We start from the raw sequence: 55553 nt of genomic DNA on the forward strand, positions 1-55553 counted from the left end.
GCCCCCACGACCTGCAAGCCCAGTTGCGCGCCACGCCCATTGTGCGTGGCCACTTCGTGCAGCAAAAATTTTTGCGCTCGCTGCCGCAGCCGCTGACCAGCCGGGGGGACTTCACGCTGGCCGCCGGCAAGGGGTTGTTGTGGCTGCTGCGCACCCCCATCGCTCAAGACCTGCGCATCAACGCCAAGGGCATTGCGCGGCGCGACGAATCCGGCGCCTGGCAAGCCCTGCCGCAGCAAACCGGCTCCAGCCGCGAGAACCGCCTGTTCCTGGCGGTGCTGGCGGGCGACACGAAGGGCCTGCAAGAAAACTTCGACCTGACGCTGACGGGCCAGGCCAGCGCCTGGCAGTTGCTGTTGACGCCCCGCTCGGCCTTGCTGCGCCAGATTTTCGACAACATCCAGATCAACGGCGGCAAGCTTGTCGACCGCATCGAACTACGCGAAACCCAGGGCGACCGCAGCGTCCTGCAAATGACGGACGCGGCCCCCGCCGACGCGCTGACCGCCGAGGAGCAACGTGCGTTTTCCGATTGAGCGCTGGCTGCCCCGGCTCTTCAAGCTGGGCTTGTTGCTGGTGCTGTGCGTGGGCGCCTGGCAGTGCCGCCATGGCTGGCCGGTGTCGGCCAACCTGATGGAACTGGTGCCGCACGCCCAAACCGACGCCATCCGCCAGTTGGCCGAAGCCCGCATCCAGGAGCCGCTGTCGCGGCAGTTGCTGGCGCTGGTGGCCGCGCCGGCGGGCGCCGACCCGGTTGCCCCCGCGCGCGCCTTGGCCGAGCGCCTGCGGGGAAGCGGCCTCTTCGCGTCGGTACAGCTTGAATTGAATGTGGACGTGCCCGCGCTGCGCGCGCAATTGCTGGCGGGCAGGCTTGCCATGCTGCCCGTGGCCGACCGCGAACAACTAAGCTCCGACCCCACCGCCTACGCCCAGCGGCGCGCGCGTGAATTGTCCGACCCGTTTTCATCGTCGGGGCTGGTGTCCGTGGACCAGGACTGGCTGGGCCTGACGCGGCGCGCTGAACAGGCGCTGCGTCCCGGCGGCGCGGTGCAATACGACATGGGCAGCGGCACGCTGCAAGCCGAACACGGCGGCAAGCGCTGGGTGCTGGTGCGCGCGGAAACCCGCGCGGACGCTTTCGACACCGACGCGCCGCAAGACCTGTCGGCCCGCATCGATGCAGCCCGGCAAGCGCTGCGCGCCGAGGGCGCTGAATTGCTGGTGGCGGGCGGCCCGCTGTACGCCGCCGCCGGGCGCGCGCAGGCCATGGCGGAAAGCACGTGGATTGGGTCCATCGCCTTGGCGGGCATCGTGCTGGTGCTGCTGTTGGCCCTGCGCCGCGTGCGCGCCCTGCTGGCGTTCGTACCCGTGGCGGTGGGTTTGCTGACCGGCGCGGTGGCCTGCGTCGCCGTGTTCGGTTCGATCCATGTGCTGACGCTGGTGATCGGCGCCAGCCTGATCGGCGTGGCGGTGGACTTTCCCATGCACTGGCTCGGCAAAAGCTATGGCATGCCCGACTGGCGGGCGTGGCCCGCGCTGCGCCGTGTATTGCCGGGGCTGAGCATCAGCCTGGCGGCAAGTCTGGTCGGCTATATCGCGCTGGCCTTCACCCCGTTTCCCGCCTTGACGCAAACCGCCGTGTTTTCGGCGGCTGGCCTGTTGGGCGCTTACGCCTGCACGGTGTGTCAGTTGCCCGCCTGGATGAACGGCTGGCAACCCCGCCCCTGGCCGCCCCTGCTGCGGGCCGCCGACGCCGCGCTGCGCCTGCGCGAACGCCTGGCCGGCCGGCGCGTGCTGTTGGTGGTCGGCGCGCTGGCGATGTCGGCCGCTACCGTCGGCGGCATCAGCCGGCTTGTCATCCAGGACGACCTGCGCCAATGGTTGAGCCTGCCCGCGCCGCTGTTGCAGCAGGCGCGCCAGATTGGCGAGATCACCGGTTTCACGCCCACCAGCCAGTTCTTTCTGGTGCGCGGCGCCAACCCCGATGAACTGCTGCGCAGGCAGGCCCAAGTGGCCAACAAGCTGGACGCGCTGGTCAAGCGCGGCGATCTTGCCGGCTACAACGCGCTGAGCCAGCTGGTGTCGCCAGCGGAAGACCAGCGGGCGCTGGGCCAGCGCCTGGCAGCCCTGGCGCAACAGCCGCAGGTGTGGAAGCCATTGACCGACCTCGGCATTCCCTTCGACGCCGTGCAACACGAACTGCAAGCCCTGGCGGCGCTGCCCGCGCTCAGCATCGACGCCGCGCTGCAAGGGCCGCTGGCCGAACGCTGGCGCGCGCAGTGGCTGGGTGAGCACAACGGCGAGGCGGCCGGCATGGTCACCTTGCGGGGGCTGCGCAACACCGCCGCGCTGGACGGCATCACACAAGGGCTGCCCGGTGTTGAACTGGTGGACCGCAGCGGTGACCTGAACCGGATGTTCGCATCCACCCGCATCGAAGCCGCCGAACTCAAGCTGCTGTCCTACGTCGTGGCGGCGGTGCTGCTGCTGCTGACCCTGGGCCGCGCCGCCACCTGGCGCATCCTGGCAGTACCCGTGGCCGCCACTGCCTGCGCCCTGGCGGCCCTGGGTTACCTGGGCCAGCCGCTGACCTTGTTCAGCCTGTTCGGCCTGCTGCTGGTGTCCGCCATCGGCGTGGACTACGCCATCTTCATGTATGAACGCGTGGCGGGCGCGGCAGCCAGCCTGGTCGGCATCTTGCTGGGCGCCGTCACCACGCTGCTGTCGTTCGGGCTGCTGGCCGTGAGCCAGACGCCCGCCATTGCCAACTTCGGCATGGCGGTAGCGCTGGGCGTCGGCTTTTCCTTGCTGTGGTCACCCTGGGTGCGTCCGCCCCCGGCTCCCTGACCGTGGCCAACTTTTATTGCACCGACATGGAATCAACTCGCATGGAACATCGTGAAGTCGTCGTCATTGGGGCAGGCCCCGCTGGCGCGGTCGCGGCCGCGCTGCTCAAGCGGCAAGGCCACGATGTGCTGATGCTGGAACGCCAACAGTTCCCGCGCTTTTCCATCGGCGAAAGCCTGCTGGCTCACTGTCTGGAATTTGTGGAAGAAGCCGGCATGATGCCGGCCGTGAACGCGGCGGGCTTTCAGGTGAAGAACGGCGCTGCCTTTGCGCGCGGCGACGACTACACCTACTTTGACTTCCGCGACAAATTCACCGCCGGCCCCGGCACCACCTTCCAGGTGCAGCGCGCGCAGTTCGACAAGGTGCTGGCCGACGACGCCGCCCGCCAGGGCGTGGACGTGCGCTACCTGCAGGAAGTGACCGCCGCGGATTTCAGCGGCGAGCAGCCCGTGCTGAACGTGCGCGGCGCCAACGGCGACAGCTATCAAATCCAGAGCCGCTTCGTGCTGGACGCCAGCGGCTACGGCCGCGTGCTGGCGCGCCTGCTGGACCTGGAACGCCCGTCGTCCATGCCACCGCGCAAAGCCATCTTCACGCACATCGAAGACCGCATCGACGACCCCGGCTTTGACCGCGAAAAGATCCTGATCAGCGTGCATCCCGAACAGCCCGGCATCTGGTACTGGCTGATTCCGTTTTCCAACGGGCGCTGCTCGTTCGGCGTGGTGGGCGGACAGGATCTGTTCGGCGGCCCCGACCAGGACTTGATGACTACCCTGCGCGCCATGGCGGATGCCGCCCCGAACCTCAAGCGCGTGCTGGCCAACGCGGTCTGGGACACGCCCGCCAACACCATCGGCGGCTATTCCGCCAGCGTCACGCGGCTGCACGGCCCCGGCTATGCGCTGCTGGGCAACGCCGCCGAATTCCTGGACCCGGTGTTTTCATCGGGCGTCACCATCGCCCTGCGTTCGTCCAAGCTGGCCACCGACGCCTTGCACCGCCAGTTGAGCGGTGAACAGGTGGATTGGCAGGCAGACTTTGCCGACCCCTTGATGCTGGGCGTGGAAACCTTCCGCGCCTATGTGCAGGGCTGGTACAGCGGCGAATTCCAGGACGTGGTGTTCCACAAGAACCCGCAGCCGGACATCCGCCGCATGATCAGTTCCATCTTGGCGGGCTACGCCTGGGACACGGCCAACCCCTTTGTGGCCAGCCCGCAGCGCCGCCTGCGCATGCTGAGCGAGCTGTGCCGTGGCGTCACGCAAGTAGAACCGGTCTGACATCCACCATGCGCACCCTTCCGTTCCCCCTACCCGCCCGCCGCGCCATCGGCATGGCGATGCTGCTTGCCGTGCTGACGGGCTGCGCCGGCGCCCCGCCCCTTCCCGCGCGCGACGCCCACTTTGCCTTGCCGCGCCAATTGCATGTGGTGCAGTCGGCCGCCGGCCTGCCCGCGGTGGACACGATGCTGGTGGTGCAGCGCGAAGGCGCGGCGTTGCGCTGGTCGCTGTTTGACCCGATGGGCGTGCCGCAAGCGCGTCAGATGCTGGAAGCCGGCCACTGGCGCAACGACGGATTCCTGCGTCCCAACGCCCAGGCCCGTGACCTGTTCGCTGCGCTGATGTTCGCGTGGACGCCACAGACAGAGCTGGACGCCGCCTACGGCGCGGGCGCGTGGCGCGCGCAGCGGCACGATGACGGCGGGGCGGAACGCAGCCTGCGGGATGGCGCCAAGGTTCGATGGACGGTGCGCTGGCCGCAAGCCGCTCGGCCCGAGGTCTTTTCCATCACCGGCGTTGATGGCGTCACGTGGCGGATCGAACCGCTGAAGGAGTCGCCATGAACGTGAGCCGACATGAATAGAAGCCCCATGACCAGTTGGTTAAGCGCCCCTGGCATCGTCTGCGCGCTGGGCGCGGGCGTGGACGCCGTTGCGCAAGCGGCCTTCAACGGCGACACGCGCGGCATGCGCAGGCAGACCGGCTGGGTCAACGGCCGCAGCCTGACGCTGGGCGCTTATGACGGCGCTTTGCCGTCGCTTTCCGATTCTCTGCCCGCACACCTGCACAGCCGCAACAACCGTCTGCTGCTTGCCTGCGCGGACCAGATCGCACCGCAGTTGCAACGCGCCATCGCCCGCCATGGCCCGGCCCGCATTGCCGTGGTGCTGGGCACCAGCACGTCGGGCGTGAACGACAACGCGCCGGACTTCCGGGCGCTTGCCGCCGAGGGCGCCTTTCCCCCTGGCTACGATTACCGCCGTCAGGCGCTATCGTCGCCTGCGTCGTTCCTGGCCGCGCACCTGGGCGTGACCGGCCCGGCCTACACGCTGTCCACCGCGTGCACGTCCAGCGCCCGCGCGCTGCTGTCGGCACGCCGCTTGTTGGCCCTGGGCCTTTGCGACGCGGTGGTGTGCGGCGGCGCCGATACGCTCTGCCGCCTGACGATCAATGGCTTCGCCACGCTGGAAGCCATTGACGACGGGCTCTGCCAGCCATTCTCGGCCAACCGCCGTGGCATCAACATCGGCGAAGCGGGCGTCCTGTTCGTGATGGAACGCGACGCCTGCGATGCCGATGCCGTGGCCCTGCTGGGCGGCGGCGCCAGTTCGGACGCTTGGCACATGTCGGCGCCCGAGCCCTCCGGCGCGGGCGCGCGGCAGGCCATGCTTGCCGCCCTGAACGCCGCCGACCTCACGCCCGCCGACATCGGCTGGGTCAATTTGCATGGCACCGGCACCGTGCACAACGACGCAATGGAAAGCCAGGCCATGCATGCCGTGTTTCCCGAAGGCGTGCCGTGTGCGTCCACCAAGGCATTGACCGGCCACACGCTGGGCGCGGCCGGCGCCATGGAAGCCGCGCTGGCATGGATGACGCTATCCGCGCGCACTGCCGACGGCCGGCTCATGCCGCACGTCTGGGACGGCCAGCCCGACCCGGCGCTGCCCCCGCTGGATTTCAGCAGCAGCGTGCACCGCTACGCCCAAGGCCGGCCGCGCATCGCCATGAGCAACTCGTTCGCGTTCGGCGGCAACAACGCCAGCCTGATCCTGGGAGCCCGCATATGAACGCATGCCCCTGGCCCATCGCCAGCCTGCTGCCGCACGCCGGCAACATGATCCTGATTGACGACGTGCTGGGCTATGACGCCGACAGCCTGCGCGCCCGTGCCGTCGTCAAGCCTGGCCCCTACTCCTTGCCGGACGGCTCGCTACCGCCCTGGCTGGGCATGGAATTCATGGCGCAAGCCGTGGGCGCCTGGGCCGGCTGCCACGCGCGCGAAGCCGGTGCCAGCGTCAAGCTGGGATTCCTGCTTGGCACCCGGCGCTACGACTGCCACTGCGACAGCCTGCCCGTGGGCATGGCCCTGTCCATCCACGTCCAACGCGGCCTGATCGACGCCAGCGGCATGAGCGTTTTCGAATGCGAATTGCGCGAAGAGCGTGACGAGCGCCGCGAAGACAAAGACCGCAGCGATACCCGCCTGCTGGCGCACGCCCGGCTGAATGTCTATCAGCCCAAGGACCCCAACGAATTTACTCAGGAAGCCCCCCTCACATGAGCGCCGCCCCCATACTCGTCACCGGCTCCAGCCGCGGCATCGGCCGCGCCATCGCACTGGCCCTGGCCGACGCCGGCCATGACCTGGTCCTGCATTGCCGCCAACAACGCGAACAGGCCGAAGCCGTGCTGGCCGAGGTCACCGCGCGCGGCCGCCAAGCCCGCATTTTGCAATTCGACGTGTCCGACCGCGCACAATGCGCGTCCGTGCTGCAAGCGGACGTGGACGCGCACGGCGCCTATTACGGCGTGGTGCTGAACGCCGGGCTGACGCGCGACGGCGCATTCCCGGCGCTGACCGGCGACGACTGGGACCAGGTGCTGCGCACCAACCTGGACGGCTTCTACAACGTGCTCAGCCCGCTGGCCATGCCCATGATCCGGCGCCGCGCGGCGGGCCGCGTGGTCTGCATGGCGTCGGTGTCGGGGCTGGTGGGCAACCGTGGCCAGGTCAACTACAGCGCGTCCAAAGCTGGGCTGATCGGCGCCGCGAAAGCGCTGGCCGTTGAACTGGCCAAGCGCCAGATCACCGTGAACTGCGTGGCGCCCGGCCTGATCGATACCGACATGATCGACGAGCATGTGCCCGTTGAAGAAATCCTGAAGGCGGTGCCGGCCCAACGCATGGGCAAGCCCGAAGAGGTCGCCGCCACGGTGGCCTTCCTGATGTCACCCGGCGCCGCCTACATCACGCGCCAGGTCATCGCCGTCAACGGAGGCTTGTGCTGATGAACCGCGTCGTCATTACCGGCATGGCCGGCATCAGCGCGCTGGGCTCGGATTGGGCCAGCGTGCAGCAGGCATTTCAATCGGGCCGCAGCGCCATCCGGCACATGCCGGACTGGTCGCGCTTTGCCGAACTGAACACGCGGCTGGCCGGGCCGGTGGAAGATTTCCGCGTGCCCGCGCACTGGACCCGCAAGCAACTGCGCAGCATGGGCCGCGTATCGCAACTGGCCGTGCGCGCCGCCGAACTGGCGCTGGAAGACGCCGCGCTGCTGGGCGATGCCAGCATCACCGACGGCCGCATGGGCGTGGCCTGCGGCGCGGCGGTGGGCAGCACCGCTGAAATCCGCGCCTTCGGCAACATGCTTCTTAATGGCGTCACCGACGATCTCAACGCCAATTCCTATGTGCGCATGATGCCGCACACCACGGCCGCCAACGTCGGCATTTTCTTCGAACTGAAGGGCCGCATCATCCCCACGTCCAGCGCCTGCACATCGGGCAGCCAGGGCATCGGATATGCCTACGAGGCCATTCGCTACGGCCGCCAGCAGATGATGCTGGCCGGCGGCGCGGAAGAACTGTGCGCCAGCGAGGCGCTGGTGTTCGATGCGCTGTATGCCACCAGCCAGCAGAACGACACGCCAGAGCTAACGCCCCGCCCCTACGACCGCGACCGCGATGGCCTGGTCATCGGTGAAGGCGGCGGCATGCTGGTGCTGGAATCGCTGGACCACGCACTGGCGCGCGGCGCGCGCATCCATGCCGAAGTGGTCGGGTTCGGCAGCAATTCAGACGGCACCCACATCACGCGGCCGGAAGCCGCCACCATGCGGGTCGCCATGGAAATGGCATTGGCGGATGCCGGCCTGCCCCCCGAAGCCATCGGCTACGTAAACGGCCACGGCACCGCCACCGAACAAGGCGACATCGCCGAAACCCAGGCCACGCACGCGCTCTTCGGCAGCCGCATGCCGATCAGCTCGCAGAAAAGCTATCTGGGCCACACGCTGGGCGCCTGCGGGGTGCTGGAATCCTGGTTCAGCATTGAAATGCTGAACCGCGACTGGTACGCCCCCACGCTGAACCTGCGCAACATCGACCCGCGCTGTGGCGAACTCGACTACCTGCAAGGCGAAGGCCGCCGCATGAGCAATGAGTACGTCATGAACAACAATTTCGCGTTCGGCGGCATCAACACGTCCCTGGTTTTCCGCCGCTGGCCCTGAGCCCCCTCTTTCAGCCCTTGATTCACTTTCATAACCGGAAACGCTCGTCATGAAGATCTCCTACAAGCTGTTTGGCGCCCTGTCCCTGTCGCTTGCCTGCTCCGCGCACGCGGTGGCGGCGGATCGCACCGTGTTCCTGCCCCTGCAACCCGCCATCGACGCGGCCCTGGCGGCGGGCAAGATCGACGGCAGCGTGAAGTTCTACCTGGCGGGCACCGGCCCGAAAGGCCAGGTGCTGGAAGCGGGCGTGGTCACCAACCGCAAGACCAACGCCTTTGCCAAGAAGGACGCGGAAGCCTGCCTGTGGGTGGCCCAATCGGCGGTGATCGCGCTGCACGAAGCCGCCAAGAAGGCCAACGCCAACGCCGTCACGAATATCGTCAGCTACTATCGCAAAAACGAATACAGCAGCAAGACCGACTACGAATGCCATGCTGGCGCGGTCGTGGCGGGCGTGGCGCTGCGCGGCGACCTGGCCCGGCTGAAGTAAAACCCGATTTACACTTGCGGATTGCCGCAACACCACCCAAAAGGTTCACTTATGAGCACTGCTACGCTCAAGACCCGCCTCTCTGATGCCGTCAAGGACGCCATGCGCGCCAAGGCCTCGGAACGCCTGACCACGCTGCGTTTCCTGTTGGCTGCCGTCAAACAGAAAGAAGTGGACGAACGCCGCGACCTGAACGACGCCGAAATCACCGCCATCATCGAAAAGCAGGTCAAGCAACGCCGCGAGTCCATCGCCGCGTTCGAACAGGCCGGCCGCACCGAAACGGCGGAACAGGAAAAGGCCGAACTGCTGGTGCTGCAAGAATTCTTGCCGCAAGCCGCCTCGCCTGAAGAAGTGGCCGCCGCCATCGACGCCGCCTTGGCCGAAGTGGCCGCGCAAGGCGTGACCGGCGCACCCGCCATGGGCAAGGTCATGGCGCTGCTCAAGCAAGCGCTGGCTGGCCGCGCCGACATGACGGCGCTGTCGCAGCAGGTCAAGGCCCGTCTGGCCTGATTCGTCTGGCCTGAATCGTCTGGGCTGCCGCGTCTGGCCTGATTCGTCAGCCCAGACCCGAGCCGCCGCTCAGAACGCGCCGCCAAATAAATCCGGCTGGCGCGCCTGTTCGGCGGGGTCGGCAAAATTGCTCATCCCCACCCCTGCCAGCCGGTACAGCGTTTCCGGCGGCAGCTCCACGCGCTCGCACAGCAACCTGGCCACCGAGGCCAGCTCGGCCGCCGACCCTGGCGGGTTCAAGCTGGTCTGGCTGCGCGTCAAAATGCGAAACCGGTCGGTCTTCAGTTTCAGCACCACCGTGCGCCCCAGCGCGCCCTTCTTCAAGGCCTGATCCCACACCTTGTCCGCCATGCGGTCGATGGCGTCGCCCAGCGCGTCCAGGCGGATATCTTCCGAAAACGTGGTTTCCGCCGACACCTGCTGCAAGGGCTGGTCGGTCTGAACCTGGCGTTCGTCGATGCCGCGCGCCAGCTCGTACAGGCGCCGGCCGTAACGGCCGAAATAATGCGACAGCTCTTCCGCGCTGTGCGTGGCCAGGTCGCCCACCGTCTGAATGCCCAATTGCTCCAGGCGCGCCTGCGTCACCTTGCCCACCCCCGGCACCTTGCGCACGGGCAAGGGCTGCAAGAATTCCAGCACTTTGGTGGGCCGGATCACGAACTGGCCGTCGGGCTTGTTCCAGTCTGACGCAATCTTGGCCAGGAATTTGTTGGGCGCAATGCCGGCCGACGCGGTCAGGCCGGTTTCTTCCTTGATCTGCTGGCGGATCACCTGCGCCACCTCGGTCGCCGAGGGCAGCCCGTACTTATTCTGGGTCACATCCAGATAGGCCTCGTCCAGCGACAGCGGTTCGATCAAATCGGTATGGCGGGCGAAAATCTGCCGGATCTGGCGCGACACGTCGCGGTATCGGTTGAAGTCGGGCGGCACATAGATGGCGTGCGGGCAAAGGCGTTCGGCGCGGATGGCGGACATGGCCGAATGAATACCGAAGCGCCGCGCCTCGTAAGACGCGGCGCACACGACCGAGCGCGGCCCGGTCCACGCCACAACGACGGGCTTGCCACGCAGCTCGGGGTTGTCGCGCTGTTCGACGGACGCATAAAACGCATCCATATCCACGTGCACGATCTTGCGCAAGAGTTCAGACATTCCGATAAAGACCAGGGTGGCCGCCGCCGCGCCATGCTGGCGGACGCTGGCGGGCACTGCAAAAAAATATATTATGACCGGCTGAATCGCTTAACCACTGCCTACCCACCCCATCCACCGCCCATGACCGCACCCGCTTCCACCGACTATTTCGGCCTGACGATCCCCTTCATGCACTTCATTGGCCTGGTGCCCGAAAGCATCGCGCCGGGATTCGCCCGCACCACGCTGCCCTGGCGCCAGGACCTGACCAACAGCCGTGGCGACGTGCATGGCGGCACGCTCATGAGCGTGCTGGACTTCACCCTTAGCGCGGCGGCGCGCGGGTCGGCCGACGCCACCGAAGGCATGGCCACCATCGACATGAACACCACGTTCCTGTCGCCCGGCACGGGCGACCTGGTCATTGAAGCGCGCTGCCTGCGCCGGGGCGGGTCCATCGCCTTCTGTGAAGGCGACATCCGCCGCGCCGATGGCGAACTGGTGGCGCGCGCCACGGCCACGTTCAAGATCGTCCGCCGGCGCCCGGGTGGCGACTGACCAGCGCCGGACCGGCGCCGCGCACGGCGCCGGGGCTTAGTCCCGCAGGTCGCGCGAGGGCTTGACGGGCGTGCGCGGGTCCAGCGGCATGTAGCTGCTGCACGACGTGATGCTGTAGTAGACGGCGTCTTGCATCGCGCGCATAGCCGCCGCGTCCCAGGTGCCCTTGCCCCACATCACAATGCGCACGTCGGTGCTCTTCGGGCCGGCGGCCTTCAGGTCGACCCGCGACATTTCGTTGTCGCTATACGGCGCCAGCACGCGCACCACGCCCGACTGCGCCGCTTCGTTCAGATCAGACACCACGCGATAGGCGTTGTCGGTGCTGCGCAGGCAGTTGTTCGACTGCCGGATCACCGCGGCGTAAGCGTCCTTGAACGCGACCGGCGCCTTGAATTCGCTGTGCGGCGACGCGCTGTCCGACGAGATGCCCAGCGAGCAACCCGCCAGGCCCAATACCAGCGCCGATACCGCGACCAGATTCCTGACCATGTAATTCTCCAGATGAACTGCCGCGATTATCCCGCAAACCGCACAGCGGCATAAGTGGGGCCGGTTCGACACCGTCCGCGCGACTATGGCATTATCGATCGCATCCAAAACGCGGAGGTCTTGCCTTGTTTTCATTCATGACGCGCACTGTCCTGGCCGCCAGCATGGCCGGCATCGTCGGCACCACGCTGGGCGCCTGCGCCACCCAGCCGCCGCCCCGCGCCTATCCTCTCAAGGACTTTTTCCGCAATCCGGAACGCGGCTTCTTCCGCCTGGCCGACGACGGCCGTACGCTGGCCTTCATGCAGCCCACCAGCGTGGACGGCCAGCCGGCCCGCATGAACATTTATGTGCAAGCGCTGCAAGGCAGCAAGCTGGTGGGCGAACCCCGCCGCCTCACCAGCGAAACCGCGCGCGACATCTCCAACTACTTCTGGAAGGGCGCCGACGTGGTGCTCTATCAAAAGGACTTTGGCGGCGACGAGAACTACCACGTGCTCGCCGTCAACGCCAAGACCGGCAAGATCACCGACCTGACCCCGTATGAAGGCGCGCGCGCCAGCATCGAAGACGATCTCGAAGACGACCCGGACCACGTCCTCATCAGCCACAACCAGCGCAACCCCGAGGTCTTTGACGTCTACCGCGTCAACGTCCACACCGGCGCGGCCGTGCTGGTGGCGCAGAACCCGGGCAACATCGTCGGCTGGCAGACCGACCACGCGGGCAAGGTGCGCGCCGCCGTCACCAGCGACGGCCTGAACACCACCCTGCTCTACCGCGACGACGAAGCCTCTGAATTCCGCCCGCTGATCACCACCGACTACCGCACCAACGTCAGCCCGTCCTTCTTCACGTTCGACGACAAGAAGATCTACGCGCTCAGCAACCGTGGGCGCGACAAGCTGTCGCTGGTGGTCATCGACCCCGCGCAACCCGACGCCGAAGAAGAAATCTTCACGCCCGACACCGTGGACCTGGACGGCGCGGGCTACTCGCGCAAGCGCCGCGTGCTGACCCTGGCGGCCTACCAGACCGACAAGCCGCAATACAAGTTCTTCGATGCGCAATCCGAAGCCCTGTTTAAGACACTGACTGAAAAGCTCAAGGGCTACGACATCGCGCTGCAAGGTTCCAATCGCGACGAAAACGTGTTCATCGTCGCCGCCTACAACGACCGCACGCCGGGCTCGCGCTATCTGTACGACGCCACTTCCGACACGCTGACCAAGCTGGCCGACATCAACCCGGCCATTCCGGAAAGCGACATGTCGCACGTGCGGCCCATCAGCTACCAAAGCCGCGACGGGCTGACCATCCATGGCTACCTGACGCTGCCCGCCGGCCGCGACCCCAAGAACCTGCCTTGCGTCGTCAACCCGCATGGCGGCCCCTGGGCGCGCGACGGCTGGGGCTACAACCCCGAAACGCAATTCCTGGCCAATCGCGGCTTCTGCGTGCTGCAAATGAACTTCCGAGGCTCGACCGGTTACGGCCGCGCCTTCTGGGAAGCCAGCTTCGGGCAATGGGGCTTGAAGATGCAGGACGACATCACCGACGGCGTGCAGTGGCTGGTGCAGCAAGGCATCGCCGACCCCAAGCGCATCGGCATCTACGGCGCCAGCTACGGCGGCTACGCCACGCTGGCGGGCGTGGCCTTCACGCCGGACCTGTATGCCGCGGCCGTGGACTACGTGGGCGTGTCGAACCTGTTCACGTTCATGAAGTCCATTCCGCCGTACTGGAAGCCCATGCTGGACAAGATGCAGGACATGGTCGGCCACCCCGAACGCGACAAGGATCGGCTGGCCGCGACCTCGCCCGCGCTGCACGCGGACAAGATCAAGACGCCGCTGTTCGTGGCGCAGGGCGCCAAGGACCCGCGTGTCAACAAAGATGAAAGCGACCAGATGGTGGCCGCGCTAAGGGCGCGCGGCGTTGAAGTGGAGTACATGGTCAAGGACAACGAAGGCCACGGTTTCCACAACGACGAGAACAAGTTCGAGTTCTACGAAGCCATGGAAAAGTTCCTGACGCAGCACCTCAAGCCTTAACGTCCGGCGCCTTCCTGAGTCACCAGCGGCGCATTCGCCGCTGGCGCCATCCCGACCAGGCTGCTCACCTGCATGCGGCCTGGGGCGCGCCCCCCAAACGCCATCTCCACACGGTCGCGCCCTTGCTCCTTGGCGCGGTATAGCGCCACGTCGGCGCGCGCCAGGATGACGTCGGCGCTATCGCCCGACTGGTAAGACGCCAGGCCGCCGCTGGCGGTCATGGGCACTTCCACCCCTTGCAGATAAAGCGGCGTGTCGCGCAACGCATCGCACACGCGCTGCGCATGCACCAGCGCGCGCGCGGGGTCGCAGTCCACCATCAGCAGCACGAATTCTTCGCCGCCCAATCTGCCGACACGGTCGGTGGCGCGCACGGCGTTCTGCGCCACCTTGGCGAAATGGCGCAGCGCCGTGTCGCCGGCCGCATGGCCATAGCGGTCATTGATGGACTTGAAATGATCGATGTCCAGCACCAGCACCGCCAGCGGGCTGCCCGAGCGCGCGCAGCGTTGCAGTTCGCGTTCCAGTTCATCCAGGATGCTGCGGCGGGAATGCACGTGCGTCAGGCTGTCAAACGTCAACGCCGCCTGCATCTGCTCGGACAAGCGCGTCTGCACCAGCAACAGCAGCGCCAGGAACAAGGCGGGCACGGTGACGGAACCACACACGATGAAGAACAGCCCCCATGGCGACGGCTCGGCCAACGAAACCGGCTCGGCCCAGCCCATGCCATAAACCAGCACCCGCAGCGCGTGCAGCACGGCCAGGCCGACAATCGCCAACATCAGATAAAGCACCACGCCTCGCGTGCGGATCTGCTTGCGCTGCTGGAAGATCACCCGGCCGGTCATCAATGCGCTGACACAGGTAAACCCCGAAAACAGCAACATGCGGCCGGCCACATCGTCCGTGCCATACAGCAGCAACGCGAAACCCAGCACACACAAGGCACTGATTCCCGCCGTGCGCACGATATGCGGACGCAGCCCAAAAAACTGGCGCACGCCCACGTAGACCAGGCTGATGGCGAACACCCACGCCGCGTTGGACACAATGACGTAGACCTCCGGCGGTATCAGCCGCACGGTGGCAAACGCCAGCAGGGACAACACGGCCAGCGCATTCGCGGCGATGAACGCGCGTATGCCTCTTACGCCGCGCGCCTGGAACGGCAGCAACAGCGGTAACGCCAAGGCCGTGGCCAGCCCCCACATCAGGAAAAACAAGGAAGTCGTCATGTTGTTTGCCGGGCCGCCTTGTGGGCATGCGCCGCCGCTTCTGACCTGCTGTTGCACTGGGTTCGTAAGGTGGAAACGCGTTACACGTCAGCATGATTGATGCTTTTTGTTACCAATAGGACTAAAGGCAAAATCCCCGCAAGACGGCGATGCGTCGTTGCGAGGGCGCGATTTGTCCAGAACCTTTACCACCCGCGCCAAGACGATTGCGCGGTATGCACGGAGAATACGCCAAGGCCGGGGCGCCCGGTTCAACCTTTGCAGTATTTGACAGTTAAAACTTTTACCCGTGCGCCATCGCAAAGGACGACGGGTTAGGCCATAGATTAATTATTGTGGGCCGCCCTTCATAGTCGTCCATAAGCGCTAGTGCGCGTCCGAGGATCCCATGCTTTAGTAGCGTGCTTGGTCGGCGTGCTTGATAGGCGTGCTTCATTGGCGTGCTTTCTCGACTCACCCCTCTCGACTCACCCCTTTTACCCTCGCGCCTTCTCCACATTCGGCAGCAAGATCGCCACTACCCCCAGCAACGGCAGGTACGCGCACACCTGGTACACATAGCCGATGCTGGTGGCGTCAGCCAGCTTGCCCAGCGCGGCGGCACCCACCCCGCCCATGCCGAACGCAAAGCCGAAGAACAGCCCGGCGATCATGCCCACCTTGCCCGGCACCAGTTCCTGCGCATAGACAACGATGGCGGAAAACGCCGACGCCAGCACCATGCCGATAATCACCACCAACGCGCCCGTCCAGAACAGGTTGGCGTACGGCAACAGCAGCGTAAACGGCGCTACGCCCAGGATCGACACCCAGATCACGATCTTGCGGCCGATACGGTCGCCAACCGGGCCGCCCACCACCGTGCCCACCGCCACTGCCGCCAGGAACAGGAACAGGTACAACTGCGCCTCGCGCACCGACAGGCCGAATTTGTCGATCAGATAAAAGGTGAAATAGCTGTTCAGGCTAGCCAGATAGAAGTACTTGGAAAACACCAGCACGCCCAGCACCGCCAACGCGCCCATGACCTGATTGCGCGACAAGCCCGTGCCGGCCCCCTCGCGGCGGGCGCGGGGTTTCAGCGCGACGCGGTTGGCGCTGTACCAACGGCCGATACCCGTCAGCACCACGATGCCGAACAAGGCCGCCAAAGAAAACCAGGCCACGCTGCGCTGCCCATGCGGAATGATGAACAAGGCCGCCAACAGCGGCCCCAGCGCCGACCCCACATTGCCGCCCACCTGGAACAGCGACTGTGCCAGGCCATGCCGCCCGCCCGAAGCCATCCGCGCCACCCGTGAAGACTCCGGATGGAACACCGACGAACCCGTGCCCACCAGCACCGCCGCCACCAGCAACCAGCCGAACGACGGCGCCACCGACAGCAGTAGCAGCCCCATCAAGGTGAACCCCATCCCCACCGGCAGGGAATACGGCTTGGGATGGCGGTCGGTATAAAAGCCGATGAAGGGCTGCAACAGCGACGCCGCCAATTGATACACCAAGGTGATCAGCCCGATCTGCGCAAACGACAGGCTGAACGAGTCCTTCAGCATGGGATAGATGGCCAACAAGATCGACTGGATCATGTCGTTCATCAAATGCGCCACGCTGATCGCGCCCAGCACCTTGAAAGCGGTCGAGGGCGCAGCGGGGGCCGGGGCAGCGGCGGGCGCGGGCATGTTGGCGTCAGAGATACCGGCGACGGGGTTCTGGGCGGAGGTCATGGGGCGAAAGTCCGGGGCGGAAGGGATCGGGTGTAAGCCGTGGCAGCCAGGATCATGGGCCGGCGGATACCACTGACGGAGTGCTCCGACTGACTGTCGGAGCCTGCCCACAGTGTAAAAACGCGCCACGGATCGGATCTGCCAATATTCGTCGGCCAAGTGACAAAATAGCGAAATCGCACGTCTAACCGCGCCCTCATCCTTTCGTCGGAAGTGACATCATGCCCGCCCGCCTGCCTCCGCCCGACCCCACCCGCAGCGTCAATGCGCAGGACTACCAGGACCGCCCCCGCGTGGTTACCGCGATGGCCAAGGAATTCCGGGCGGGCGCGCAAACCGGCGCGCACTTCCACCCCCGCGCGCAATTGATCTATGCGGCCGAAGGCGTCATGCGCGTCACCACGCCCAGCGGCTTTTGGGCGCTGCCGCCCTTGCGCGCGCTGTGGGTGCCGGCCGGCGTGCCGCACGGCGTGGACATGGTGGGCGCGGTGGCCATGCGGTCGCTCTACATCCAGGCCGACGCCGCCGCAACGTATTGGCCGCAGTGCCAGGTGATTGAAGTCAGCCCGCTGCTGCGCGAACTGATCCTGGCGCTGACCGCCGAACCCATTGACTACCCCCTGGGCGGCCGCAGCGAGCAGATCGCCGCGCTGATCCTGACGGAACTGACGGCGGCCCGCGTGGTGCCCGTTCAGATTCCCTGGCCGCGCGACCGCCGCCTGCAAACCATCTGCGCGGCCATCCTGGCCCAGCCCGGCCTGCAACGCGGCATCGAAGCCTGGGGTAGCGAAGTCGGCGCCAGCGCGCGCACCTTGATCCGGCTGTTCCAGGCCGAACTGGGCCTGAACTATCGGCAATGGGTGCAGCAGGTACGCTTGGCGGACGCCATGTGCCGCCTGTCGCAAGGGGAGCCGGTGGCGCGCATCGCCGCCGACCTGGGCTACCGCAGCCCCAGCGCATTCAGCGCCATGTTTCACCGCGCCCTGGGTGCGCCGCCGCAACGCTATCAGCGCGACGCGGCATTACTGAATGGAAGCTGAATCCGAGGCTAATTTCCCACCATCGCATGCAACCGGCCTTGCCGTTTGTCACAGCGCGCAATACATTTCACAGCGCATTTCCCATTGACCCCGCGCGAAAGCCCCGTCCCGCGTATCCTGGACCACGTCCCTCAATTTATCGGGCATGCGCCCCCGCCCAGCCTCGGCAAGTTTGGTTACCGAAACCTTATTGCGCCATGGCCGGTCTATAGCGTTCTGTCCTAGAATCGCCTGCAATGAGCACCCCCCAGCAATCCTCCGCCACCCCGGGCGGCAAATCGGGCCTTCCCTGGAAACGCATCCTGGTCAAAACGGGCATCGCCGCAGCCTGCGTCGGCGCGTGCAGCGCGCTTGCGCTCGGGCTCGCCCTGGCGCTGGCCTGGCCCGCCCTGCCCGACCTGCACGCCATGACCGACTACCGGCCACGGGTGCCGTTGCGCATTTACACGGCCGACAAGGTGCTGATAGGTGAATACGGCGAAGAACACCGCAATGTGCTGCGTTTTGACGAGATTCCCCCCGTCATGCGTCAGGCGGTGCTGGCGGCCGAGGACGACCGTTTCTACAGCCATGGCGGCGTCGACTGGATGGGCGTGGCGCGCGCGGTGCTGACCAACGTGGTCAAGGGCTCGAAGTCGCAGGGGGGCAGCACCATCACGATGCAGGTGGCGCGCAATTTCTACCTGTCGTCGGAAAAGACCTATTCGCGCAAGTTCTACGAGCTGTTGCTCACCTTCAAGATCGAGAACGAGCTCACCAAGGACCAGATCCTTGAGCTCTACATGAACCAGATCTACCTGGGCCATCGCGCCTACGGCTTCGCGGCCGCGTCGCGCACCTATTTCGGCAAGCCGCTGTCGGAAGTGACGGCGGCCGAAGCCGCCATGCTGGCCGGCATTCCCAAGGCCCCATCGCGCTTCAACCCCATCACCAACTTCCCGCGCGCCGAAATTCGCCAGCACTATGTGCTGGGCCGCATGAAGACGCTGGGGTACCTGACGCCCGAGCAGGCCGATCAGGCCTTGCAGCAGCACCTGACCATCCGTGGCGCCGACGGCACCAGCGCGCGCGGCTTTGCCGTGCATGGCGATTACCCGTCGGAACTGGCGCGCCAACTGATGTATGGCGTGTTCCAGGAAGAAACCTATTCCAAGGGCATCGACGTCTACACGACCATCGATTCCAAGGCGCAGGAAGCCGCCTACCAGGCCGTGCGCAGCGGCGTGCTGGACTACACGCGCCGCGCCGTTTATCCCGGCCCGGAAGACCAGATCGACCTGCCCGATGACGTCGAAAGCGATCCCCAGGCGCTGGACGACATCCTGGACGGCGTGCAAGACAAGACGCCCGACAGCGAAGACCTGCTGGCTGCCGTGGTGCTGTCGGCCAGCCCCACCGAGGTCAAGGTCGCCCGCAGCGCGCGCGATATCATCACCATTTCGGACAAGAAGGCGCTGGCCGTCGTGGCCCGCGCACTGAACCCCAAGGCCAGCGACAGCCAGCGGATTCGTCGCGGCTCGGTCGTCTACATCCACAAGACGGGCGGCAAGGACGGAGACGGCTGGGAAATCATCAACATGCCGGCGCTGCAGGCCGCGCTGGTGTCCATGGCGCCGCAAGATGGCGCCATCCGCGCCATGATCGGCGGCTTCGACTACAACCGTGGCGGCTTCAACCGCGTGACCCAGGCCTGGCGCCAGCCCGGCTCCAATATCAAGCCCTTCGTCTACGCCGCGGCGCTGGAACGCGGCTTCACGCCCGCCACGCAGATTTCCGACCAGCCCTTCATGTTGACGGCCGCCCAGACCGGCTCGAAGGATTGGCAGCCCAAGAACGACGGCAACAAGTACGAACCCATGCTGACGTTGCGCCAGGGTCTGTATCGGTCCAAGAACATGGTGTCGATCCGCATCCTGCAGGCCATCTCGCCGCAGTACGCGCAGGACTACCTGACCCGCTTCGGCTTCGACAAGTCGCGCTGGCCGGCGGTGCTGCCGCGGGCGCTGGGCGCGGGCGGCGCCACGCCGCTACAGGTCGTCAACGGCTACGGCGTGTTTGCCAACGGCGGTTACCGCGTCACGCCGTATTTGGTGGACCACGTCACCGACCGCTCGGGCAAGGTGCTGATGCAGGCGCAACCCGTCAAGGCGGGCGACGAAGCAGCGCGCGCCATCGACCCGCGCACCGCCTGGGTCATGGACGACATTCTGCGCGGCGTCACCACCAACGGCACCGCCGCGCGCGCGCACCAGGTGCTAAAGCGCAACGATGTGGGCGGCAAGACGGGCACCACCAACGACGCGGTGGACGTCTGGTTCTCGGGCTTCACGCCCGACCTGGCCACGACTGTCTGGATGGGTTTTGACCAGCCCAAGTCCCTGGGCACCAACGAATTCGGCAGCGGCCTGGCGCTGAGCACCTGGCTGGACTACATGCAGCCGGTGTTGAAGGGCGTGCCCGAAGTGAAGCAGGCGCCGCGCCCCGATGGCCTGCTGGTGGATAACGGCGAATACTATTTCTCGGAATTCCCACCCGGCCAAGCCGTGGCGTCGCTGGATCTGTCTTCCGGGGACGAGCTGACCGACTTCCTGAACAACAACCTCAGCACCGATGGCGTGGACACCTCGGTGAAGCCGCTGCCCGCCCCCGGCGCGAATGTGCCGCCTCCGAATTTGAACAGCCCGATCCAGGCGCCGCTTCAGCCTATCCCGGTGCCCAGCGCCGGCAACGCGCTGCCGGCGGTGCCGACGGCGGGGGTTCCGGCGGCGGGCGTACCCGTCGCCGCGCCGATCAATGGTGCCGACGGCGGCGCGGCCAGCGCCAGCGCCATCACCCCGTCCAGCGCCGTCGTCGCGCGGCCGCTCTGATCCTCGGGTTTTGAAATGCCAACGGGCGCCTCTACGGCGCCCGTCTTCATTTCAGGCCTATGGCCACCACGGCAGCCCAGTTCTTGGCTGCCCTGTTTTTGGCAGCCCAGTTCTTGGCAGCCCTGTTCTGGCGACCCTGTTCGGGTGGCCCTACGCTTCCACCACCAACTCCGTCACCACCTCGCACGGCCAGGCCGACAGCGACTCCAGGTCCAGGAACGTGAAGTAGCCCGCGCGCCATCCCTCGGTATCGATGTGATAGACGTTGCCCAAGGCCAAGGGCGCGGCCACCGGCGTATGCCCGGCCACTACCGCCCGCACGCCCTGGATGCCCGTACGGTTCATCTGCCGCAGCCGCTCGCGTGACCATTGGCAGGCCGCGCTGGTGCGCTTGTAGCGATCCTGCAACGCGAACTCCAGGCGCGGCCAGAACAGCACCGGGCAATCCGCATGCAACAAGCCGACCGCGCCCTCGGACGTTTCGACTTCGATCGCAATGGGCAGTTGCGCGAACGCCTCGGCGAACACCTGCTGCCGCTCCTCGGGCAGGTCCAGGAACCAGCCGCCGCCATAGCCGCGCCAATTCGCTACGTCCACCTGCCCCGTGCGCACATGCCGGATCGCATAGTCCTCATGATTGCCCTGCACGGCGTAGAACCACGGGCGCGCCAACCACTCCAGCGCGGCCTCGCATTCCGGCCCACGGTCGACCAGGTCGCCCACCGAGAACAGCCGGTCGCGGGCGGGGTCGAAACCCAGCCTGTCCAAGCTTTCCTGTAAACGTGAAAAATGCCCGTGCACGTCGCCCACCGCGAAATCGCGGCCCAGCTCGTTGCGCGGGACTTTCACAAAACGCTGCTCCATGATGATTCTCGACAACCGGTTGAGGGGGACATGAACCGTCCCTTGAAACACACCGTGGCGGCTCGCGCCCGGTAAACCCCGACCTGTCTTTTTAACCCGCTTTAGTTGACACGGGCCTTGCGCCCCCGCCGCCAGCGCGGTCAAATAATCCGTTACGAGAATCGCTATTGTTCGTGATAATGTTCCGTACTTCCTCACAAATACCTTAAAGGGGGCCGCGCGCGCCGCCGCCCTCCCGCCGCCATGACAGCCGCGTCCACCATCAAAACCTGGTACTGGATCCATAAATGGACCAGCCTGGTCTGCACGATCTTTCTGCTCATCATCTGCCTCACGGGCTTGCCCCTGGTGTTCCATCACGAGATCGAACACTGGCTGGATGACGGCAAGCCCCTGTCCAACGTGCCGGCCGACACGCCGCCCGCCAATCTGGACAAGCTGGTTGCCAGCGCGCTGACGATGTACCCGGGCGAGGTCGTTGATTATTTGTTCTTCGACCCCGATGAACCTCAGGTGTATGTTGGCATGGCCAAAACCCCGGGCGACGGCCAGGCCTCCGGCCACGCCGTGCGCATGGACGGCCGCACGGGCGAGGTGCTGCTGGACGGCCCGCTTTATACCGAAGACAAGTTCTCTTTCATGGGCATCATGCTGGCCCTGCACGTGGACCTGTTCGCGGGCTTGCCCGGTGAACTGTTCCTGGGGTTCATGGGCCTGCTGTTCTGTGTGGCTATCGTATCGGGCGTGGTGCTGTACGGCCCGTTCATGAAGAAGCTGGAATTCGGCACCGTGCGCGCGGCGCGCTCCACGCGCCTGAAATGGCTGGACCTGCACAACCTGCTGGGCATCGTGACGCTGGTGTGGGCCTTTGTGGTGGGGTTCACGGGCGTCATCAACGAACTGTCGACGCCGCTGTTCCGCCTGTGGCAGTCCACCGAACTGGTCCGCATTCTTGAGCCCTACAAGGGCCAGACCGTGCCCACCCAACTGGCCTCGGCGCAACTTGCCGCCGACACCGCCAAGAAAGCGCTGCCCGGCAACGAGGTGTCGTTCATCGCCTTCCCCGGCAACGCCTTCGGCAGCCCGCACCACTACATTGCCTGGATGCGCGGCGACACCCCGCTGACCTCCAAGCTGAACACCCCCGTGTTGGTGGACGGCAAAACCGGCGAGCTCACCACCGTGGCCAAAATGCCGTGGTACCTGACCGCGCTTGAAGTCTCGCGCCCGCTGCACTTCGGTGACTACGCCGGCCTGCCCCTGAAGATCATCTGGGCCTTGCTGGACCTGATCACCATCGTGGTCCTGGTCAGCGGCCTGTATCTTTGGATCGCGCGGCGCCGTGCGACCGAAGCGCGCATCAATGAACTTGTGAAAAAGCACCAAGCCGCCGCCGCGCCGCAAAGGACGCCGGCATGAGCAAGCGCCAATCCAAAGGCCGGGGCGGCCGGGGCTTCATGTTCGTATGGGGCGCGCCCACCTTGCTGGGCGTCTTGAGCGTGTTCGGCCTGCTGGCCGCCCTGTTGGGCACGGGCGCCTGGCACTGGGCCTCGTGGATCACGCTGACCATCCTGTTGGTGGTCATCTTGCGCTACTGGGTATTCCCGCTGAAACACTAGCCCGCGGGCCGTGGGGTCATGGGGCCCCGCTGCCCCACCCCTGGCCTCGTATCTGGCCTTTGGCCTTGTATTTGGCCGGCTTAGCGGCCGAACTTCTCCGGGTCCGGTCCCAAGCGCGCGCCGTCCTTGATGGCGTCGATGGCGGCCATCTCGTCGGCTGACAATTCAAAATCGAAAACGTCGATGTTCTCGCGGATGCGAGCCGGCGTGACCGACTTCGGAATCACGATCAGCCCACTCTGCAAGTGCCAGCGCAGCGTGATCTGGGCGGCCGACTTGTTGTGCTTTTTGGCCAGGTCCACGATGACCTTTTCCTTGGTGACCCCGCCTTGCGCCAAGGGGCTCCAGGACTCGGTCGCGATACCGTGCCTGGCATGGAACGCCCGCAGCTCACGCTGCGCGAACCCCGGATGCAGTTCTATCTGATTCACCGCCGGCGCCACTTTCGACGCCTCGATCAGTTGCTCCAGGTTGGCCTGCGTGAAGTTGGACACGCCGATCGAACGCGCGCGGCCGTCTTCCTTCATCTCGACCATGGCGCGCCAGGCGTCCAGGAACTTCGTGCTGCCCGCCACGGGCCAGTGGATCAGGTACAGGTCCACATACGCCAGGCCCAGCTTCTCCAGGCTTTCGTCCATGGCCTTGTGGGCATCGTCGTAGCCGTGCTTGTCGTTCCACAGCTTGGTGGTGATGAACAGATCCTTGCGCGCCACGCCCGCCGCGCGCAGGCCCGTGCCCACGCCGGCTTCGTTGCCGTAGATGGCAGCAGTGTCCACCGACCGGTAACCGGCCGCCAGCGCTTCCTTGACCGCGGAAGCCGCCTGGTCGTCGGGCACCTGCCACACACCCAGGCCCAACTGCGGGATGCTGTTGCCGTCGTTCAATTTCACTGCGGGTACCTTCGCCATAAGATCCTCCGAAGCTTGCACCGCGACGCTCGCACGGCGAATACGCGCCAGGTCGCGCAATCCAGGGCCCAGCCCGGCCACCCCCGGATTGAAGAGATAAAAAAAAACGGGCTTGCCGAGCTGCGCCCGCGCCGTAATTCCGGACCGACATCCCCTGGCAATGGTCCGGAAACACCAGGGGTTATCACCAAATAATAGCGCCCGTGCCCGATAATGCCCGTCACAAGGCCACCTGCACCCCCTGCCGTACCGCCTTTCACCCCGTCCTTTGCGCCATCGCGCCCCCTCGCCCAGCCATGAATTCCCCTGACGCGCCGCCCAAGAATCGCGGCGGTTTTTCCACCTTGCGAACCCTGTTTCCCTACCTTTGGCCGCCGGGAAAAACCGGGCTGAAGGTGCGCGTCGTGGCGGCGCTGCTGTGCCTGTTCGCCGCCAAGGCGGCGACCGTCTACGTGCCCCTGATCTACAAGCACGCCATCGACGAACTGGGCAAGGGCGCGCCCGGCGCGGTGACCGTGCCGCTGGGCCTGATCCTGGCGTACGGCACCGCGCGTGTGCTGTCGCTGCTGTTCTCGGAACTGCGCGACGCCATCTTCGCCCGCGTCGGCCAGCACGCCATCCGCGAAGTCGGCCTTCAGATCTTCCGGCACCTGCATGCCTTGGCGCTGCGCTTTCACCTGTCGCGCCAGACCGGCGGGCTGACCCGCGCCATCGAACGCGGCACCAAGGGCATCCAGACGCTGCTGTCGTTCCTGCTGTTCAACATCCTGCCGACGTTCTTCGAGATCGGGCTGGTCTGTATTGTGCTGTGGAAGATGTTCGACATCTGGCTGGCCGTGGCCACCGGCGCCACGGTCATCCTGTACATGGCCTACACGCTTGCGGTGACGGAATGGCGCGCCAAGTTCCGGCGCCAGATGAACGAAACCGACTCGGAAGCCAACACCAAGGCCATCGAAAGCCTGCTGAACTACGAGACGGTCAAGTACTTCGGCAATGAAGAACACGAGGCGCGCCGCTACGACGCCTCGCTGACCCGCTACGAACGCGCGGCCGTGCGCAGCCAGGTCAGCCTGTCCATCCTGAACGTGGGCCAGGCCGCCATCATCTCGGTCGGCCTGACGCTGGTGATGTGGATGGCCGCCACCGGCATTGCCGAGGGCCGCTACACGCTAGGCGACTTCGTGCTGGTCAACACCTACCTATTGCAGCTTTACCAGCCGCTGAGCTTCTTCGGTTTCATCTACCGCGAAATCAAGCAGGCCATGATCGACATGGAACGCATGTTCGAACTGCTGGGCCAAGACCGCGAAGTGGCCGACCGCCCCGACGCCCAGCCCCTGCATCTGGCGGGTGGCCAGGTCGAATTCCGCGACGTGTACTTTGGCTACGACGCGCGCCGGCCCATCTTGAAGGGCGTGAGCTTCAGCATCCCCGCCGGCAAGACCGTGGCCGTGGTGGGCACCTCGGGCGCCGGTAAATCCACCATTGCCCGCTTGCTGTTCCGCTTCTATGACGCCGACAGCGGCGCCATTCTTGTTGACGGCCAGGACGTGCGCAGCGTCACCCAGGCCAGCCTGCGCGCGGCCATCGGCGTGGTGCCGCAAGACACGGTGCTGTTCAACGACACCATCCACTACAACATCGGCTACGGCCGCCCCGGCGCAACCGATGCCGAGATCGAAGCCGCCGCGCGCCTGGCGCACATCCACGACCTGATCATGACCATGCCCGACGGCTACCAGACCATGGTGGGCGAGCGCGGCCTGAAGTTGTCGGGCGGGGAAAAGCAGCGTGTGGCCATCGCCCGCACCATCTTGAAGAACCCCGTCATCTTTTTATTCGACGAGGCCACCAGCGCGCTGGACACCCATACCGAACGCGAGATCCAGGCGAACCTGCGCGAAGTCAGCGAAGGACGCAGCACGCTGATCATCGCGCACCGGCTGTCCACGGTGGCGGACGCCGATGAAATCATCGTGCTGTCGGAAGGCCGCATCATCGAACGCGGGCGCCATGCGCAGTTGCTGGCCCAACGCGGCGTGTACGCCGGCATGTGGGCCCGCCAGCAAGACAGCACCCACAGCGCCCCGGCGGATTGACAAGCCCCGCCCGCTATCCGAAGATCGCACCCTTTTCTTCCAAGGCCCGCCATGCAGGATTCTTCCGCCCCTGACGTCCCCGAGATTCCCGACGCTCCCGGTGTCCACGTCTGTGCCTCTTCCGACCTGGTCAACGGCGGCCTGGGCGTGAAAGTGCCCGTGTCCGATGGCTCGGGCCAAACCACCGCGTTCTTCGTGCGCTACCAAGACCGCGTACACGGCTACCTGAACCGCTGCGCCCACGTCGGCGTTGAACTCGATTGGGAAGGCAGCTTCTTCACCCGCGCCGGCGACCTGATCATGTGCGCGCGCCATGGCGCCACCTACCAGCCCGACACGGGCCTGTGCGTGGGCGGCCCCTGCAAGAACGGCCGGCTGACCGTGCTGACGGTTTCCGAGCACGACGGCGCCGTCTACTGGCACCCCAGCGGCAAGATCGTTCCGCGCAACGACGCTTGACGCGGGTCAGGCCCTAGGCCCCGGCCACCACCGCCTGGGCCGGCTGCTGCCGTTCCGCATAGCGGCGCGCCAGCACGGCGCATACCATCAGCTGCATCTGGTGGAAAATCATCAAGGGCAGCACCACCACGCCCATCTGCGACGTGCCAAACAGCACCGTGGCCAGCGGAATGCCCGACGCAAGCGACTTCTTCGATCCGCAGAACACCAGCGTGATCTCGTTCTCTTTGGACATGCCCAGCTTGCGGCTGCCCCAGGTGGTGATCACCAGCACCGCCCCCAACAACAGGGCATTCACCAGCACCATCGTGGCCAGGTCTATGGCCGGAAAGGCGTGCCAGATGCCCTGCGCCACGGCCTCGCTGAACGCGGTGTAGACGGCCAACAGAATCGAACTGCGGTCCACCTTGGACAAGGTGCGGTTGTTGCGCTGCGCCCAAGCGCCAATCCACGGCCGCAGCAGGCTGCCCACAGCGAAGGGCAACAACAGTTGCAGCAAGATGCGGCCTGCGTCGGCCAGCCCGTGCCCGCCCCCCTGACGATGCAACAGCACCGCCACCAGCAACGGCGTCAACACGGTGCCAAGCAAATTGGACGCCGTCGCCGCGCAAATGGCGCCGGGCACATTGCCGCGCGCCATCGACGTGAACGCAATCGACGACTGCACGGTTGACGACAAGGTGCAGACGAACAGCACGCCCAACCACAACGATGGCGTCAACAGCCCCGGAAACAGCGCACGCAAGCCCAGGCCCAGCGCGGGAAACAGAATGAAGGTGGACGCCAGAATCAAGGCATGCAGGCGCACGTCTTTCACGCCCGCCACGATGGCGTCCGTGGACAGGCGCGCGCCGTGCAGGAAGAACAACAGCGAAATGGCCACATTGCTGGCCACCATCATGAACGAGGCGCCCTTGCCCACGGCGGGGAAAAAGCTGGCGAATGCCACGGTGGCGATCAAAATCAAGGTGAACTGGTCTGGCAGGAAGCGGCGCATGGCGTAAGGGTTTCCAAGAAATTACGGAAAACTATAGGCGCGCCGCTTGCCATCGTGAAGCCCACTGATTACTTTAACTGTCATCGGAAATCATAATGACCAGGCCGCGTTCCCCATGCTGAATCCCCTATGGCTCAAGACCTTCACCGCTGCGGCGGCCGCCCCCAGTTTCACGGAAGCCGCCCGCCGCCTGGGGCTGACCCAGCCCACGGTCAGCGAACATATCCGGCAGTTGGAACAGTCGGTCAACCGGCGCCTATTCCTGCGCGATACCCATTCGCTAGTGCTGACCAGCGACGGCCGCAGCCTGCTCGTTCATGCCGAGATCATCCTGGACGCGCACGAACGCGCCGAACGCCTGTTTGATGCGCCGCGCCTGCGCGGCCGCGTGCGGCTCGGCACGTCGGACGATCTGGCCATGGGCCCGCTGCCCGATGTGCTGGCCGCGTTCCGTTTGGCGCATCCGGAAGTCGAGCTGGACTTGACCATCGGCGTCACCAGCGAGCTCTACAAATTGCTGGACGACAACGACCTGGATGTGATGATCGGCAAGCGGCGCCGGGGTGATCGCCGGGGCCAGACGCTGCACAAGGAAGCGCTGCTGTGGCGCGCCAAGGAAGGCCTGCGCTTTGCGCCCGATGAGCCACTGCCGCTGATTCTGCTGCGCGAACCCAGCGTCACGCGCACGTTGACGCTGGACGCGCTGGCACGCGTGGGGCGCAGTTGGCAGATTGTGTGCACCAGCACCAGTTACGCGGGGTGCCAGGCGGCCGCCCGCGCGGGCCTGGGCATTACAGTGCAGCCCTCGCACTTGTCCACGGCGGGCCTGGCCGCGCCGGGCGGCGCGATTCAGTTGCCGGCGTTGCCGCAGGTGGAATTCATCGTCATCTCGGCCCCGTCGCCCAACAAGCCCACCCGGGCGCTAACTGAAATCCTGATGCGCAGCACCTTGACCTGAACGCGCTGGGCCTGAATGCGCGCGGGGCCATTGCCGCAGCCTCTATTCGGGCAGCGGGTCGGGCACGCCGTCTTCGTCCACACTCTTCACGCGGTCCAAGGCATTGCGCGCGGCCGACATCGCTTCGATCGTGCTGCGAAAGCGCCGGCTGACAAAGATCTCGAAGGGCCGGCCTTCCGCCGGCGCGTCCTCCGATTCCGCCCCATCCCGCGCCACGTCGCCCTCTTTTGCCTTGGACGCCAAACGCCGCGTCTCCAAAAAGGCCCGAGGCGGCGTGCGCCCTTCCGGCTGCGTCGCGTACGCCACCACCGAAAATCCGTTGATCGTCTTCTCTAGCATTGCGGTTCCCTCGCGCCACGGCCACACACGGCGCAGCTTGTTCCTAGCGACAACGGCGCGGCACGAGGAAACTTAAGCGCCATGCAAAAAGCCGATGTTGATCTGCATCAACACCGGCTTTTTCCACCCGCCGACCACACAAGCGACTCTATTTTGTCGACGTAACGGCGTCCATGCGCACGCGCACGTAATCGGCCACCTGCTCCAGCACTGTCGACAAATGCCCGCGCAGCAATTCAAAGCCCGGGTTGCGTTCGCGCGTGACCTCGTCCATGTACAAGGGGCGGCGAATTTCCACCTGCAAGCTGTGTCGGTTCAGCGCGGGCTGCCCAATCTGCGCAATCAACTGCACCCCTTTGTAGGGGTCGTTGCGCGCCACCGTATAGCCCAGGTCGCGCAAGGCCTTTTCGATCAGCGCGATGAACTCGGGTTCGCATGTCGTGCCGTCACGGTCGCCCAGCACAAAATCCGCCAGGGGATGTTCGCTTTGCCGACCCAGGCGTTCATAGGCATCGTTGGGCATCGAATGCAGGTTCAGATGCCATACGGCGCCAAAGCGCGCTTCGGCTTGGCTGATCGCGCGCGCCAAGGCGGCGTGGTAAGGCTCGTAGTAAGCCTGGATGCGATGCCGCACTTCGGCCAGGCTCAGCTTGCGGTCATAGATCGGCGTGGCCTTGTCCATGCGGCGCCAGATCAGCCCTTTGCCCAAGCGGGTTTTCTCGCCGGGCGACAGCGCATGCGGCCAAGGTTCGGCCAACAGCTCTGGGTCCAGATCCTGCAGCGTGCGGTTCGGATCGATGTACACGCGCGGAAAGTGCGCCGCAATCAAAGTTGCGCCCAGCGCGGGGGCTGCCGACCACAACGCGTCCACGTGCGTGTCTTCACCCTGGCGCAATTGCGCCCGCGTGGCGACCGCCCCGAAATCCTCGGGATAGTGTTCGCCGCTATGCGGCGAATCACAGACCAGCGGCAGCGCCGGCCCTTGGGGTTCATGCACGGAAACCACGTTGAAATCGGCGAGCGTCATCGTCAGTCAGCCTGAATGTTGGCGGCCTTGGCCACCTTGGCGTAGCGGGCCAGGGCCTGATGAATCTGGTCCTGGAACTCTTGGGGGGTAGTCGGCATCAGCGTACCACCCACGTCTTCGGCCTTCTTGCGGAACTCGGGATCTTTCATCGCGGCGCGCACCGCCTGATTAAGCTTGTCGATCACGGCCGTGGGCGTACCCGCCGGCGCCACCAGCCCGAACCAACCGCCCGTGCCCATGTCGGGGTAACCCAGCTCAATGTAGGTCGGCACGTCCGGCAGCAAGGGCGAGCGCTCGGCGCCCAGCACGGCCAGCGCCCGCAACTTGCCGCCCTTCACTTGCGGCAGCGTCGACGACAGGTTGTCGGTGATCGCGTCCACCTGCCCGCCCATCACATCGTTCAAGGCCGGACCCGCGCCGCGATACGGCACGTGCAGCAGGCGGATGCCGGACAGCATCATGAAGTTCTCGATATTCACGTGGCCCAGCGAGCCCACACCCGGCGAGGCAAAGCTGTAGCGGTCGGCCGGCGCGGCTTTGGCCATCGCCACGAATTCCGCCATGTTCTTGGCCGGCAGATTCGGGTTGATTGCCAGAATGCTGGGCACCGCCAGCACATTGGCCACGGGCGCGAAATCCTTCACGGGGTCGTAATTCATCTTGCGATACACGGCCGGGTTCGAGCCATGCGTGCTCATCGTGGCCATGCCCAGCGTGTAGCCGTCGGGCGTGGACCGCGCCACCTGCTCCATGCCCATCGAGCCACCCGCGCCCGCCTTGTTCTCGACCACGATGGTCTGCTTCAGTTCGCGGCCGGCGTACTCGGCCACCAGGCGGGCCACGATGTCGGTTGATCCACCGGCGGCGAACGGCACCACCAGCTTGATGGGGCGCGAGGGGTAGTCGGCGGCTTGGGCAATGCCGGCAAAAGACAAGGTAGCGAACACGCCGGCAAGCGCGAAACGCGCGGACCGGCCAAGCAGGCGGCGAGACATGAGTCGACTCCGAAAAAGGAAGGTGTGGGTTTCAGACAGGCCGCCAGTGTCCAAACTTTACCGTCCCCTTTCAAACGACTATATTGCACTCCTTCATTACCAAAGGTCATGCTCGATGCGGCTGCATTCGCCTTCCATGTCCGAGTTGCATGCCTTCATCACGGCAGCGCGCTTGGGCAGCTTCACCCTGGCCGCCCAGACGCTATGCGTGACACAGGGCGCCATCAGCCGCGCCATTTCGCGCCTGGAAGCGCATTTCGGCCAGCCGCTGATGCATCGGAATGCGCATGGGCTGACGCTGACGGCGATGGGTCAAAAACTCTACGATGGCGCGCAGGCGCCGCTGCAAATCATCGAAAAGCTCAGCACCGAGCTACGCGCCGACGACCGCCGCCGGCACCTGACGCTGTCCATGGTTCCCACGCTGGCCAGCGCCTGGCTGGTGCCGCATCTGCCTGACTTCCATCGGCGTCATCCCGACATCCAACTCAATTTCTCGGCCTATCGGCGCAATGAAGATTTTTCGGGCGACACGCCGGACGCGAGCATCCTGGCGGGCACACCCGAGCAATGGCCCGGATGGCAAGCCGACTACGTAATTGGGCGCGAAGTGGTGGTGATCTGCCACCCGGACCGCTTGGCCGCCCGCCAGGCCCACGGGCTATGGAACACACCGAACGGCCTACTGGGTGAGCCGCTGCTTTTTCACACCAATGGGCAAGATAACTGGGCGCAATGGTTCACTGCCGCCGGCGTGCCGCGCCAGACGGTCACGCTGTCACAGGGGTTCGATCAAGTGTCCATCCTGATCCGAGCGGTTATGGCCGACATGGGCATCGCCGTCCTGCAGCGCTGCTTGGTGCGCGATGAGCTTCAATCTGGCCGCGTGGCGGCGCCTTTTCCCAAGCTGCCGATACGCTTGCGCCGCGGCTATCACTTGTGCGCCCCGGCTCAGCGGCGCGACCACTACGCGCTGGCCTGCTTTCGGCAATGGTTATTGCAAACCGCGCAGGCGGATCCCGACGTCGTAGCGGCAGACCAGATGCACGGCTAGGGGCCTGGCCTCAAAGAAACCTTTAGTTTCTTCGGTTCGGAATTTGGTGCAACCAAATAAAACGGGCCTCTTATTCAGAGGCCCGGCTCACATGCGGCGGTGCGACGCTCAAGGCGCCAACTTGAATCCCAGATCCACGCCCCACTTATCGGTTTCACGCAACCATTTCGCCCCACAACTCAGGCACCGGAAGTGATCTTCGCGACTCTCTTCGCGCCCTTTTTGCGTGGGATTGGTGAAACCTTGATGTCCCAGGTGCGAATGCGGCGCAACGCCTGCAAGGCCCGGATTAATGCGTTGGCACGCCAAACACATGACGCTCATTGATGCTTCCCCACAAACAGTGTTACGGAATTGTAAGGGATTTCACCAATGTTTTTCTATCGATTTATATCAAGTGAATGACAATAATTGTTAAATGAGCGTTTAAACAACGTTTGGTAACGCGGCGAGACAGGTCGCCAAATGGTACGGCGATGTCGACGGCATATCGGCCCGCACCACCGCTCCCTGGCTGTCCAGGCACTCATGCCACCCCCCGTCGTGCAGGAATCGGGCTCGGAAACTGGCCAGCCCCGACTCCAGGGCGGGCAAATCGCCCAACACCGCCAACGCCCGCAGGTATTCGGTTTGCGCCCAGATCCGCCGAGTGGCATCAATGACCACGCCCGACTCGTCCAGCGACGCCACCACACCCGGGCCGTCCACATCCACGCCGTGCTCGCGCGACCACCGCATGGCACGCGGCAAGGATTCCACCAGCTCCAGGCCTTCGAACACCTCAGCCGCGCCATGCACCAGCGACAACCATTCGAACTGATGCCCGGGCTCCAGCCGATTGCCGGCCGAGCCCTGCAAGGCCTCGGAAATGCACTGCGTGGGTCCATGCACGAAGAACTGGCTGACGCCCTGCGCCAGCGAACGCAAACGCTGGGAAAACAGCGCAGGCTCCGCCACTTGCGCGGCAGCCAGATACGCTTCAGTCAGATGCATCATGGGATTCTGCGCCGGGGCTTTCAGCGGGTGCAGAAGATCCGCGCTTAGCGCCGCGTGGTACAGCCCATCATTCGTCTTGAAACGCGACTCGATCGTGGCCGCCGTCGACAACATCAGCTTGCGCGCCTGGGCATTGCGGCTGCGCGGAAAATACGCCGCGCAGGCCAGCACTATGAAAGCGTGCGTATAAAGATCTTGCGTGTCATCCAAGGGCTGCGCATCCGCGTCCACGCTGTACAGCCAACCGCCGAGTTCATTGCGAAACACGCGGCATAGCGAATCGAACAGCCGGTCGGCATGCAGGCCGGCTTGCTCGCCCGGCGCCTGCGCGAATACATACAGTTGCCGCGCGCAAGCCATCGCACGATATCGCGTGGGCGCCAACGGTTGACCCGTTGCGGCATCCAACGATTCGTAGGGCAGATTCAGGGTTTGATTGAAGCCCGGCCCCATCCACAAAGGCAGGATCACAGAGCCAAAATGCGCCCGCAAGGCGCGGGCATGTTCCGTGAGAGTAAGAGTGGTCTGTGCGGCAGTCATCTTGGAACGACGCATACCCGAAAAGGGCTCCAGGTTTCGGAGCAGCAACGATAACCGAAAATTTCGTCGCAATTTTTTGAGTATTTTCCTAAGCCTCATGCAAGCACAGACCGGTCCAACCGATCAGCTTCGTCCAGGGCGCTTATGCCCTATCGGAAGATGTTTTCCTCGACCCAGTTCTGCGCGAATATTTCCGCGCGATCACGTGCTTCGTCTAACGAAGCGCAGTTGCCCAAGTGGGAAAACGCGGCATCCACCTCGGTGCCGCCCTCGGCCGTTACCGTCAGCAAGACGCCATATCCGCCGGTATCCATGGCCGCCGTGGAAACGTCGATCAGTACTTCCTGGTCACGATGCTGCATGTGCTACCTCCCAGTCGGTTACCTAAACGCGTGAACCACGCGTGACGTTGCGGGAGCAAATTCCCGCGAAATGAATAGACCTGAAAGCGTCACGCAAGTTCATCTTACTGGCGACGAAAGGTGCGCGATACGTCCGGAAGATGCCAAATCGCACATTCCGTCTCAGGAGATTCCCGTACTGGCCCATAAATACCCCTGAAGTGCGACATAGGACGAAAACATTCGCAAACTATGCGGCAATTCCACGCATCTTGCTTCAATGCGCAGCAAGCAGAAAGATTTCAGGGGGTTGAAAGAAAAGCGCTGCAAGCGTCCGACGGAATGCCGCTTGCGTGGACGCGCTTAGCGCACGTGGATGGCGCCAGGTTCTTCCATGCGCAGGGCAAGCTTGCCCTTTTCGGTAATCAACCAACGGCCATCAGGGCCGGGTTCGATGCAGCGCAAGGTCTGCAATGCCTGCGAAATTTCAGCGGGCACCACAGCTTTAGCGGCGTCAGCTTCACAGTTGTCGGCCACGATGCGCAGCCAGTGACTCAGTTCGCCTTTTTGGAAACGATGCAATGCCATGCTAATTCTCTCTTCAATGGCGTAAACGATAGCATGCCCGTCAAGCCCGCCTGGCTACGTCAAAAGCTTGGGCACCGAAGAGACCAGCAGCGCCACGCCCGATAGCGTCAACAGGCCCAGCACGACGCGGCGAAACGTCACATCGCTGATGCCCACATACAAGCGAGCGCCCAGCAATGTGGGCACCAGCATCGCCGGCAAGATGATGGCGAAGAGCGGCAGCATGTCGCGCGTGACCACGCCCGTGTAGAGGTAGCCCGCCATCGTCACGACCAGCATCGACAGGTTGAAGTTCTGGATCACCGACCGTTGCACATCGCGATCAAAACCGCGCAAGGTACACCACAGGGTTGGGATCACGCCGGTAAAGCCGCCGATGCCACCCATGACGCCGCCCACCGCGCCTACCACCCCATCAGCCACCTTGCCGCCCGCCGTGATGCGCGGCAAGCGCGTGGCGAACAACATCAGGGGGCACCAGACCGCAAGCAAGCCGCCAATACAGGCCTTGAATATCACCGGGTCCAGATGCGGCAAGAGCTGCACGCCAACAGGTATGCCCACCAGGCCCCCCGCTACGAAAGGCAGAAGGTTCGACCACGAAAACCCTCGGCGCACGGTGAATGCAGCCAGTAACTGGCCGGTCAGCCCACCGAACACGGTCATCGCCGCCGCCAATCGGGGGTCTATCGTCCACGCCCAGAATGACATGGCCACCAGACCGAAGCCGAACCCTGACAACCCTTGCACGAAGCCGGCAGCCACCGCACCGACCACGACCAATACATATAACGAGTCCATTCTGCCGCGCACCTACAGGTGTTGCCAGGCCCCGCCCGGCGCACGACATTCTAAAGCGTTCTAAGACGGCCGCAGCGCAAGCGGACGCTTCATGCGCGCCGCCACGGCGGATGCCGCAACGCTTGCCGCGATCAAGCACAGGCCCAACGCCAGGTCTGCCGAAATGCGTTCATGAAAGACCACCGACGAAACGACCAAGCCGATGACCGGCACGCACAACATCGCAATGGACGTAGCTACGGGCGGCATCTTTTGCGTCATGCCCAGCACCACAATGAAAGTCAGCGCGGTGGCCAACGGACCGGTGTACAGAATAATGGGCCAGGCGTCCGGCACGGTCAGGAAGGTGGGTGCGCCGTCGCGCATCCAAGCCAGCGCAACCAACGGCAGCGTGGCCAGCGCTGTCTGCCAGGGAATCATGTCAGCGCCCAAGCGCACATGGCGGCTGCCGCGCAGTTGAATGATGTTGCACGCCCACGCGAACGAGGCGCCCAGCAGCATGATCAGGCCGATCGCCGTATGCGCCTGCCACGGGCTGAACGCGGGCGCCACGATCACGGCTATGCCCGCATAACTGAGCGCCGTTGCCAGCCACTGGCCCGCGCTCAGGCGCTCTTTCAGAATCAGTGCCGACAACGGAATGACCCATATCGACGTGGCGTACGCAATGACGGACGCGCGGCCAGGCGCCACGTATTGCAGCGCCCACAGCGCCAACGCCGTGAACGCGCCCATTTGCAGCAATGCCACGCCCGCCACCAGCGGCCATTCCTGCCGCGTCGGCAAGCGCAGCCGTCCCAACAGCGCCAGCGCCACCATGCTGATCAGCGCCGCCGATCCAAAACGGCTGGCGGCCAGCCAAAGCGGGCTCATGTGCGCCAGCCCCATCTTCATGACGGGCCAATTGCCGCCCCAGATCAGGACCGCACCCGCCAAGGGCAAAAACCTGCGCAACGCACTTTGCTGACTCATCACTGCCTGCTCTACCGCTTGAATATTCTGTGCTTTTGCCGATTGGCAAAAGGAAGGAATAGTCTATAGGGTAAACCCCAGCATATTTCACCTGAATGCACTCCGATAAACTCCTGCCTCAGCACGAATGCGCTGCCAATCGACAAAGCTAGGTGACTTATGCCGGAAATCAATCTGGATGCAACCGACATCCGAATCCTGAACGAACTACAACGCGACGCCCGCCTGACCAATGTCGAGCTTGCCGCCCGGGTCAACCTGTCGGCCTCGCCCTGCCTGGCCCGTGTCAGGCGCCTGGAAACCGATGGGCTGATCGACCGCCGGGTCACACTGCTGAATGCGCGCAAGCTGGGGCTAAAGGTGAACGTGTTCATCCAGATCTCGCTGGACAAGCAACGCAAGGCCGCGCTGGATGTCTTCGAACGCGAAATTGCCGTGCTGCCGGAAATCATGGAGTGCTATCTGATGTCGGGCGACGCCGACTACCTGATCCGCGCGCTGGTGCCGGACGTGGATGCACTGGAACGCCTGATCGTCGAGCACATCACGCGCATTCCGGGCGTTGCCAGCATCCGTTCAAGCTTTGCGCTGAAGCAAGTGCTCTACACCACCGCCGTGCCGCTTGCCTGATGGCTGGCGCCACGTGATCGGCAAGCTTGCGGGATCCAGCGGGCGCCCGCACAATGATTGCGTCGGCGCCGCATGTGCGCCGGCCTTCCCTCCCATCGCTTAGCAAGGAGCAACCATGCCCGAAACAGAATGGTCCCCCGGCAGCACGCTACCCGATCGTCAGGGTTACTTTGAAGTCGAATTCGACACAGGCGAAACCGAAATCACGCGCTACGGCATGCTGGGTTGGGAACCCGAGCCCGAACGCGGTCGCATCCTGCGATGGCGCGGCCTGGACCCCGACATCGAGGAAGCTGAAATCCAACGCGAAAGCGCCGTGCGTAGTAACGGCGACAACCTGATCGGTTGATGCCGTGGGCTTGGCGAATTAGCCGAGCCAAAATAAAAACGCCGCGGAAAAATCCGCGGCGTTTTTTCATGGGAAAAAGATCTTACCAGTCGAGCTTGGAGATCTTGGTGCCCGCCAGCGAAACCCCAGCCATCAGGCCGCCGTTATTCATCACGAAGCCAACAATCGGCTGCTGCGCCGTGTTGGTGTCGATGCGGCCGTTCGCGCCGATGTTCACCACCGCCACCGTGGCGTCCGCACCCACCGTCCAGCCGCTGCTGTTGCGGAACTTGTTCAATGCGTCATCCGTCATGAACAACAACACCATTGCCTTGGATTGCGCGCCAGCCTGAAAACCGATCGAACCCGCCGTCGTGCTGTAGTAGCCGGCATTGGCCCCGCCCACGCGCAGCACACCGTTGCCGTGCTCGGCGCCCACAATGAAGCTGCCGCTCAATACATCAGGGAACACCAGCACGCCCTTAGCACGCGCCACCAATTCCTTGGACTGCGGCGATGCCTCGTAGAGTTTGGTCAGGGTTGCATTGGCCGCGCTATTCATCGAATCGCGCTTTTCAGTGGCTGATGCGGAAGATTTTGGCGTGGTGGTGGTGCAACCCGCAAACAGCAGGCCTGCCGCACCGATAGCCGCCGCAATGCCTACACGACGCAGGACAGGAAAAGTATCAAGCATGGAACTCTCCTTTATTGTTGTCATCCGCCCCCAATGTACCGGCCAAACCCGCCGGGCCACGGCATCGGATTGTGATAAACGAAACAAAACCTACCTGCTGCCGCCCTGACCCAGGCGGGTCTTCTTCAACAACCGTGCGCCTGCGGGCGAGAAATCACCCCCAATCACACGGCAACATTTGGTAGGGCATTTCCCTACCCGTGCTACATCACTACAGAATGCCGTAGCGGGGTTCGCCCGTCGCCACATCCACGGACACGATGCCCGACAAGACCAGTTCCGCATGACGCCTGGCCACCTCGGCGTTGGCAAACGTGACGAAACGCGGCAGGGACCAGCGTTGCTGTCCACCGTCATTGCCTACCCGGCTGACGATTATCTCGATGGCCAACACGCCTGCATCCAGGCTTACGATTTCACAACCGACTTGAAAACCATCGATATGCCGTTGCGGCACCGAACCCATTCTTTTCGCTCCTGAAATCGAACTCACCGCGCGCAATATGCCAAAAAATATTGGCGCTGAAAAGCAGTCATTTCAACGGGTTATGGCGCACTATTTCGCCTAGTACTGACGCATCTTGCACAACATCTCAAGCGGCGAAATTCCGCCCTTTTCGCGCCGTTTTCATTATTTTTTGCGGTTCAAAAAAAAGCACGATGGACCAGAGCACGATACCCAGGGGTATATTTGCAACGTTCAACAAGAGGCCAAACATCCCCATGCAACCCACTGCTTTCGAACCCGACACCGCCCCCCTGGAAATCCTGCCCCGCGACCTATCGGCATACCGCGAAGGCAACACCGGCATCCCGTACGTGCATCGTTTTGAGTCCGGCGTGCCCGGCCCTCACGTACTGATCAACGCCATCACGCATGGCAACGAAATCTGTGGCATGGTCGCCGCCACCCATTTGCTGGACAACGGCGTGCGGCCGAAGATCGGCACATTGACGGTCAGCTTCGCCCACGTCGAAGCCTATGAGGCCTTCGACATCGACAACCCGTACGAAAACCGCCAACTGGTCCACAACTTGAACCGCATCTGGTCCGCAGCCATGCTGGATGGTGCCGAAGACAGCCCAGAACTGCGCCGCGCGCGCGAATTGCGGCCGGTCTTGGACGCGGCGGACTTCGTGCTGGACATCCACTCGACCCGCGCGCCGGTGCAACCTTTCTGGGTCTACAACGAGATGGACCGCAACACCGCGTTGGCTGCCGCGGTGGGCGCCCCCGCCGTGCATCTGGTCATGCCGCAGCACAAGTTTCCCGGCACGGGCGTGATGGGCTATGGCCACCATGGTGACCCGTCGTCCGACAGCGGTGGTGCGCTGGTGGTCGAATGCGGCCAGCACTTTGCGCGTTCGGCCGCTGAACTGGCCACCGACGTGACGCTGCGCTTCCTTGCCCACACCGGTTTGATCGATGCGCCCCAGGACGCCGCGCCCCCGCCCGTGCCCCAGCGCTACCGCCTGCTTGAAGTGCACATGGTGAAGTCTGAAGACTTCCGCTTCACCCGCCCGGTCATTGGCTTTGAAACCTTCGACAAAGGCGAGTTGATAGCCACGAATGGCGCAGAGGAAATTCGGTCGCCGTGTGACCATTGCACGATCTTCATGCCCACGCGCATGCCGATCGTTGGCCGCGAAGCGGTCTATTTGACGGTCGCCATCTAAGCGCTGGCGACCGCATCCCTGGGCGCGTCTGGGATATCCGTCTTAGGTATCCGACTTACGTATCCGGAATCAGGCGCTTGCCCAGGCTCACGACCTCGTCCAGTTGAAAGCCCAGGCTCTTGTAGAAGCCCTGCACGCCCAGGTTGCCCGAACGGATCAGCAGATTGATCTTCGGACAGCCCATGGCAAGCAAGCGAGCTTCAAGGGCATGCATCAGCACCGTGGCGTAGCCTCGCCGCTGATGCGCCGGCGACACCGCCAGGTAATTCACCCAGCCGCGATGCCCGTCATAGCCGCCCATCACCGTCGCGACGATGGCGCCGTCAATCCTGCCCACCAAAAACAGATCGGCTTGCACAGTCGCTTTGCGCGCGATGTCCTTGACCGGATCGTTCCAGGGGCGCGTCAGGCCGCAGTCGCGCCATAACTGGATCAGGGCGGCCTCATCGGCGGGGTGATAGGGCTGGATGGCCAGTGCTTGAATAGTCATGCTTCGTTCCTGTAGCGAGGAAAACGAAGGCCTGGCGAACCGTCTCGTGCGTATCAAGGCAAGCAATGTGCACACCACAGACCCTGCAAACAAAAAGGCCACGAGAGGTATCGTGGCCTTCAAGGGAGAGCGCCGCAAACGCGGCGCCTTGACGTGACTAGCCACTCAACATAAGCGTCGAGTGACTCGTCGGTTGCCTGCCCGGCATGCGGGAGAAAAATGCAGTGCGTTCATGCGGGCCAGCATACACGAGGCCCTTGTGCACAATCAAGGTGGATTCAGCCCAGTTCTGGCGCGGGCAAGGTCCCTTCCATCACCACCACCGCGTGACCCGCCACGCCAGCCCATACGCCATCGGCGCGGGGTTCGGCATGCGCCAGCAACAGGCTGGCCCGGCCCATGTCCACCCCCTGCCCTACGCGCAATTCCAACTTCCCGCGCCCGCGCAACGCTGCGCGCAGCGCCGTGACGGCCGCCGTGGCGCTGCCGGTGGCGGGGTCTTCCGTCATGCGGCCGGTGAACATCCGCGCCTGGATATCGGTCGGCGCGTCGACCGTGTCGCCGCTGGTGTCAGTGGTGTAGACGTAGATCGACTTCGCCCCGTCCAACGGCAACAGCGCCGCGTAGCCGTTCGAATCCGGCGACGCGCGGCGCAAGGCGTCGCGGCTGGCCAACTGCGCCACCAGGAATATCAAACCCACCGACACCACCTGCGGCGCATGCTCGGACATCTCGATATCGGACGGCTCCAATTTCAGCGCACGCGCCAGGTCCGCGGCCGAGACTTCGCTGGCGCGTGACAACGGTTGCGGCGCTTGCAGCTCCACGCTTTCCACGCCCTTGGCGCCCGACCGCAGGGCGATGCGCACCAGGCCCGCAGCCTCTTCAAACACAAAAGCATCCGGCGCCGGGCGCCCCGCCGCGACCATTTCGCGCGCCAGCACCACCGCCGTACCCACATTCGGATGCCCCGCGAACGGCACCTCGCGATCAGGCGTGAAGATCCGCACCCAGGCCGTATTGGCACGATCTTTCGGCGGCAGTACGAAGCTGGTTTCCGAGTAATTGAATTCGCGGGCAATGCGCTGCATCTGCGCACCATCCAGGCCCTCGGCATCCAGCACGACCGCCAGAGGGTTGCCGCAATAGGTCTGCGTGGTGAATACATCGGCCGTCACGTAGCGGTAGCGCATCAAAGGTCTCCCGTTGGCATGTGAATGCCAAGAGTATGCGCGCCGGTGCAAGGGTTGCGACAGGCACAGAAAGCCACGACTTTCGCCATAACAGCGCGGCGCGCGCGCAGGTCGAGTACCCTGTCCTCCTGGGCCGTCCTCGCGGCCCGAAGCGCGCTTTACTCCTGCAAGGAATGCACCATGGAAAACCCTTTTGGCGACGCCGACGAACCCGTTATCGGCCACCGGCAATACCTGATCTTGATCGCGGCGTCGAAAGACAACGCCTCACTCGCCCAAAAGCAGCTTGAAAACCTGAAGAAGCACGTGGATGAACGCGCCGCGCCGCTATGGATCGACGCCAAGGGTATAGGCGTTTTGCTGACGACGGATATGGTGGCCTCGGAAATCTGGCGCGCCATGTTCCAGAAGGAACCGGGCCAAGACCTTGGCGATACCCGCAACATGCTGGTGCTGGAACTAGGCAAGGATTGGGCAGCACGCCGGGACGACAAGATCGAACACTGGCTGGCCTCGCACGTCGGAACCCCACTGGCGCCGATGCCGCGCGGCGCGGGCAAGAAACGTTAAGGCTGAAGCGCTGAAGCCTAGGCAGTGGCCGTGGCCGAGGCGCTACAGCCTACAGGGTTAAAACCTGAAACGCTGAAGCCTGTAGCGCGCGCTCAGGCCTGATTGGCGATGCGATGGATGAACGCCAAGATCTCGACGGTCAATTCGGCCGGCCGGTCCAAGCTGGGCAAATGGGCCGTGCCGGACAAGGTTTGACCAGTGCCGTTCGCCAGCATCGTCGCCACCTGCCGGCTTCGTGCCTGAATATGTGGAAAATCGCAGTCACCCCACATCACCAGCGCCGGCTTGCGGATCTCATTTAAACGCCAGTAGGTGGGCAAATCATCTAGGCTTACTCCACCATACGGCGACTGCAATATGGCGGCATTCATTTCAAGAAAGCGCTGACGTGCAGCGCCCGCTACGCGCCCTTCCGGTTCACAAGGCCCGTCCAGGAACAACCGCGCCTTCAACATGTTCACGCGATCTTTGTCGCCGTCGGCCTCGGCCTGCTTCAGCACCGCCATCAGTGCTTTGACGTTGGCCGGAAACTCCGGCTCGGGCGCGCCTGGCACCGTCGGTGCAATCAACACCAGCCCCCGCACGCGGGAAGGATGTAGCAGCGCAGCGTCCAGCGCCACCCGCGCCCCCTGCGAGCATCCAATCAAGATCACCGGCTTGCCGTCCGCCAAGGCATCAATCACTGCTATCAAATCCGCAACCGCCGAATAATCCTCTGCCACGGCATGCGTCTTCCCATAGCCACGCCGGTCATACGCAATGCCCTTGTTGCCGGCCGCAATGCCCGACATCTGCACATCCCACATGCGGCGGTCGCAAATGGCGGCGTGCAAGAACACGACCGGGTCGCCGCTACCCTCCGCTTCCGCAAAAAGCGTCGCACCGCCGCAAGGGATTTGATGTTGTGTACGCATGGCTCACGCAACCACGGCGGGATCGCCCGCCGTATCGGCTGTTTGCGGCACGGACTCGCGATACGCCACCGCGCACATCACCGTCACGATCACAAGCATGCCGATGCTGATCAGCATGCCGGCTAAGCTGAACCCAACGCCAGACGTCGTCGGGTAAGGCGCCACGTCCGCCACCATGGTCTTGGTAAAGCCCACGGACACAAGCAAGACGAACAGCGCAGTGACCAAGGGCCAACGCTTGAAAAGCATGGCATCGCGCATTGCCTTGAAGCCGTATTCACCCGCCGCAACGGCACGCACCCAACTCAACGCCACCACCGCGCCACCATACACAAACGGTATCCAAAGCAAGCCCAGCACAATGAACAGCGCGATGAAGAATCCGGCATCGCCCACGCCATTCATCGCGAAGTAAAGCAATATTGGGATATCAGCGGACGCCCGCAATAACGCGCCCACCACGACCACAAAGAGCACCAGCAAAGCCAGATGCTTGGCCTCGGCGTTGCTTCCTCGCGCAAGCTGCGACGCCGCCGCATCACGGCCGACAAGCATCCCAAGCCAGGCAAAGGTCACCCGCGCCAACGCCAGCAGGTTCACCATGGCCAGCAGTAGAAACACAAACTGCATCGTGCCCGCGGAGTTGGACAACAGCAACGCGAAAGGCAGCGTAACGATGAACGCGGCCAATGACCCAGGCGCGGTCGCCATCATTCGACGGCCTTGTTGACGGATGGCTTTGAAGGTCAACGCGATGAACTGAGTTCCAGCGAGTTTGCTAGCCACAGGCTTGCCTTTGGGGGACTGAGATGGAGCGATACGTTACACCAGAGTCCGTGATTTTCGTTGGGATTCAATGGTGGCTCCAACTGACGCAGGGAAACCGGTCAGTCAATGGGATTCATGCGCGTCGACCGCATCGTTGCCATGGTCAGAAAGCTGGGCATCAAACCACTTGTGCAACGCACCTACCAGGGGCGCTTCTTTCGCTGTGTATGTCAGCTGCGCTCCACCTTTGACTTCCTGGTAGGCAATGTCGAGTTGCCCAGGGCTGGCGGCCTTCAGTTCAGCCAATCCCGGCATGTTTTGACCATGGATGTGACTCGGACCCGAGAAGTCTCCCTTCAAGAACTGCGCTTGGATCTCCTGCAAATGCTGCCGAATCCGCGCCACTTGATCAGCGTCTGACGCATTCTTCGCCACCACTCGTTGAACGCCGCCGTCCGTACTCTTGGTGAAAATATGGGTCGTGGCTGACAAGCTGAAAGGCATCACATCTTTGCCCCGCTCGGAAACCACTGTCTGACGCCGCGCGTCAGCCTTCACTTTCATGTGAGCGGCATGGTCCATCTGGGAATGATCCATCGGCGACGAATCGGTGTTCTGCGCTTGAGCGAAACCAATCAATGCAGAGAAAGCGAGCGCCACTGCAATTAGCTTCCGCATTCTTGATCTCCGGGTAGTTGTCGCAACGCTTGAGCAAGCGCATTACACGTAGCAATGATCACACGCCTGCGTTGACGGCATTGAACCGACAACAATAGAGCAAAGCCCCCATGGCGTTCCAGCAATGAGAAAGGGGGTTAGTGATTTTCATCACTAACCCCCTTAGGGTATTGCTGGTCGGGACGGCGGGATTCGAACTCGCGACCCCTTGCACCCCATGCAAGTGCGCTACCAGGCTGCGCTACGCCCCGAAAGAAAAAGAGTATAGCAGAACAAAAAATTGTTTGCACGGATTGGTGCAAAAAAAGTGCTGAATACTCAAAAAAATTTGCGCCTCATGTTCGTCGCTTGCATCAGCTACATACAAGACGGCGCATGACGCGCAAAGGCACTGCGATGTGCAACGCGCGCTGCTGGATCAGCGGCGCGCGTTGCGGATGTTGCGTACTGTCGGAAGATCTTTGACGACGATGAAGCGGTAGATCAGCTCAGCGCTCAGACCGCGGTGCCAACGTTGCTGTTGCTTGCGGTGTTGGCGGAGCTGGTCGCGTTCGCAGGCAAGCCCAAAGCATCGGCCAACATCGTCGAGACGTTGGCGAGTTCGTTGCGCAAGCCTTGCATTTCGGCACCGGACAAGCGCACCGCCGCGTCCTGATCGTGCGGCATGTCGCGCGCGTCGCCCAAGCGATTGCGTGCGCCGCTGATGGTGAAGCCTTGTTCATACAGCAAGGAACGGATGCGGCGGATCAGCAGCACTTCGTGGTGCTGATAGTAGCGGCGGTTGCCGCGCCGCTTGACCGGCTTGAGCTGGGTGAATTCCTGCTCCCAGTACCGCAAGACATGAGGCTTGACGCCGCACAGCTCGCTGACTTCACCAATGGTGAAGTAACGCTTGGCGGGAATGGGCGGTAGCGTAACGGTGGATTCAGTACGTGTCATAAGCGAATTTTATGCCGCGAGTAAGCCGGGTGCCGATAACAATTACCGACAAAGCGTATCACTCCGCGGCGTCGGGTGCAGCAGGGGTGGCCTGCTCCACCACGCTCTTGAGTTTTTGACTCGCGTGGAACGTGACCACGCGGCGTGCGGCGATGGGAATGGTCTCGCCGGTCTTGGGGTTGCGGCCCGGGCGCGGCGGTTTGTCGCGCACCTGGAAATTGCCAAAACCCGAGAGCTTGACGGAATCTCCGCGCGCCAGAGCGTCGCGGATTTCCTCGAAGAAGGTATCGACAATGTCCTTGGCTTCGCGTTTGTTCAAGCCGACCCGCTCGAAGAGCAGTTCGGCCAGCTCAGCCTTGGTCAGGGTGCGTGGCTCGGCAGCAAGCATACTGTTCCCCATGGTTCATGTACGCTGGCGCGCGCCGTGGGCACTGACCAATGCATCCTTGATGCGGGACAGGCAATCCGCCACACGAGCTTCGTCCAGGGTGACTTCAGTGTCCTGTAGCCAGAAACGGAAAGCAAGGCTTTTCTCCGTGACGGGCTCGCCGCCATGAGCCTTCTCGCGCCACACGTCGAACACGCGCGCGTCCTGCACAACGGCCAGTTGGGCATCGGCCTTAACGGCTGCGAACACGGTGTCCAGCATCGATTGCGTGGAGACGGATGCGTCGACCCACAGCGCCAGATCGCGCACCACCACCGGCTGACGCGAGAGCTCGCGCACTTGGGGCAGCTCACCTTCAGACAGCGCGTCCACGTCCAGCTCAAACACGACAGGTGCATGCGCCAAGTCGGCTTGTTGCGCCCAACGCGGATGCAGTTCGCCGAGCCAGCCCACTTGCTTGCCGTCCAGTTCGATGCGGGCACTGCGGCCCGGATGCAGTGCAGGATGGGCGGCGGCTTCGAAACGCAAGCGGCGGCCGCGTGCGCCGAATAGCGCCTCGACGTCCATCTTCACGTCAAAGAAATCGACTTGGCGCGTGGCAATGCCCCACTGCTCTTCAACGGCCGGGCCCCAGGCGGCGCCCGACAAACGCATCGGCTGGCGCACACCTGCGACTTCCAGGGGACCATCTTGCGCGTCGGCGTCGCGCATGAAGACGCGACCCAGTTCGAACACACGAACGCGCGACTGCTTGCGGTTGGCGTTGTGACGGATGTTGGCAACCAAACCGCCGATCAGGCTTGAACGCATGACCGACAAATGGCTGGCAATCGGGTTCACCAGGCGCACGGGCGTGTCGTTGCCGGCGTAGTCGCGTTCCCAGTCGGCTTCGACGAAGCTGTAGTTGACGACTTCCTGGTAATCCTGCGCGGCGGTCAGGCGGCGCAGCGCGTGCGCGCCGCGATGCACTTCGGGCTGCGAGAACATTTTGGCGCGGGCCATCGGCGGCACGTCGGGAATGCTTTCGAAACCGTAGATGCGAGCCACTTCCTCGATCAGGTCTTCCTCGATCTCAAGATCGAATCGATACGACGGCGGATTGACGATGAAGTCATCGCCTTCAACCGTGAATTCCAGACCCAGGCTGGCGAAAATCTTCGCGACCTGTTCCTGCGTGACGGGCACGCCCAGCACGCGATGGCAACGCGCCAGGCGCATGCGCACGGGCGGACGCGCCGGCAGGTTCACGATCTGATCGTCCAAGGGGCCAACCTGGCCGCCGCAGATATCAACGATCAGGCGCGTGATGAATTCAATGTGCTCGGGGATGCTGGCGTAGTCCACGCCACGCTCGAAGCGATGGCTGGCTTCCGAGCTGAACTTGTAGCGGCGCGCGCGGCCGGCGATGGCTTGCGGCCACCAGAACGCGGCTTCCAGATAGATGTTCTGCGTGTCCAGCGTCACGGAGGTGGCTTCGCCGCCCATGATGCCGGCCAGGCTTTCCACCTGATCACCAGCGACGACGACGCCCACCTTCGGGTCCAGCGCGACGGTCTGGCCGTTCAACAGTTCCAGCGTTTCACCTTCGCGCGCCCAGCGCACGGAGATGTCGCCGCCGATCTTGTCCAGATCGAACACGTGCGACGGACGGCCCAGCTCAAGCATCACGTAGTTCGAGATGTCGACCAAGGCCGACAGCGAACGTTGGCCGGCACGCTCCAGGCGCGACTTCATCCAGTCGGGCGTTGCAGCGCGGGCGTTCACGCCGCGGATCACGCGACCGCCGAAACGGCCGCACAGATCAGGGGCTTCAATCTTGACGGGCAGGCGCTCATCAAGCTGCACGGGCACGGCAACGGCCGTGGGCACGGACAGCGGAGCCCCCGTCAGCGCGGCCACTTCACGCGCCACGCCAAGGATCGACAGACAGTCGGCGCGGTTGGGCGTGAGCTTGAGCGTGAAGAGCGTGTCGTCCAGATCGAGCGCTTCGCGGATGGACTGGCCGGGCACCATGTCGGCGGGCAGTTCCAACAGGCCGGCGTGGTCTTGCGACAAGCCCAGCTCGCGGGCCGAGCACAGCATGCCCGACGATTGCACGCCGCGCATTTTCGCGACGCCGATCTTCATGCCGCCGGGCAGTTCTGCGCCCACGCGGGCCAGCGGCACCTTCAGGCCGGCAGCCGCGTTCGGTGCACCGCACACGATTTGCAGGCGTTCGCCAGAGCCATCGTCCACTTGGCAGACGCGCAGCTTGTCGGCGTCGGGATGCGGAGCGATCTCAACGATGGGGCCCACGACCACGCCGGTAAAGGGCGGTGCGGCAGGCGCGGTGTCTTCGACTTCCAGGCCGGCCATGGTAAGCCGGTGCGCGAGTTCGTCGGTTGCGATCGGAGGGTTGACCAGCGTACGCAGCCAGGATTCGGGAAATTGCATGATCAGCCGTCTGTTATTCGTTGAACTGGCGCAGGAAGCGCAAATCGCCTTCGTAGAACTGGCGCAGGTCGTTGACGCCGTAGCGCAACATCGTCAGGCGCTCAAGTCCGGAGCCGAAGGCAAAGCCGATGTAGCGCTCGGGATCCAGGCCGAAGTTGCGCACCACTTCGGGGTGCACCTGACCCGAGCCGGAAATTTCCAGCCAGCGGCCACGGTTGGGCCCCGAGGTGAACATCATGTCGATTTCGGCGGACGGTTCCGTGAACGGGAAGAACGACGGACGGAAACGCACGACGAGATCATCGCTTTCAAAGAAGCAACGCAGGAAATCGGTGTACACGCCTTTCAGATCGGCAAACGAGATGTCCTCGGCGATCCAGAGACCTTCCACCTGGTGGAACATGGGCGAGTGCGTGGCGTCGCTGTCGACGCGATAGGTGCGCCCAGGTGCGATCACCTTGATGGGCGGCTTGTGCATGCGGGCGTAGCGCACCTGCATGGGGCTGGTGTGCGTGCGCAGCAGCAGCGGCAGGCCGTCGGCGTCGTTCATGTCGACGTAGAACGTGTCCTGCATGGAACGCGCCGGATGATCCAGCGGGTTGTTCAATGCGGTGAAATTGGTCCAGTCGTTTTCCACTTCGGGGCCGTCGGCCACGTCGAAGCCAATGGAACGGAAGATGGCTTCCACACGTTCCCAGGTCCGGATCACCGGATGGATGCCTCCAGGCGCGCGACCACGGCCCGGCAGGGTGACGTCAATGGTTTCAGAGGCCAGTCGGGCATCCAGTTCCGCCTGCGCCAATGCGGCGCGGCGCGAATTCAAGAGCTCTTCGACTTGTTGCTTGGCCTGATTGATCCGGGCGCCCATCTCGCGCTTCTGCTCGGGATCGAGTTTGCCCAGGCCTTTCAGCAGCACCGTCAGTGCGCCTTCCTTACCCAGGAATCGAGCCTTTGCGTTCTCAAGCGCGGCGGCATCCGTAGCCGCGGCGAACCGTTCTTGCGCCTGGGAGACCAGGTCGTCAACCAATAGAGTCATGAAATCCAGCCTTCAAAACGCAAACGGGGCTATTACAGCCCCGTTTGCAGCGATGCGCGATGAGTTAAAGCGCGCGATCAGGCAGCCAAGGCAGCCTTGGCTTGTTGCACGATGGCGGCAAAGCCGGCCTTGTCGCGCACGGCCAGGTCGGACAGAACCTTACGGTCCAGTTCGATCGAAGCCTTCTTCAGGCCAGCGATGAACACGCTGTAGCTGACGCCATGTTCGCGGACAGCAGCGTTGATACGCGTGATCCACAGAGCACGGAACGTGCGCTTCTTGTTACGGCGGTCGCGGTAGGCGTATTGGCCAGCGCGCATGACTGCTTGCTTGGCAATACGGAACACATTACCGCGGCGGCCACGGTAACCCTTGGCGGCGGCAATGACTTTTTTGTGACGTGCGCGGGCAGTTACGCCGCGTTTGACGCGAGGCATATTAGATCTCCCTTATCAAGCGAAAGGCATCATGGCCTTGACGGAGGCCACGTTGGATTCATGAACGGCCGTCGAGCCGCGCAATTGACGCTTGGCCTTCGTGGTCTTCTTGGTCAGAATGTGGCGCTTGAACGCCTGACCGCGCTTGATGGAGCCGCTGCCGCGAACCTTAAAGCGCTTGGAAGCGCTTTTCTTGGTTTTCATCTTGGGCATGATGATTCCCTAAACTTAAACTCGTAGTTGATTTGACATGACGCGAGGTGCTTGACGCTGGTGGCTGACAGCCCAAAGGCTGGTACCGACACAACGGCAAAACTTGTAGACCTGTTGCCACTTCTTGGGGGTACTGCTGGGGTACTGCTGGGGTTCTACTGATGCACTACTACCGGCAACGCCTGACCTACAGCGCCACCGCTTGCCCGGAATTTCTCCCAGGCTTTCCTTCCTGGAACTTGGCAAACAAGCAGCCCAGACCCGGGAAAGCCTTTGATTATATGGTGATTTCCGGGCGGTTGTCGAGCCGAAATACGGAATAACCCGAGGCGGGTGCTCAGCCCGGCTTCCAAGCAACCTTACAAACCCGGCCGGCGGTACTGAACCGCCTGCGCGACATGGCTGGTGCCCAGCACGTCCACCCCCTCCAGATCGGCGACCGTACGGGCAACCCGCAATGCGCGGTGCAAGGCTCGGCCGGACCCGGACAGACGACGCATGGCCTGAAACAGCAGCGCCTGGGCGTCTGCCTGCATCACGCAGTACTGATCAAGCTCCGCGCCGCTCAATGCGGCGTTCAGCTTGCCCTGGCGGTCTTGCTGACGCTGACGACATCGCCGCACGCGCTCCGACACATGGCTTGAGGCCTCTCCCGCCGGCCCCGCCATCGACTCGGGATCCGACGGCGGCAGCGCGACATGCAGATCGATACGGTCCAGTAGCGGCCCCGATATCTTGCCTACATAACGAGCAACCTGGTCCGGCCGGCACACGCAGGCCCGCACGGGGTGCCCGCGCCAACCGCATGGGCAGGGATTCATCGCGGCGATCAGTTGAAAACGCGCCGGAAACTGCGCGGCGTGCAACGCCCGGGCGATAACCACCCTGCCCGCCTCCAGGGGCTCGCGCAGCGCCTCCAGGGTACGGCGGCTGTACTCGGGCAATTCGTCCAGGAACAGCACGCCGTTGTGCGCCAGGCTGATCTCGCCGGGGCGCGGCCGGCTTCCCCCTCCCACCAGGGCGGCAACGGATGCGGAATGGTGCGGCGCGCGAAACGGCGGCTCGCCCATCAGGGTCTGCGGCAAGCCCGCCAAGGCGGCGACGGCCGCCGCCTCAAGCGCTTGTGACCGGCTCAATGGCGGCAGCAGCCCCGGCAAACGCGCCGCCAGCATGCTTTTACCGGCCCCCGGCGGGCCTACCATCAGCAAACTGTGCCCGCCTGCGGCGGCCACTTCCAACGCCCGCCTGGCGACAGCCTGCCCTCGCACATCCGACAGGCATGGCCCGGGTGGCGCTTGCGGCCATGCCTTCGGGATGGCGTCGGGCAGCAATTGCGCGCCCGAGGCATGCGCGGCGACATCGGCCAAACTGCGCGCTGACAAGACACGCAAGTCTGGCACCCAGGCGGCTTGTTCGGCGCTGCCCGCCGGCAAAATCAGCGTAGCGCCGGGAGCATCGCGAGCCACGCTCAACGCAATGACCAATGGCGCGGCAACCGGCACCAACGCGCCCGTCAGCGATAGCTCGCCCGCGAACACCAGATCCGCCAGCGATTGATCAGCCGCAGGCGGCTTGCCCGCCACGTCGCCACCGGCGGGCGCGGCCAGTTGGCCAGACGCCAGCAACAAGCCCAATGCGATGGGCAGATCAAAGCGCCCCGATTCCTTCGGGATGTCAGCCGGCGACAAATTGACCGTGATTCGTCCGGAAGGAAAATCGAATCCGCTGTTCAAAATCGCGGCACGCACGCGTTCGCGGCTTTCGCGCACTTCCGTGTCGGCAAGCCCCACGACGTTGAAGCTGGGCAGCCCAGGGCCTAAATGGGTTTCGACCCGGACGGCGTGCGCATGCATGCCGCTAAGCGCGCGGCTGGCAAGTACGGCAAGCGTCAAGACAGTCTCCGTGTATGCAAGACCGTCAGTATCGGCAATTCCGCCCGCGGGCCGCAGGCCCAGCGGGACAATGATGTCCCTTATCAAGACTGCATTGCCGCCAAAGCAAAACGACCGCACATGGCGGTCGTTTTACTGCAAGCCGGCGAACCGGCTGGCGATCAATCACTTGTCCAATGCGGACAAACGCGATTCCATCTGCTGCACCTGAGCCGAAAGTTGATCAACGCGAGCGCGCGTACGGGCCAACAAATCAGCTTGCACGTCGAACTCTTCGCGGGTGACCAGATCCAGCTTCGAAAACGCCTGAGTCATCATCGCGCGCACGTTGCGCTCTACATCCGCGGCCGGGCTGCGGGCGATCAGGTCGGAAATATTCTTCTGGATGTCTTCCATCCACTGGGTGCGATTGTTCATGGCGGCCTCTCGTGTTCTTGATGGCTCAAGTGTAGTGCTTTGGCAGCCCGTCGCAGGCAGGCAGCGAAACGCCAGGCAAAAAAAAGGGCGGGCCGCATGCGGTGACCGCCCATCAAAGCACAGGAGAAAACCGGGCTGCCATGGCGGCAACCCCCTACCAACATCGTTACGGGCAACCTACCTGGCTTATCGACTACGCGAATAAGTCAGACGACTGCTTGCACTGCACCAACAATTGCGACTTATTCTTCAAGGCGTTCCACCGACCACAACGCGCTTGGCGCCGGGCTTGCTCACCAATTTAGGTGAGCTTTTGTTGATTCTTCGTCAGGTGATGCTTCGCAACAAGCTGATGCGTGTAAACCCTGGTATCACGCATGGCCGTAATTTTGGGCGCTTGAGAGCACGCATCGGCCCCCGTTTTTCGCACCGTCGCACCCCCTGCGGCCCCGGCCCGCATAGCTGCGAGCCGCATCGCCGCTTGTCGCACAGCCAGCCCGAGGGATGCAAAACGCCATACAAACGGCTACGGGCGCAGCATTAACTGGCTACAAATACCGAGTCTGAAACATATTTGGTTGCACACCCCAGGATCCCCACGTTACGCACCAAATTGAGGCCGCCTCATGGTGCACGACGCCCCATATTGGTGCAGTCAGGCACAACTCGAGCGCCTGCACCCCGTATTCCGCGCACCAGGAAACATGGCATGGATATTGCTTGATAGTCGTAGCCAACGTGCAACCAAGAGAGGAAATGCCATGAAACTCATCATCGCCATCATCAAGCCCTTCAAGCTCGACGAAGTGCGGGTGGCTCTATCCGGGATCGGCGTCCAGGGCCTGACTGTTACCGAAGTAAAGGGTTTTGGCCGTCAAAAGGGCCATACCGAGCTGTATCGCGGCGCGGAATACGCCGTCGACTTCCTGCCCAAGCTGCGCGTCGAAGCGGCCGTGCCTGACCACCTTGTCGATCAAGTCATCGAAGCGATCGAGCAAGCTGCTCGTACCGGCAAGATCGGCGACGGCAAGATCTTTGCCGCGCCCCTGGAACAAGTTATCCGTATCCGCACGGGTGAAGCTGGCGAAGCTGCGCTGTAAATAAATAAATAAAGACTCATTGGAGCCTGAAAATGGATAAAGCAGATATCTCCTGGTTGCTCGTCTCTACCCTACTCGTATTGATGATGGCCGTACCCGGTCTGGCGATGTTCTATGGCGGCCTGGTACGCAGCAAGAACGTGTTGTCTGTGTTGCTGCAAGTGCTGTGCACGTTCGTGCTGGGCCTGGTTCTCTGGTTCATCTACGGTTATTCGCTTGCCTTCACCGAGGGCAACGCCTTCTTCGGCGGCCTGTCGCGCGCCTTCTTCTCTGGCATGTTCAACCCGGCAGATGGCTCCTACGCCATGTCGAACAGCCTGACCGAGCTGCTGTTCGCCTCGTTCCAGGCTACGTTCGCCGGCATCACCTGCGCACTGATCGTGGGCAGCTTCGCCGAACGCGCCCGCTTCTCGGCGGTGCTGGTATTCACGGTGATCTGGTTCACGTTCGCCTACGTGCCGATCGCCCACATGGTGTGGTTCGCTTCCGAAACGGCGCCTGGCCTGCTGAACGCCAAGGGCGCGCTGGACTTCGCCGGCGGCACCGTGGTGCACATCAACGCCGGTGTGGCTGGCCTGGTGGGCGCCTATGTAGTGGGCAAGCGCGTGGGCTACGGCCGCGAAGCGATGCAGCCGCACAACCTGCCGATGACCTTCGTGGGCGCCGCCCTGCTGTGGGTGGGCTGGTTCGGCTTCAACGCGGGTTCGGCCTTGGCCGCCAATGAGAACGCCACCCTGGCCTTCTTCAACACCATGATCGCCACCGCGGGCGCCGTCCTGGCCTGGCTGTTCACGGAATGGGCTGTCAAGGGCAAGCCCTCGATGCTGGGTGCCGCCTCTGGCGCTATCGCCGGCCTGGTGGGCATCACCCCCGCAGCCGGCCTGGTTGGCCCGGTGGGCGCACTGATCATCGGTGTTGTCGCCGGCGTGGTTTGCGTCTGGGGTGTGAATGGCCTGAAGCGCCTGCTGCGTGCCGATGACGCGCTGGATGTGTTCGGCGTGCACGGCGTGGGCGGTATCGTCGGCGCCCTGCTGACCGGCGTGTTCAACGCGCAAGTCCTCGGTGGCCCCGGCCTGGCCGAACCCGGCATGATCGCCCACCAATTGTGGGTCCAGCTGGAAGGCGTGCTGCTGACCATCGTCTGGTCCGGCGTGGTGGCGTGGATTGCCTACAAGATCGCCAACGCCCTGTGCGGCCTGCGTGTGCCGGAAGATCAGGAACGCGAAGGCCTGGACGTGACGAGCCACGGCGAATCGGCTTATCACAGCTAAATCGGTATGACGGGCCCGCAGCACTTGTTGCAGCGGGCCTTGCAGGAAAGCGGCGCCGGGGTTTAAACCCGGCGCCGTTTTTCATTGCGGATATCGACGGGCCTGCAAAACACCTCGCAAGAAAAACGCCCCATCACGGGGCGTTCGGCGTAAGGCGATTCAGGCAGGGATCAGACCGGATCCAGTGCATCCAGGTCAACAGGCAAGGCGCGGTTCAGCGCCGTGGCCACCTTGATCCGCAGGGCATTCGAGTGCGCGCGGCGCACCTCGCGCTTCACGTCCAGCAATTGCTGCGGATGCATGGAAAATTCGGTCAGGCCCAGACCCAAGAGCAGCCGGGTCATGCGCGAATCGCCCGCCATTTCGCCGCACACGGCCACCGGTTTGCCGGCGCGCTCGCCGGCATTGATGGTGTTGGCCACCAGCCGCAAGACGGCGGGGTGCAGCGGGTCGTACAGCGACGCCACATCGTGGTCGCCGCGGTCAATGGCCAGCGTGTACTGGATCAGGTCGTTGGTGCCGATGGACAGGAAATCCAGCGCCTGCGCGAAAGGCTCGATAGCAATCGCGATGGCGGGCACCTCCACCATGGCGCCCACTTCCATGTGCGGCGCATAGGCCTGGCCGCGCGCATCAAGCTCGCGGCGGGCGGACTCAATGGCCGCCTTGGTAGCCACCACTTCATGCATGTGCGCAATCATGGGGATCAGCAGACGGACCGGCCCGTGCGCCGATGCGCGCAAGATGGCGCGCAACTGCGTGGCGAACATTTCGGGACGCGCCAGGCAGTAGCGGATTGCGCGCTGCCCCAAGGCAGGATTGGTGGCGACTGTTGCTTCGCCATCCAGCGTCTTGTCAGACCCGATATCCAAGGTGCGGATCGTGACGGGCCTGCCCGCCATGACCTTGACTACCGAGGAATAGGCTTCGTACTGCTCTTCCTCGCCGGGCAGGTCCGGGCGCCCCATGAACAGGAATTCACTGCGGAACAAGCCGATGCCATGCGCGCCCGAGGCCAGCGCCAGGGCGGCCTCTTCGGGCAGCTCGATATTGGCGTGCAGCACGATATCGATGCCATCCAGCGTCACGGATGGCTCGTCGCGCAGCAGGCCGAGCTCGGCGCGCTCGTCGGCGTACACCGCCTGACGGCGGCGATATTACTGAAGAATGCGATCCGACGGGTTGACCACCACCGCGCCCGCCGCGCCGTCGATGATGAGCATGTCACCATCACGCACCAGCTCGCGCACGTTACCCATGGCCACCACGGCGGGCACACCCATGCTGCGCGCCACGATGGCGGTGTGGGACGTGGGGCCGCCCAGGTCGGTCACAAAGGCTGCGAAACGGCCGCCGCGCAAGCGCAGCATGTCCGCGGGAGAAATGTCGTGCGCCACAACCACCAGCGCGTCGTCGCCACCCATATGCGACATATCGGGCA

57 protein-coding genes, 1 tRNA gene and 1 pseudogene (1 of these 59 cut by a window edge) are annotated in these 55553 nt (G+C 63.9%); 26 read left to right on the forward strand and 33 right to left on the reverse strand.

All coding sequences use genetic code 11. From position 1 onward, the window contains the following. The 10 genes from ACE04A_RS10845 to ACE04A_RS10890 form a co-directional block, all read left to right on the forward strand. Positions 1-536, forward strand: a 536-nt coding sequence (locus tag ACE04A_RS10845) for an outer membrane lipoprotein carrier protein LolA (RefSeq protein ID WP_485820114.1), incomplete at its 5' end; no start/stop codon positions are given. Next, a complete protein-coding gene (locus tag ACE04A_RS10850; RefSeq protein WP_485820115.1) occupies positions 520-2847 on the forward strand; it encodes an MMPL family transporter in 2328 nt (775 codons plus the stop codon). The genes ACE04A_RS10845 and ACE04A_RS10850, both read left to right, overlap by 17 nt. 41 nt (positions 2848-2888) lie before the next feature. Continuing rightward, the gene (locus ACE04A_RS10855) at positions 2889-4133 is read left to right on the forward strand and encodes an NAD(P)/FAD-dependent oxidoreductase (protein WP_448719146.1); all 1245 of its coding nucleotides are present in this window, start codon (positions 2889-2891) and stop codon (positions 4131-4133) included. An 8-nt stretch (positions 4134-4141) separates the two neighbouring features. Next, positions 4142-4696: a DUF3261 domain-containing protein gene (locus ACE04A_RS10860; RefSeq protein WP_485820116.1), complete on the forward strand. Its 555-nt coding sequence runs from the start codon at positions 4142-4144 to the stop codon at positions 4694-4696. 12 nt (positions 4697-4708) lie between these two features. Next, the gene (locus ACE04A_RS10865; RefSeq protein ID WP_448719148.1) at positions 4709-5923 is read left to right on the forward strand and encodes a beta-ketoacyl-ACP synthase; all 1215 of its coding nucleotides are present in this window, start codon (positions 4709-4711) and stop codon (positions 5921-5923) included. After that, on the forward strand, positions 5920-6417 hold the full coding sequence (locus tag ACE04A_RS10870; protein WP_259249109.1) for a hotdog family protein: 498 nt from the start codon (positions 5920-5922) through the stop codon (positions 6415-6417). Before ACE04A_RS10865 ends, ACE04A_RS10870 begins: the two co-directional genes overlap by 4 nt. Further along, entirely contained in the window at positions 6414-7145 is a 732-nt protein-coding gene (fabG, locus tag ACE04A_RS10875) for a 3-oxoacyl-ACP reductase FabG (protein WP_100855196.1), read from the forward strand. Before ACE04A_RS10870 ends, fabG begins: the two co-directional genes overlap by 4 nt. After that, a complete protein-coding gene (locus tag ACE04A_RS10880; protein WP_485820117.1) occupies positions 7145-8371 on the forward strand; it encodes a beta-ketoacyl-ACP synthase in 1227 nt (408 codons plus the stop codon). Before fabG ends, ACE04A_RS10880 begins: the two co-directional genes overlap by 1 nt. 49 nt (positions 8372-8420) lie before the next feature. Continuing rightward, positions 8421-8861 (forward strand): excinuclease, encoded by a 441-nt coding sequence (locus ACE04A_RS10885; protein ID WP_279994406.1) that lies wholly within the window; start codon positions 8421-8423, stop codon positions 8859-8861. Positions 8862-8912: 51 nt separating this feature from the next. Next, positions 8913-9374 (forward strand): GatB/YqeY domain-containing protein, encoded by a 462-nt coding sequence (locus ACE04A_RS10890; RefSeq protein ID WP_046804513.1) that lies wholly within the window; start codon positions 8913-8915, stop codon positions 9372-9374. Positions 9375-9443: 69 nt separating this feature from the next. On the opposite strand, the gene dinB is transcribed toward ACE04A_RS10890, so the two are convergent. Beyond that, a complete protein-coding gene (gene dinB / locus ACE04A_RS10895; RefSeq protein WP_485820118.1) occupies positions 9444-10526 on the reverse strand; it encodes a DNA polymerase IV in 1083 nt (360 codons plus the stop codon). Positions 10527-10649: 123 nt separating this feature from the next. Between dinB and ACE04A_RS10900 the strand changes: the two genes are divergently transcribed. Then, a complete protein-coding gene (locus ACE04A_RS10900) occupies positions 10650-11066 on the forward strand; it encodes a PaaI family thioesterase (protein ID WP_100855192.1) in 417 nt (138 codons plus the stop codon). Positions 11067-11102: 36 nt separating this feature from the next. Here the strand turns inward: ACE04A_RS10900 and ACE04A_RS10905 are convergent, their stop codons facing one another. Then, positions 11103-11558, reverse strand: coding sequence for a BPTD_2524 family lipoprotein (locus ACE04A_RS10905; RefSeq protein WP_391435245.1), 456 nt, complete (start codon positions 11556-11558; stop codon positions 11103-11105). Positions 11559-11695: 137 nt separating this feature from the next. Between ACE04A_RS10905 and ACE04A_RS10910 the strand changes: the two genes are divergently transcribed. Continuing rightward, a complete protein-coding gene (locus ACE04A_RS10910) occupies positions 11696-13612 on the forward strand; it encodes a S9 family peptidase (protein ID WP_438858040.1) in 1917 nt (638 codons plus the stop codon). Here the strand turns inward: ACE04A_RS10910 and ACE04A_RS10915 are convergent. Continuing rightward, entirely contained in the window at positions 13609-14850 is a 1242-nt protein-coding gene (locus ACE04A_RS10915; RefSeq protein ID WP_485820119.1) for a GGDEF domain-containing protein, read from the reverse strand. The two genes, ACE04A_RS10910 and ACE04A_RS10915, sit on opposite strands and share 4 nt — an antisense overlap. 476 nt (positions 14851-15326) lie before the next feature. Further along, a complete protein-coding gene (locus ACE04A_RS10920; protein ID WP_485820120.1) occupies positions 15327-16577 on the reverse strand; it encodes an MFS transporter in 1251 nt (416 codons plus the stop codon). 221 nt (positions 16578-16798) lie between these two features. On the opposite strand from ACE04A_RS10920, the gene ACE04A_RS10925 reads away from it, so the two are divergent. Further along, positions 16799-17617 carry an AraC family transcriptional regulator gene (locus ACE04A_RS10925; RefSeq protein ID WP_448719151.1) on the forward strand — a complete coding sequence of 273 codons (819 nt, stop codon included), beginning with the start codon at positions 16799-16801 and terminating at the stop codon, positions 17615-17617. 236 nt (positions 17618-17853) lie between these two features. Beyond that, complete coding sequence (locus ACE04A_RS10930) at positions 17854-20484, forward strand: penicillin-binding protein 1A (RefSeq protein ID WP_485820121.1); 2631 nt, start codon at positions 17854-17856, stop codon at positions 20482-20484. A 150-nt stretch (positions 20485-20634) separates the two neighbouring features. Here ACE04A_RS10930 and ACE04A_RS10935 read toward each other — a convergent pair whose 3' ends face one another. Then, positions 20635-21348 (reverse strand): metallophosphoesterase, encoded by a 714-nt coding sequence (locus ACE04A_RS10935; protein WP_279994399.1) that lies wholly within the window; start codon positions 21346-21348, stop codon positions 20635-20637. A 243-nt stretch (positions 21349-21591) separates the two neighbouring features. Between ACE04A_RS10935 and ACE04A_RS10940 the strand changes: the two genes are divergently transcribed. Continuing rightward, positions 21592-22767: a PepSY-associated TM helix domain-containing protein gene (locus ACE04A_RS10940; RefSeq protein WP_268078716.1), complete on the forward strand. Its 1176-nt coding sequence runs from the start codon at positions 21592-21594 to the stop codon at positions 22765-22767. After that, positions 22764-22967 carry a hypothetical protein gene (locus ACE04A_RS10945; RefSeq protein WP_100855183.1) on the forward strand — a complete coding sequence of 68 codons (204 nt, stop codon included), beginning with the start codon at positions 22764-22766 and terminating at the stop codon, positions 22965-22967. The genes ACE04A_RS10940 and ACE04A_RS10945 overlap by 4 nt, the downstream gene beginning before the upstream one ends. A gap of 80 nt (positions 22968-23047) precedes the next feature. Here the strand turns inward: ACE04A_RS10945 and ACE04A_RS10950 are convergent, their stop codons facing one another. Beyond that, positions 23048-23875 (reverse strand): aldo/keto reductase, encoded by an 828-nt coding sequence (locus ACE04A_RS10950; RefSeq protein WP_259249130.1) that lies wholly within the window; start codon positions 23873-23875, stop codon positions 23048-23050. Between the two features lie 296 nt (positions 23876-24171). Between ACE04A_RS10950 and ACE04A_RS10955 the strand changes: the two genes are divergently transcribed. Next, a complete protein-coding gene (locus ACE04A_RS10955) occupies positions 24172-25977 on the forward strand; it encodes an ABCB family ABC transporter ATP-binding protein/permease (protein ID WP_259249133.1) in 1806 nt (601 codons plus the stop codon). A 51-nt stretch (positions 25978-26028) separates the two neighbouring features. Continuing rightward, positions 26029-26436: a Rieske (2Fe-2S) protein gene (locus ACE04A_RS10960; protein ID WP_259249135.1), complete on the forward strand. Its 408-nt coding sequence runs from the start codon at positions 26029-26031 to the stop codon at positions 26434-26436. Positions 26437-26449: 13 nt separating this feature from the next. Here the strand turns inward: ACE04A_RS10960 and ACE04A_RS10965 are convergent, their stop codons facing one another. Beyond that, on the reverse strand, positions 26450-27433 hold the full coding sequence (locus ACE04A_RS10965) for a bile acid:sodium symporter family protein (protein ID WP_259249137.1): 984 nt from the start codon (positions 27431-27433) through the stop codon (positions 26450-26452). Between the two features lie 115 nt (positions 27434-27548). Here ACE04A_RS10965 and ACE04A_RS10970 point away from each other — a divergent pair, with 115 nt between their 5' ends. Further along, positions 27549-28391, forward strand: a complete 843-nt coding sequence (locus tag ACE04A_RS10970; protein ID WP_050448571.1) for a LysR substrate-binding domain-containing protein — start codon at positions 27549-27551, stop codon at positions 28389-28391. A 42-nt stretch (positions 28392-28433) separates the two neighbouring features. On the opposite strand, the gene ACE04A_RS10975 is transcribed toward ACE04A_RS10970, so the two are convergent. From ACE04A_RS10975 to ACE04A_RS10985, 3 genes are all read right to left on the reverse strand, one after another. Continuing rightward, entirely contained in the window at positions 28434-28730 is a 297-nt protein-coding gene (locus ACE04A_RS10975; RefSeq protein ID WP_279994394.1) for a hypothetical protein, read from the reverse strand. A gap of 148 nt (positions 28731-28878) precedes the next feature. Then, positions 28879-29757 carry an N-formylglutamate amidohydrolase gene (locus ACE04A_RS10980; RefSeq protein WP_100855176.1) on the reverse strand — a complete coding sequence of 293 codons (879 nt, stop codon included), beginning with the start codon at positions 29755-29757 and terminating at the stop codon, positions 28879-28881. 2 nt (positions 29758-29759) lie between these two features. After that, on the reverse strand, positions 29760-30752 hold the full coding sequence (locus ACE04A_RS10985) for a Bug family tripartite tricarboxylate transporter substrate binding protein (RefSeq protein WP_485820122.1): 993 nt from the start codon (positions 30750-30752) through the stop codon (positions 29760-29762). 115 nt (positions 30753-30867) lie between these two features. Between ACE04A_RS10985 and ACE04A_RS10990 the strand changes: the two genes are divergently transcribed. Next, positions 30868-31806, forward strand: coding sequence for a LysR substrate-binding domain-containing protein (locus tag ACE04A_RS10990; protein WP_485820123.1), 939 nt, complete (start codon positions 30868-30870; stop codon positions 31804-31806). A 108-nt stretch (positions 31807-31914) separates the two neighbouring features. On the opposite strand, the gene ACE04A_RS10995 is transcribed toward ACE04A_RS10990, so the two are convergent. The 6 genes from ACE04A_RS10995 to ACE04A_RS11020 all read right to left on the reverse strand — a co-directional run bounded on the left by ACE04A_RS10995 (position 31915) and on the right by ACE04A_RS11020 (position 36044). Next, complete coding sequence (locus tag ACE04A_RS10995) at positions 31915-32130, reverse strand: hypothetical protein (protein ID WP_025135384.1); 216 nt, start codon at positions 32128-32130, stop codon at positions 31915-31917. Positions 32131-32232: 102 nt separating this feature from the next. Beyond that, the gene (locus tag ACE04A_RS11000) at positions 32233-33342 is read right to left on the reverse strand and encodes an AGE family epimerase/isomerase (protein ID WP_448719192.1); all 1110 of its coding nucleotides are present in this window, start codon (positions 33340-33342) and stop codon (positions 32233-32235) included. 149 nt (positions 33343-33491) lie between these two features. Beyond that, positions 33492-33704: a hypothetical protein gene (locus ACE04A_RS11005; RefSeq protein WP_006218759.1), complete on the reverse strand. Its 213-nt coding sequence runs from the start codon at positions 33702-33704 to the stop codon at positions 33492-33494. A 342-nt stretch (positions 33705-34046) separates the two neighbouring features. Next, positions 34047-34271 carry a hypothetical protein gene (locus ACE04A_RS11010; RefSeq protein ID WP_259249151.1) on the reverse strand — a complete coding sequence of 75 codons (225 nt, stop codon included), beginning with the start codon at positions 34269-34271 and terminating at the stop codon, positions 34047-34049. Positions 34272-34325: 54 nt separating this feature from the next. Then, the gene (locus ACE04A_RS11015) at positions 34326-35072 is read right to left on the reverse strand and encodes a sulfite exporter TauE/SafE family protein (RefSeq protein WP_279994392.1); all 747 of its coding nucleotides are present in this window, start codon (positions 35070-35072) and stop codon (positions 34326-34328) included. A gap of 60 nt (positions 35073-35132) precedes the next feature. Beyond that, the gene (locus ACE04A_RS11020; protein ID WP_448719153.1) at positions 35133-36044 is read right to left on the reverse strand and encodes a DMT family transporter; all 912 of its coding nucleotides are present in this window, start codon (positions 36042-36044) and stop codon (positions 35133-35135) included. A 159-nt stretch (positions 36045-36203) separates the two neighbouring features. Here ACE04A_RS11020 and ACE04A_RS11025 point away from each other — a divergent pair, with 159 nt between their 5' ends. Both ACE04A_RS11025 and ACE04A_RS11030 read left to right on the forward strand, forming a co-directional pair. Beyond that, positions 36204-36674, forward strand: a complete 471-nt coding sequence (locus ACE04A_RS11025; RefSeq protein ID WP_006218755.1) for an Lrp/AsnC family transcriptional regulator — start codon at positions 36204-36206, stop codon at positions 36672-36674. A gap of 115 nt (positions 36675-36789) precedes the next feature. After that, positions 36790-37023 carry a hypothetical protein gene (locus tag ACE04A_RS11030; RefSeq protein WP_100855170.1) on the forward strand — a complete coding sequence of 78 codons (234 nt, stop codon included), beginning with the start codon at positions 36790-36792 and terminating at the stop codon, positions 37021-37023. An 82-nt stretch (positions 37024-37105) separates the two neighbouring features. Here the strand turns inward: ACE04A_RS11030 and ACE04A_RS11035 are convergent, their stop codons facing one another. Continuing rightward, positions 37106-37696 (reverse strand): BPSL1445 family SYLF domain-containing lipoprotein, encoded by a 591-nt coding sequence (locus ACE04A_RS11035; protein ID WP_279994390.1) that lies wholly within the window; start codon positions 37694-37696, stop codon positions 37106-37108. Positions 37697-37907: 211 nt separating this feature from the next. Further along, positions 37908-38162 carry a hypothetical protein gene (locus ACE04A_RS11040; RefSeq protein ID WP_259249156.1) on the reverse strand — a complete coding sequence of 85 codons (255 nt, stop codon included), beginning with the start codon at positions 38160-38162 and terminating at the stop codon, positions 37908-37910. 257 nt (positions 38163-38419) lie between these two features. Between ACE04A_RS11040 and ACE04A_RS11045 the strand changes: the two genes are divergently transcribed. Next, complete coding sequence (locus tag ACE04A_RS11045; RefSeq protein WP_427965543.1) at positions 38420-39373, forward strand: M14 family metallopeptidase; 954 nt, start codon at positions 38420-38422, stop codon at positions 39371-39373. Positions 39374-39428: 55 nt separating this feature from the next. Here ACE04A_RS11045 and ACE04A_RS11050 read toward each other — a convergent pair whose 3' ends face one another. Together ACE04A_RS11050 and ACE04A_RS11055 are read right to left on the reverse strand one after the other, a co-directional pair. After that, the gene (locus tag ACE04A_RS11050) at positions 39429-39863 is read right to left on the reverse strand and encodes a GNAT family acetyltransferase (protein WP_438859379.1); all 435 of its coding nucleotides are present in this window, start codon (positions 39861-39863) and stop codon (positions 39429-39431) included. A 278-nt stretch (positions 39864-40141) separates the two neighbouring features. Then, positions 40142-41056 (reverse strand): PhzF family protein, encoded by a 915-nt coding sequence (locus ACE04A_RS11055; protein WP_279994387.1) that lies wholly within the window; start codon positions 41054-41056, stop codon positions 40142-40144. 180 nt (positions 41057-41236) lie between these two features. Here ACE04A_RS11055 and ACE04A_RS11060 point away from each other — a divergent pair, with 180 nt between their 5' ends. Continuing rightward, positions 41237-41626, forward strand: coding sequence for a hypothetical protein (locus tag ACE04A_RS11060; protein WP_259249160.1), 390 nt, complete (start codon positions 41237-41239; stop codon positions 41624-41626). 92 nt (positions 41627-41718) lie between these two features. On the opposite strand, the gene ACE04A_RS11065 is transcribed toward ACE04A_RS11060, so the two are convergent. The 12 genes from ACE04A_RS11065 to ACE04A_RS11120 form a co-directional block, all read right to left on the reverse strand. Next, positions 41719-42540, reverse strand: coding sequence for an alpha/beta fold hydrolase (locus ACE04A_RS11065; protein WP_448719154.1), 822 nt, complete (start codon positions 42538-42540; stop codon positions 41719-41721). A 3-nt stretch (positions 42541-42543) separates the two neighbouring features. Continuing rightward, positions 42544-43326: a hypothetical protein gene (locus ACE04A_RS11070; RefSeq protein ID WP_448719155.1), complete on the reverse strand. Its 783-nt coding sequence runs from the start codon at positions 43324-43326 to the stop codon at positions 42544-42546. 105 nt (positions 43327-43431) lie between these two features. After that, positions 43432-43986: an aspartate carbamoyltransferase gene (locus ACE04A_RS11075; protein WP_448719156.1), complete on the reverse strand. Its 555-nt coding sequence runs from the start codon at positions 43984-43986 to the stop codon at positions 43432-43434. A gap of 174 nt (positions 43987-44160) precedes the next feature. Continuing rightward, positions 44161-44237, reverse strand: a tRNA-Pro gene (locus ACE04A_RS11080). A 244-nt stretch (positions 44238-44481) separates the two neighbouring features. Further along, positions 44482-44925, reverse strand: a complete 444-nt coding sequence (locus ACE04A_RS11085) for a MerR family transcriptional regulator (protein WP_100855160.1) — start codon at positions 44923-44925, stop codon at positions 44482-44484. Between the two features lie 58 nt (positions 44926-44983). Further along, positions 44984-45325, reverse strand: coding sequence for an integration host factor subunit alpha (locus ACE04A_RS11090; protein WP_006218744.1), 342 nt, complete (start codon positions 45323-45325; stop codon positions 44984-44986). A 3-nt stretch (positions 45326-45328) separates the two neighbouring features. Then, positions 45329-47746 (reverse strand): phenylalanine--tRNA ligase subunit beta, encoded by a 2418-nt coding sequence (pheT, locus tag ACE04A_RS11095; RefSeq protein WP_485820124.1) that lies wholly within the window; start codon positions 47744-47746, stop codon positions 45329-45331. A 13-nt stretch (positions 47747-47759) separates the two neighbouring features. Beyond that, entirely contained in the window at positions 47760-48782 is a 1023-nt protein-coding gene (pheS, locus tag ACE04A_RS11100) for a phenylalanine--tRNA ligase subunit alpha (RefSeq protein WP_006218742.1), read from the reverse strand. Between the two features lie 77 nt (positions 48783-48859). Continuing rightward, positions 48860-49219: a 50S ribosomal protein L20 gene (rplT, locus tag ACE04A_RS11105; RefSeq protein WP_100855158.1), complete on the reverse strand. Its 360-nt coding sequence runs from the start codon at positions 49217-49219 to the stop codon at positions 48860-48862. A 15-nt stretch (positions 49220-49234) separates the two neighbouring features. Then, on the reverse strand, positions 49235-49432 hold the full coding sequence (rpmI, locus tag ACE04A_RS11110; RefSeq protein WP_006218740.1) for a 50S ribosomal protein L35: 198 nt from the start codon (positions 49430-49432) through the stop codon (positions 49235-49237). Between the two features lie 359 nt (positions 49433-49791). Further along, the gene (locus tag ACE04A_RS11115; RefSeq protein ID WP_485820125.1) at positions 49792-51324 is read right to left on the reverse strand and encodes a YifB family Mg chelatase-like AAA ATPase; all 1533 of its coding nucleotides are present in this window, start codon (positions 51322-51324) and stop codon (positions 49792-49794) included. Between the two features lie 165 nt (positions 51325-51489). After that, a complete protein-coding gene (locus ACE04A_RS11120) occupies positions 51490-51741 on the reverse strand; it encodes an accessory factor UbiK family protein (protein ID WP_100855156.1) in 252 nt (83 codons plus the stop codon). A gap of 761 nt (positions 51742-52502) precedes the next feature. Here ACE04A_RS11120 and ACE04A_RS11125 point away from each other — a divergent pair. Both ACE04A_RS11125 and amt read left to right on the forward strand, forming a co-directional pair. Next, entirely contained in the window at positions 52503-52841 is a 339-nt protein-coding gene (locus tag ACE04A_RS11125; protein ID WP_006218735.1) for a P-II family nitrogen regulator, read from the forward strand. Between the two features lie 32 nt (positions 52842-52873). After that, a complete protein-coding gene (gene amt, locus ACE04A_RS11130) occupies positions 52874-54112 on the forward strand; it encodes an ammonium transporter (RefSeq protein ID WP_259249166.1) in 1239 nt (412 codons plus the stop codon). A 170-nt stretch (positions 54113-54282) separates the two neighbouring features. Here the strand turns inward: amt and ptsP are convergent. Beyond that, a pseudogene (gene ptsP / locus ACE04A_RS11135) lies at positions 54283-55553 on the reverse strand (phosphoenolpyruvate--protein phosphotransferase); it runs 607 nt beyond the window's last position.

Source organism: Achromobacter colocynthidis (assembly GCF_057334535.1).

What these genes read in the sequence shown, in the direction of transcription:
- ACE04A_RS10935 (WP_279994399.1), bottom strand. Translation starts at nt 21,348, where the DNA reads ATGGAGCAGCGTTTTGTGAAAGTCCCGCGCAACGAGCTGGGCCGCGAT.
- ACE04A_RS10990 (WP_485820123.1), top strand. Translation starts at nt 30,868, where the DNA reads ATGCGGCTGCATTCGCCTTCCATGTCCGAGTTGCATGCCTTCATCACG.
- ACE04A_RS11125 (WP_006218735.1), top strand. Translation starts at nt 52,503, where the DNA reads ATGAAACTCATCATCGCCATCATCAAGCCCTTCAAGCTCGACGAAGTG.
- ACE04A_RS10965 (WP_259249137.1), bottom strand. Translation starts at nt 27,433, where the DNA reads ATGCGCCGCTTCCTGCCAGACCAGTTCACCTTGATTTTGATCGCCACC.
- ACE04A_RS11040 (WP_259249156.1), bottom strand. Translation starts at nt 38,162, where the DNA reads ATGGGTTCGGTGCCGCAACGGCATATCGATGGTTTTCAAGTCGGTTGT.
- ACE04A_RS10930 (WP_485820121.1), top strand. Translation starts at nt 17,854, where the DNA reads ATGAGCACCCCCCAGCAATCCTCCGCCACCCCGGGCGGCAAATCGGGC.
- ACE04A_RS10905 (WP_391435245.1), bottom strand. Translation starts at nt 11,558, where the DNA reads ATGGTCAGGAATCTGGTCGCGGTATCGGCGCTGGTATTGGGCCTGGCG.
- ACE04A_RS11085 (WP_100855160.1), bottom strand. Translation starts at nt 44,925, where the DNA reads ATGACACGTACTGAATCCACCGTTACGCTACCGCCCATTCCCGCCAAG.
- ACE04A_RS10950 (WP_259249130.1), bottom strand. Translation starts at nt 23,875, where the DNA reads ATGGCGAAGGTACCCGCAGTGAAATTGAACGACGGCAACAGCATCCCG.
- ACE04A_RS10955 (WP_259249133.1), top strand. Translation starts at nt 24,172, where the DNA reads ATGAATTCCCCTGACGCGCCGCCCAAGAATCGCGGCGGTTTTTCCACC.
- amt (WP_259249166.1), top strand. Translation starts at nt 52,874, where the DNA reads ATGGATAAAGCAGATATCTCCTGGTTGCTCGTCTCTACCCTACTCGTA.
- ACE04A_RS10855 (WP_448719146.1), top strand. Translation starts at nt 2,889, where the DNA reads ATGGAACATCGTGAAGTCGTCGTCATTGGGGCAGGCCCCGCTGGCGCG.
- ACE04A_RS10925 (WP_448719151.1), top strand. Translation starts at nt 16,799, where the DNA reads ATGCCCGCCCGCCTGCCTCCGCCCGACCCCACCCGCAGCGTCAATGCG.
- ACE04A_RS11120 (WP_100855156.1), bottom strand. Translation starts at nt 51,741, where the DNA reads ATGAACAATCGCACCCAGTGGATGGAAGACATCCAGAAGAATATTTCC.
- ACE04A_RS11030 (WP_100855170.1), top strand. Translation starts at nt 36,790, where the DNA reads ATGCCCGAAACAGAATGGTCCCCCGGCAGCACGCTACCCGATCGTCAG.
- fabG (WP_100855196.1), top strand. Translation starts at nt 6,414, where the DNA reads ATGAGCGCCGCCCCCATACTCGTCACCGGCTCCAGCCGCGGCATCGGC.
- ACE04A_RS11025 (WP_006218755.1), top strand. Translation starts at nt 36,204, where the DNA reads ATGCCGGAAATCAATCTGGATGCAACCGACATCCGAATCCTGAACGAA.
- ACE04A_RS11000 (WP_448719192.1), bottom strand. Translation starts at nt 33,342, where the DNA reads ATGACTGCCGCACAGACCACTCTTACTCTCACGGAACATGCCCGCGCC.
- ACE04A_RS11055 (WP_279994387.1), bottom strand. Translation starts at nt 41,056, where the DNA reads ATGCGCTACCGCTACGTGACGGCCGATGTATTCACCACGCAGACCTAT.
- ACE04A_RS10920 (WP_485820120.1), bottom strand. Translation starts at nt 16,577, where the DNA reads ATGACCTCCGCCCAGAACCCCGTCGCCGGTATCTCTGACGCCAACATG.
- ACE04A_RS10940 (WP_268078716.1), top strand. Translation starts at nt 21,592, where the DNA reads ATGACAGCCGCGTCCACCATCAAAACCTGGTACTGGATCCATAAATGG.
- ACE04A_RS10900 (WP_100855192.1), top strand. Translation starts at nt 10,650, where the DNA reads ATGACCGCACCCGCTTCCACCGACTATTTCGGCCTGACGATCCCCTTC.
- rpmI (WP_006218740.1), bottom strand. Translation starts at nt 49,432, where the DNA reads ATGCCCAAGATGAAAACCAAGAAAAGCGCTTCCAAGCGCTTTAAGGTT.
- ACE04A_RS10890 (WP_046804513.1), top strand. Translation starts at nt 8,913, where the DNA reads ATGAGCACTGCTACGCTCAAGACCCGCCTCTCTGATGCCGTCAAGGAC.
- ACE04A_RS11010 (WP_259249151.1), bottom strand. Translation starts at nt 34,271, where the DNA reads ATGGCATTGCATCGTTTCCAAAAAGGCGAACTGAGTCACTGGCTGCGC.
- ACE04A_RS11065 (WP_448719154.1), bottom strand. Translation starts at nt 42,540, where the DNA reads ATGCGTACACAACATCAAATCCCTTGCGGCGGTGCGACGCTTTTTGCG.
- ACE04A_RS11050 (WP_438859379.1), bottom strand. Translation starts at nt 39,863, where the DNA reads ATGACTATTCAAGCACTGGCCATCCAGCCCTATCACCCCGCCGATGAG.
- ACE04A_RS10885 (WP_279994406.1), top strand. Translation starts at nt 8,421, where the DNA reads ATGAAGATCTCCTACAAGCTGTTTGGCGCCCTGTCCCTGTCGCTTGCC.
- ACE04A_RS10910 (WP_438858040.1), top strand. Translation starts at nt 11,696, where the DNA reads ATGACGCGCACTGTCCTGGCCGCCAGCATGGCCGGCATCGTCGGCACC.
- rplT (WP_100855158.1), bottom strand. Translation starts at nt 49,219, where the DNA reads ATGCCTCGCGTCAAACGCGGCGTAACTGCCCGCGCACGTCACAAAAAA.
- ACE04A_RS10960 (WP_259249135.1), top strand. Translation starts at nt 26,029, where the DNA reads ATGCAGGATTCTTCCGCCCCTGACGTCCCCGAGATTCCCGACGCTCCC.
- ACE04A_RS11090 (WP_006218744.1), bottom strand. Translation starts at nt 45,325, where the DNA reads ATGGGGAACAGTATGCTTGCTGCCGAGCCACGCACCCTGACCAAGGCT.
- ACE04A_RS11060 (WP_259249160.1), top strand. Translation starts at nt 41,237, where the DNA reads ATGGAAAACCCTTTTGGCGACGCCGACGAACCCGTTATCGGCCACCGG.
- dinB (WP_485820118.1), bottom strand. Translation starts at nt 10,526, where the DNA reads ATGTCTGAACTCTTGCGCAAGATCGTGCACGTGGATATGGATGCGTTT.
- ACE04A_RS10915 (WP_485820119.1), bottom strand. Translation starts at nt 14,850, where the DNA reads ATGACGACTTCCTTGTTTTTCCTGATGTGGGGGCTGGCCACGGCCTTG.
- ACE04A_RS10995 (WP_025135384.1), bottom strand. Translation starts at nt 32,130, where the DNA reads ATGAGCGTCATGTGTTTGGCGTGCCAACGCATTAATCCGGGCCTTGCA.
- ACE04A_RS10865 (WP_448719148.1), top strand. Translation starts at nt 4,709, where the DNA reads ATGAATAGAAGCCCCATGACCAGTTGGTTAAGCGCCCCTGGCATCGTC.
- ACE04A_RS11035 (WP_279994390.1), bottom strand. Translation starts at nt 37,696, where the DNA reads ATGCTTGATACTTTTCCTGTCCTGCGTCGTGTAGGCATTGCGGCGGCT.
- ACE04A_RS11015 (WP_279994392.1), bottom strand. Translation starts at nt 35,072, where the DNA reads ATGGACTCGTTATATGTATTGGTCGTGGTCGGTGCGGTGGCTGCCGGC.
- ACE04A_RS11075 (WP_448719156.1), bottom strand. Translation starts at nt 43,986, where the DNA reads ATGCGGAAGCTAATTGCAGTGGCGCTCGCTTTCTCTGCATTGATTGGT.
- ACE04A_RS10975 (WP_279994394.1), bottom strand. Translation starts at nt 28,730, where the DNA reads ATGCTAGAGAAGACGATCAACGGATTTTCGGTGGTGGCGTACGCGACG.
- ACE04A_RS10980 (WP_100855176.1), bottom strand. Translation starts at nt 29,757, where the DNA reads ATGACGCTCGCCGATTTCAACGTGGTTTCCGTGCATGAACCCCAAGGG.
- ACE04A_RS11020 (WP_448719153.1), bottom strand. Translation starts at nt 36,044, where the DNA reads ATGAGTCAGCAAAGTGCGTTGCGCAGGTTTTTGCCCTTGGCGGGTGCG.
- pheT (WP_485820124.1), bottom strand. Translation starts at nt 47,746, where the DNA reads ATGCAATTTCCCGAATCCTGGCTGCGTACGCTGGTCAACCCTCCGATC.
- ACE04A_RS10870 (WP_259249109.1), top strand. Translation starts at nt 5,920, where the DNA reads ATGAACGCATGCCCCTGGCCCATCGCCAGCCTGCTGCCGCACGCCGGC.
- ACE04A_RS10970 (WP_050448571.1), top strand. Translation starts at nt 27,549, where the DNA reads ATGCTGAATCCCCTATGGCTCAAGACCTTCACCGCTGCGGCGGCCGCC.
- ACE04A_RS10860 (WP_485820116.1), top strand. Translation starts at nt 4,142, where the DNA reads ATGCGCACCCTTCCGTTCCCCCTACCCGCCCGCCGCGCCATCGGCATG.
- ACE04A_RS10945 (WP_100855183.1), top strand. Translation starts at nt 22,764, where the DNA reads ATGAGCAAGCGCCAATCCAAAGGCCGGGGCGGCCGGGGCTTCATGTTC.
- pheS (WP_006218742.1), bottom strand. Translation starts at nt 48,782, where the DNA reads ATGACTCTATTGGTTGACGACCTGGTCTCCCAGGCGCAAGAACGGTTC.
- ACE04A_RS10985 (WP_485820122.1), bottom strand. Translation starts at nt 30,752, where the DNA reads ATGTCTCGCCGCCTGCTTGGCCGGTCCGCGCGTTTCGCGCTTGCCGGC.
- ACE04A_RS11005 (WP_006218759.1), bottom strand. Translation starts at nt 33,704, where the DNA reads ATGCAGCATCGTGACCAGGAAGTACTGATCGACGTTTCCACGGCGGCC.
- ACE04A_RS10880 (WP_485820117.1), top strand. Translation starts at nt 7,145, where the DNA reads ATGAACCGCGTCGTCATTACCGGCATGGCCGGCATCAGCGCGCTGGGC.
- ACE04A_RS11045 (WP_427965543.1), top strand. Translation starts at nt 38,420, where the DNA reads ATGCAACCCACTGCTTTCGAACCCGACACCGCCCCCCTGGAAATCCTG.